Annotated in this window: 47 protein-coding genes, 1 tRNA gene and 1 riboswitch (1 of these 49 running past the window's edge); of the genes, 26 read left to right on the forward strand and 22 right to left on the reverse strand. The window is 74.3% G+C overall.

Going from position 1 to position 57,380, the window contains the following annotated elements:
- Positions 1-36: 36 nt before the first annotated feature.
- Positions 37-1,899: a phosphomethylpyrimidine synthase ThiC gene (gene thiC / locus SM793_RS13685; RefSeq protein WP_320438433.1), complete on the reverse strand. Its 1,863-nt coding sequence runs from the start codon at positions 1,897-1,899 to the stop codon at positions 37-39.
- Positions 1,895-2,029, reverse strand: a riboswitch (TPP riboswitch). (Overlaps the previous gene by 5 nt.)
- 164 nt (positions 2,030-2,193) lie before the next feature.
- On the opposite strand from thiC, the gene SM793_RS13690 reads away from it, so the two are divergent.
- From SM793_RS13690 to SM793_RS13720, 7 genes are all read left to right on the forward strand, one after another.
- The gene (locus SM793_RS13690) at positions 2,194-2,400 is read left to right on the forward strand and encodes a hypothetical protein (protein WP_045938616.1); all 207 of its coding nucleotides are present in this window, start codon (positions 2,194-2,196) and stop codon (positions 2,398-2,400) included.
- Between the two features lie 279 nt (positions 2,401-2,679).
- Positions 2,680-4,221: an SPFH domain-containing protein gene (locus tag SM793_RS13695; protein ID WP_320438434.1), complete on the forward strand. Its 1,542-nt coding sequence runs from the start codon at positions 2,680-2,682 to the stop codon at positions 4,219-4,221.
- Positions 4,222-4,353: 132 nt separating this feature from the next.
- Positions 4,354-5,367, forward strand: coding sequence for a 3-oxoacyl-ACP synthase III family protein (locus tag SM793_RS13700; protein ID WP_320438435.1), 1,014 nt, complete (start codon positions 4,354-4,356; stop codon positions 5,365-5,367).
- Entirely contained in the window at positions 5,364-6,104 is a 741-nt protein-coding gene (locus tag SM793_RS13705; RefSeq protein WP_320438436.1) for a glycosyltransferase family 2 protein, read from the forward strand. Before SM793_RS13700 ends, SM793_RS13705 begins: the two co-directional genes overlap by 4 nt.
- Before the next feature lie 277 nt (positions 6,105-6,381).
- Positions 6,382-7,869, forward strand: a complete 1,488-nt coding sequence (locus tag SM793_RS13710) for a class I adenylate-forming enzyme family protein (protein ID WP_320438437.1) — start codon at positions 6,382-6,384, stop codon at positions 7,867-7,869.
- Positions 7,866-9,176, forward strand: coding sequence for a cytochrome P450 (locus tag SM793_RS13715; protein ID WP_320438438.1), 1,311 nt, complete (start codon positions 7,866-7,868; stop codon positions 9,174-9,176). The genes SM793_RS13710 and SM793_RS13715 overlap by 4 nt, the downstream gene beginning before the upstream one ends.
- A complete protein-coding gene (locus tag SM793_RS13720; RefSeq protein WP_320438439.1) occupies positions 9,167-10,090 on the forward strand; it encodes an NAD(P)-dependent oxidoreductase in 924 nt (307 codons plus the stop codon). Before SM793_RS13715 ends, SM793_RS13720 begins: the two co-directional genes overlap by 10 nt.
- Positions 10,091-10,148: 58 nt before the next feature.
- Here SM793_RS13720 and SM793_RS13725 read toward each other — a convergent pair whose 3' ends face one another.
- From SM793_RS13725 to SM793_RS13735, 3 genes are all read right to left on the reverse strand, one after another.
- The gene (locus tag SM793_RS13725) at positions 10,149-10,349 is read right to left on the reverse strand and encodes a DUF5326 family protein (protein WP_320438440.1); all 201 of its coding nucleotides are present in this window, start codon (positions 10,347-10,349) and stop codon (positions 10,149-10,151) included.
- A gap of 258 nt (positions 10,350-10,607) precedes the next feature.
- Complete coding sequence (tenA, locus tag SM793_RS13730; RefSeq protein WP_320438441.1) at positions 10,608-11,276, reverse strand: thiaminase II; 669 nt, start codon at positions 11,274-11,276, stop codon at positions 10,608-10,610.
- A 37-nt stretch (positions 11,277-11,313) separates the two neighbouring features.
- The gene (locus tag SM793_RS13735; protein WP_320438442.1) at positions 11,314-11,631 is read right to left on the reverse strand and encodes a cupin domain-containing protein; all 318 of its coding nucleotides are present in this window, start codon (positions 11,629-11,631) and stop codon (positions 11,314-11,316) included.
- 103 nt (positions 11,632-11,734) lie between these two features.
- Here SM793_RS13735 and SM793_RS13740 point away from each other — a divergent pair, with 103 nt between their 5' ends.
- The gene (locus tag SM793_RS13740) at positions 11,735-12,109 is read left to right on the forward strand and encodes a phage holin family protein (protein ID WP_320438443.1); all 375 of its coding nucleotides are present in this window, start codon (positions 11,735-11,737) and stop codon (positions 12,107-12,109) included.
- 162 nt (positions 12,110-12,271) lie between these two features.
- Positions 12,272-12,826, forward strand: a complete 555-nt coding sequence (locus tag SM793_RS13745) for an NUDIX domain-containing protein (RefSeq protein ID WP_320438444.1) — start codon at positions 12,272-12,274, stop codon at positions 12,824-12,826.
- 59 nt (positions 12,827-12,885) lie between these two features.
- Here the strand turns inward: SM793_RS13745 and SM793_RS13750 are convergent, their stop codons facing one another.
- From SM793_RS13750 to pdhA, 4 genes are all read right to left on the reverse strand, one after another.
- On the reverse strand, positions 12,886-14,730 hold the full coding sequence (locus SM793_RS13750; protein WP_320438445.1) for a globin domain-containing protein: 1,845 nt from the start codon (positions 14,728-14,730) through the stop codon (positions 12,886-12,888).
- A gap of 231 nt (positions 14,731-14,961) precedes the next feature.
- Positions 14,962-16,386: a dihydrolipoamide acetyltransferase family protein gene (locus SM793_RS13755; RefSeq protein ID WP_320438446.1), complete on the reverse strand. Its 1,425-nt coding sequence runs from the start codon at positions 16,384-16,386 to the stop codon at positions 14,962-14,964.
- Positions 16,386-17,399, reverse strand: a complete 1,014-nt coding sequence (locus SM793_RS13760; protein WP_413815954.1) for an alpha-ketoacid dehydrogenase subunit beta — start codon at positions 17,397-17,399, stop codon at positions 16,386-16,388. The genes SM793_RS13755 and SM793_RS13760 overlap by 1 nt, the downstream gene beginning before the upstream one ends.
- Positions 17,396-18,535: a pyruvate dehydrogenase (acetyl-transferring) E1 component subunit alpha gene (pdhA, locus tag SM793_RS13765; protein ID WP_320438448.1), complete on the reverse strand. Its 1,140-nt coding sequence runs from the start codon at positions 18,533-18,535 to the stop codon at positions 17,396-17,398. Before pdhA ends, SM793_RS13760 begins: the two co-directional genes overlap by 4 nt.
- A gap of 149 nt (positions 18,536-18,684) precedes the next feature.
- Between pdhA and SM793_RS13770 the strand changes: the two genes are divergently transcribed.
- Positions 18,685-19,146 carry an Lrp/AsnC family transcriptional regulator gene (locus SM793_RS13770; RefSeq protein WP_320438449.1) on the forward strand — a complete coding sequence of 154 codons (462 nt, stop codon included), beginning with the start codon at positions 18,685-18,687 and terminating at the stop codon, positions 19,144-19,146.
- A 115-nt stretch (positions 19,147-19,261) separates the two neighbouring features.
- On the opposite strand, the gene SM793_RS13775 is transcribed toward SM793_RS13770, so the two are convergent.
- The gene (locus SM793_RS13775) at positions 19,262-19,846 is read right to left on the reverse strand and encodes a TetR/AcrR family transcriptional regulator (protein ID WP_045938625.1); all 585 of its coding nucleotides are present in this window, start codon (positions 19,844-19,846) and stop codon (positions 19,262-19,264) included.
- A 156-nt stretch (positions 19,847-20,002) separates the two neighbouring features.
- Between SM793_RS13775 and SM793_RS13780 the strand changes: the two genes are divergently transcribed.
- The 3 genes from SM793_RS13780 to SM793_RS13790 all read left to right on the forward strand — a co-directional run bounded on the left by SM793_RS13780 (position 20,003) and on the right by SM793_RS13790 (position 24,804).
- Entirely contained in the window at positions 20,003-21,271 is a 1,269-nt protein-coding gene (locus SM793_RS13780) for a glycosyltransferase family 39 protein (protein WP_320438450.1), read from the forward strand.
- A gap of 170 nt (positions 21,272-21,441) precedes the next feature.
- On the forward strand, positions 21,442-23,142 hold the full coding sequence (paaN, locus tag SM793_RS13785; RefSeq protein ID WP_320438451.1) for a phenylacetic acid degradation protein PaaN: 1,701 nt from the start codon (positions 21,442-21,444) through the stop codon (positions 23,140-23,142).
- A gap of 168 nt (positions 23,143-23,310) precedes the next feature.
- A complete protein-coding gene (locus SM793_RS13790; RefSeq protein WP_320438452.1) occupies positions 23,311-24,804 on the forward strand; it encodes an FAD-dependent monooxygenase in 1,494 nt (497 codons plus the stop codon).
- An 88-nt stretch (positions 24,805-24,892) separates the two neighbouring features.
- Here the strand turns inward: SM793_RS13790 and SM793_RS13795 are convergent, their stop codons facing one another.
- Positions 24,893-25,459: a CGNR zinc finger domain-containing protein gene (locus tag SM793_RS13795; protein ID WP_320438453.1), complete on the reverse strand. Its 567-nt coding sequence runs from the start codon at positions 25,457-25,459 to the stop codon at positions 24,893-24,895.
- Between the two features lie 358 nt (positions 25,460-25,817).
- Between SM793_RS13795 and SM793_RS13800 the strand changes: the two genes are divergently transcribed.
- From SM793_RS13800 to SM793_RS13815, 4 genes are all read left to right on the forward strand, one after another.
- Positions 25,818-26,840 carry a hypothetical protein gene (locus SM793_RS13800; RefSeq protein WP_320438454.1) on the forward strand — a complete coding sequence of 341 codons (1,023 nt, stop codon included), beginning with the start codon at positions 25,818-25,820 and terminating at the stop codon, positions 26,838-26,840.
- A 202-nt stretch (positions 26,841-27,042) separates the two neighbouring features.
- Positions 27,043-27,510: a VOC family protein gene (locus SM793_RS13805; protein WP_320438455.1), complete on the forward strand. Its 468-nt coding sequence runs from the start codon at positions 27,043-27,045 to the stop codon at positions 27,508-27,510.
- Positions 27,511-27,619: 109 nt separating this feature from the next.
- Complete coding sequence (locus SM793_RS13810) at positions 27,620-28,552, forward strand: pyridoxamine 5'-phosphate oxidase family protein (protein ID WP_320438456.1); 933 nt, start codon at positions 27,620-27,622, stop codon at positions 28,550-28,552.
- A gap of 240 nt (positions 28,553-28,792) precedes the next feature.
- The gene (locus SM793_RS13815; protein WP_320438457.1) at positions 28,793-30,157 is read left to right on the forward strand and encodes a peptidoglycan-binding protein; all 1,365 of its coding nucleotides are present in this window, start codon (positions 28,793-28,795) and stop codon (positions 30,155-30,157) included.
- Between the two features lie 100 nt (positions 30,158-30,257).
- Here the strand turns inward: SM793_RS13815 and SM793_RS13820 are convergent, their stop codons facing one another.
- From SM793_RS13820 to SM793_RS13845, 6 genes are all read right to left on the reverse strand, one after another.
- On the reverse strand, positions 30,258-31,022 hold the full coding sequence (locus SM793_RS13820; protein WP_320438458.1) for a TrmH family RNA methyltransferase: 765 nt from the start codon (positions 31,020-31,022) through the stop codon (positions 30,258-30,260).
- A 101-nt stretch (positions 31,023-31,123) separates the two neighbouring features.
- The gene (locus tag SM793_RS13825; protein WP_320438459.1) at positions 31,124-33,271 is read right to left on the reverse strand and encodes an FUSC family protein; all 2,148 of its coding nucleotides are present in this window, start codon (positions 33,269-33,271) and stop codon (positions 31,124-31,126) included.
- A 5-nt stretch (positions 33,272-33,276) separates the two neighbouring features.
- Positions 33,277-34,605: an HTTM domain-containing protein gene (locus SM793_RS13830; protein ID WP_413815950.1), complete on the reverse strand. Its 1,329-nt coding sequence runs from the start codon at positions 34,603-34,605 to the stop codon at positions 33,277-33,279.
- Positions 34,602-35,261 carry a DUF5819 family protein gene (locus SM793_RS13835; protein ID WP_320438460.1) on the reverse strand — a complete coding sequence of 220 codons (660 nt, stop codon included), beginning with the start codon at positions 35,259-35,261 and terminating at the stop codon, positions 34,602-34,604. Before SM793_RS13835 ends, SM793_RS13830 begins: the two co-directional genes overlap by 4 nt.
- A 105-nt stretch (positions 35,262-35,366) precedes the next feature.
- On the reverse strand, positions 35,367-35,654 hold the full coding sequence (locus SM793_RS13840; protein WP_320438461.1) for a hypothetical protein: 288 nt from the start codon (positions 35,652-35,654) through the stop codon (positions 35,367-35,369).
- 50 nt (positions 35,655-35,704) lie between these two features.
- Entirely contained in the window at positions 35,705-36,865 is a 1,161-nt protein-coding gene (locus SM793_RS13845; protein ID WP_320438462.1) for a rhodanese-like domain-containing protein, read from the reverse strand.
- 266 nt (positions 36,866-37,131) lie between these two features.
- Between SM793_RS13845 and SM793_RS13850 the strand changes: the two genes are divergently transcribed.
- The gene (locus SM793_RS13850; protein WP_320438463.1) at positions 37,132-40,005 is read left to right on the forward strand and encodes a SpoIIE family protein phosphatase; all 2,874 of its coding nucleotides are present in this window, start codon (positions 37,132-37,134) and stop codon (positions 40,003-40,005) included.
- A gap of 138 nt (positions 40,006-40,143) precedes the next feature.
- Here SM793_RS13850 and SM793_RS13855 read toward each other — a convergent pair whose 3' ends face one another.
- Both SM793_RS13855 and SM793_RS13860 read right to left on the reverse strand, forming a co-directional pair.
- Positions 40,144-40,911 (reverse strand): hypothetical protein, encoded by a 768-nt coding sequence (locus SM793_RS13855; RefSeq protein ID WP_320438464.1) that lies wholly within the window; start codon positions 40,909-40,911, stop codon positions 40,144-40,146.
- Positions 40,912-41,128: 217 nt separating this feature from the next.
- Entirely contained in the window at positions 41,129-42,898 is a 1,770-nt protein-coding gene (locus SM793_RS13860) for a phosphatidylglycerol lysyltransferase domain-containing protein (RefSeq protein ID WP_320438506.1), read from the reverse strand.
- A 297-nt stretch (positions 42,899-43,195) separates the two neighbouring features.
- Between SM793_RS13860 and SM793_RS13865 the strand changes: the two genes are divergently transcribed.
- Positions 43,196-43,909 (forward strand): response regulator transcription factor, encoded by a 714-nt coding sequence (locus SM793_RS13865; RefSeq protein WP_320438465.1) that lies wholly within the window; start codon positions 43,196-43,198, stop codon positions 43,907-43,909.
- Complete coding sequence (locus SM793_RS13870; protein ID WP_320438466.1) at positions 43,906-45,045, forward strand: sensor histidine kinase; 1,140 nt, start codon at positions 43,906-43,908, stop codon at positions 45,043-45,045. The genes SM793_RS13865 and SM793_RS13870 overlap by 4 nt, the downstream gene beginning before the upstream one ends.
- Positions 45,046-45,161: 116 nt before the next feature.
- Here SM793_RS13870 and SM793_RS13875 read toward each other — a convergent pair.
- Positions 45,162-45,245: transfer RNA gene (locus SM793_RS13875), tRNA-Leu, on the reverse strand.
- Between the two features lie 416 nt (positions 45,246-45,661).
- On the opposite strand from SM793_RS13875, the gene SM793_RS13880 reads away from it, so the two are divergent.
- The 6 genes from SM793_RS13880 to pknB all read left to right on the forward strand — a co-directional run bounded on the left by SM793_RS13880 (position 45,662) and on the right by pknB (position 54,322).
- Complete coding sequence (locus SM793_RS13880) at positions 45,662-46,531, forward strand: DUF3662 and FHA domain-containing protein (RefSeq protein WP_320438467.1); 870 nt, start codon at positions 45,662-45,664, stop codon at positions 46,529-46,531.
- A gap of 13 nt (positions 46,532-46,544) precedes the next feature.
- Positions 46,545-47,072 carry an FHA domain-containing protein gene (locus SM793_RS13885; RefSeq protein WP_320438468.1) on the forward strand — a complete coding sequence of 176 codons (528 nt, stop codon included), beginning with the start codon at positions 46,545-46,547 and terminating at the stop codon, positions 47,070-47,072.
- 53 nt (positions 47,073-47,125) lie between these two features.
- A complete protein-coding gene (locus SM793_RS13890) occupies positions 47,126-48,823 on the forward strand; it encodes a PP2C family protein-serine/threonine phosphatase (protein ID WP_320438469.1) in 1,698 nt (565 codons plus the stop codon).
- A 142-nt stretch (positions 48,824-48,965) separates the two neighbouring features.
- On the forward strand, positions 48,966-50,435 hold the full coding sequence (locus tag SM793_RS13895; RefSeq protein ID WP_320438470.1) for an FtsW/RodA/SpoVE family cell cycle protein: 1,470 nt from the start codon (positions 48,966-48,968) through the stop codon (positions 50,433-50,435).
- A complete protein-coding gene (locus SM793_RS13900; RefSeq protein WP_320438471.1) occupies positions 50,432-51,889 on the forward strand; it encodes a peptidoglycan D,D-transpeptidase FtsI family protein in 1,458 nt (485 codons plus the stop codon). The genes SM793_RS13895 and SM793_RS13900 overlap by 4 nt, the downstream gene beginning before the upstream one ends.
- Before the next feature lie 276 nt (positions 51,890-52,165).
- Positions 52,166-54,322, forward strand: a complete 2,157-nt coding sequence (gene pknB / locus SM793_RS13905; RefSeq protein ID WP_320438472.1) for a Stk1 family PASTA domain-containing Ser/Thr kinase — start codon at positions 52,166-52,168, stop codon at positions 54,320-54,322.
- 296 nt (positions 54,323-54,618) lie between these two features.
- Here the strand turns inward: pknB and SM793_RS13910 are convergent, their stop codons facing one another.
- The 3 genes in view from SM793_RS13910 to SM793_RS13920 are tightly spaced (at most 34 nt apart) and all read right to left on the reverse strand, a layout consistent with a single transcriptional unit that may run on beyond the window.
- Positions 54,619-55,473: a class E sortase gene (locus SM793_RS13910; protein ID WP_413815951.1), complete on the reverse strand. Its 855-nt coding sequence runs from the start codon at positions 55,471-55,473 to the stop codon at positions 54,619-54,621.
- Between the two features lie 34 nt (positions 55,474-55,507).
- Entirely contained in the window at positions 55,508-56,875 is a 1,368-nt protein-coding gene (locus SM793_RS13915; RefSeq protein ID WP_320438473.1) for a class E sortase, read from the reverse strand.
- Between the two features lie 5 nt (positions 56,876-56,880).
- Positions 56,881-57,380 carry the 3' portion of an aminodeoxychorismate/anthranilate synthase component II gene (locus SM793_RS13920; protein ID WP_266270606.1) on the reverse strand. 163 nt of this gene lie beyond the right edge of the window, so only the last 500 of its 663 coding nucleotides appear in the window; its start codon lies beyond the right edge, outside the window; it ends in the stop codon at positions 56,881-56,883.

Below are 57,380 nucleotides of genomic sequence, written 5' to 3' on the forward strand. Positions count from 1 at the left end.
CGTACCGATCACAGCACCTCGGTCGTGCGACTCGGGTCAGTCCGCCAGCGGCAGGTAGACCCGGTTGCCCTTGGCCGCGAACTCCTCCGACTTGGCGGCCATTCCGGCCACCGCCTCGGCATCGAACTCCGTTGCCACAGCCGTCGAACCGTCGCCGTGCTCGTCGCGGATCTTTTGCGAGATCTTCATCGAGCAGAACTTCGGGCCGCACATGGAACAGAAGTGGGCCGTCTTCGCCGGCTCGGCGGGGAGCGTCTCGTCGTGGAAGTCGCGGGCCGTCTCCGGGTCGAGGGCCAGGTTGAACTGGTCCTCCCAGCGGAACTCGAAGCGCGCGTCGGACAGCGCGTCGTCCCAGACCTGGGCGCCGGGGTGGCCCTTGGCCAGGTCGGCGGCGTGGGCGGCGATCTTGTAGGTGATGACGCCGGTCTTCACGTCGTCCCGGTTGGGCAGGCCCAGGTGCTCCTTGGGCGTGACGTAGCAGAGCATCGCGGTGCCCCACCAGGCGATCATCGCGGCGCCGATGCCCGAGGTGATGTGGTCGTAGCCGGGCGCGACATCGGTGGTGAGCGGGCCCAGGGTGTAGAACGGGGCCTCGTCGCAGATCTCCTTCTGGAGATCCATGTTCTCCTTGATCTTGTGCATCGGGACGTGGCCCGGGCCCTCGATCATCACCTGGACGTCCTTGGCGCGGGCGATCCGGCCCAGCTCGCCCAGGGTCTGCAGCTCGGCGAACTGCGCCTCGTCGTTGGCGTCCGCGATCGAGCCGGGGCGCAGGCCGTCACCCAGCGAGAAGGTGACGTCGTAGCGCGCGAGGATGTCGCAGAGTTCCTCGAAGTTGGTGTAGAGGAAGTTCTCCCGGTGGTGCGCCAGGCACCAGGCGGCCATGATCGAGCCGCCGCGGGAGACGATGCCGGTCTTGCGGCGGGCGGTCAGCGGCACGTAGCGCAGCAGCACGCCCGCGTGCACGGTCATGTAGTCGACGCCCTGCTCGCACTGCTCGATGACGGTGTCCCGGTAGACCTCCCAGTTGAGGTCCTCGGCCCGGCCGTCGACCTTCTCCAGCGCCTGGTAGAGCGGCACGGTGCCGATCGGCACGGGGGAGTTGCGCAGGATCCACTCGCGGGTGGTGTGGATGTTGCGGCCGGTGGAGAGGTCCATGACGGTGTCGGCGCCCCAACGGGTGGCCCAGGTCATCTTCTCCACCTCCTCCTCGATCGAGGAGGTGACCGCCGAGTTGCCGATGTTGGCGTTGATCTTCACCAGGAAGTTGGTGCCGATGATCGACGGCTCGACCTCGGGGTGGTTCACGTTGACCGGGATGACGGCGCGGCCGAGGGCCACCTCCTCCCGCACGTACTCGGGCGCCAGGCCCTCCCGCAGGGCGACGAACTCCATCTCGGGGGTCACGATGCCGCGCTTGGCGTAGCCGAGCTGGGTGACCGCGACGCCGTCGCGGCCGCGCAGCGGGCGGCGCGGGCGGCCGGGGAACACCGCGTCGAGGTTGCGCAGGCTCCCGCCGCGCGGCGAGGTGTGCTTGATGCCGTCGTCCTCGGGGCGCGCCTCGCGGCCGTCGAACTCCTCGACGTCGCCGCGCTGGCGGATCCAGGCGTCCCGCAGCGCGGGCAGCCCGCGCCGGACGTCGGGCTGGTAGGCCGGGTCGGTGTACGGCCCGGAGGTGTCGTACAGCGGGACGGTCTTCTCGTTGGTGAGCACGACCTCGCGGTACGGCACGCGCAGGTCGGGGCGGGACCCCTCGCGGTAGGCCTTGCGCCAGGCGGGGGTGGGGTAGCCGGTACCGGCGCTGTTCGCGGCGGCGCCGCGCGCGGACGGCGACTGGGCGGACGGCGACTGGGCGGACGGCGACTGGGCAGACTGCGGCTGTGCCTCAAAGGTGGTCAACGGACCTTCAACTCCCTACGCCGGCATTACCCGGTCAGGTTCCTGCGGTCGACGCAGCCTCCGGTCCGTCGTTCGACGTCCCGTTCAGCGCCCTCTCAGCCCGGTGCTCCGAGCTCCCGCGTCCGCAGGCGGTGTTGCCCGCGCATGACGTCCAACACGGTAGCGAGCCGACCGCCGGAGGTCCAGAGCGGGTCCGCGCGGGAGAACGGTGAGGTCCGGCGGGTGAACGGTGGGGCACGGAGGCCGCCCGGCGGGCAGACTGGCTTCGGAGCTGACGAGTCGAGGGAGGCCGGCGTGGTCGGGAGCACGGGGCGGGTCACCGGAGCGGTGGGTGCCGGGCTGGTCGGCGAGGTGATGGTGCACGTCCCGGAGCGCCGGGGCGCCGAGGCGTTCCTCGCCTACCTGGCCGTTCCCGGGGACCGGCTGGTGGTGGGGACGCCGGTGGTGGTGATCGAGTACCAGCCGCCGCGGACCGTCTATGTCGCGCCGATCGGACCCTGACGCCGGGGCGGCCGGTCCGTGACGCCGGGGCGGCCGGCCCCTGACATCGGGGCGGTGCGCCCCTGACGCCGGGGCGGCCGGTCCGTGACGCCGGGGCGGCCGGCCCCTGACATCGGGGCGGTGCGCCCCTGACGCCCGCCCGGCCGGTCCGTGACGATTCGAGGACCCTCCCGTGACGACCTTGTGACGGTGCGTCATGTCACGTCCCTTTCCCCGCACCCGACCCGGGCGGACAATCCTTTTCGGCGCATCTCCTGCGCCGGAAGGGGGAGTTGAACCATGGGATACATCATCGCCGGAGCGGTCGCCGGCGCCCTGGTGGTCATGATCACGCTCTTCAAACTCATGTGGCGGGTGGCCGAGCCGAACGAGGCACTGATCATCTCCGGTTCCCGCCACCGCACCGAGGGGGTCGGCGACGGTCTGGGCTTCCGGATCGTCACCGGTCGGGGGACCCTCGTCACCCCCGGCCTGCAGGGCGTCCGGCGGCTCTCGCTGGACCTCAACGAGGCCGAACTGAACGTCGAGTGCGTCACCACGCAGGGCATCCCGGTCCGGGTCAAGGGCGTGGTCATCTTCAAGGTCGGCGACGACGACGTCTCCATCGCCAACGCCGCCCGCCGCTTCCTGGACCAGCAGAAACTGATCAGCCAGCGCGTCCACAACGTCTTCGCCGGGCACCTGCGGTCGATCGTCGGCGGACTCACCGTCGAGGACATGATCCGCGACCGCGAGCGGCTCACCGGTGAGACCAGGGCCGCGTCCGGGCTGGAGATGGAGAAGCTCGGGCTGATCATCGACACCCTGCAGATCCAGGAGATCATCGATCCGACCGGCTACATCAAGAACCTCGCCATCCCGCACGCCGCCGCCGTCCAGCGGGACGCCAGGATCGCCCAGGCCGCGGCGGACCGGATGGCCACCGAGGCGGAGCAGGAGGCCGCCGCCCGCAAGGCCGAGGCGACCCGCAACAGCGAGATCCAACAGGCTTCCTACCAGGCCGAGATGGACACCGCGACGGCCCGCGCCCGGCAGGCCGGACCGCTCGCCAACGCCGCCTCCCGGCAGGAGGTGGTGGTCCAGGAGACCCGGGTCGCCGAACTGGAGGCGCGGCGCAAGGAGCAGCAGCTCCAGATCGACGTGCGCAAGCCCGCCGACGCCCGCGCGTACGACACCCGCACCACCGCCGAGGCGGCCCGTGACGCCCGGATCTCCGCCGCCCAGGCGCAGGCCCAGGAGACCGAGCTGGCCGCCGCGGCCGAAGCCGGCCGGGTGCGGATCGCGGCCGAGGCGGACGCCGACGCCACCCGGGTGCGCGGCCTGGCGCAGGCCGAGGCGACCACGGCCACCGGACGGGCGGAGGCGGCCTCGGTCGAGGCCCGCGGCCTGGCCGACGCCGCCTCCGCCCGGGCGGTCGCGCTGGCCAGGGCCGAGGGCATCAAGGCCCGGGCCGCCGCCCTCGCCGAGAACCAGGAGGCTGTGGTGGCGCAGGAGTTGGCCGAGCAGTGGCCGCAGATCGTGCGGGCGGCGGCCGAGTCCTTCGGCAATGTGGAGCACATGGTGCTGCTCAACGGCGCCGACGGGATGGGCGAGCTGTTCGCCAAGGCGCTCGCGATGGGCGGCACCGGGCTCGGGCTGGCCCGGCAGCTGCTGTCCACCGTCGGCACGGACGGCGGGGCGGCGGGTGCTGTTCCCGCGGCCGGTGCTGCTGCGGCTGTGGCGACCGTCTCCGTCCCGGTACCGGTGGACGCCGTGCCGGCCGACTTGCTCCCTCGCGGCGGCGCGGACCGCGACGAGGACGAGGAGGCCGGGCAGGACTGACCCGGACCGAGCGGCCCGGGCAGGCCACGGGACCGGGCCCGGTCCGATCCGGCCCGGTCCGAGTAGCCCGGCGGCGCCCGCCTGAGTACGGGTACTCAGGCGGGCGCCGCCCCAGCGCAGCACGATGGGGCCATGCACCCAGCAGCCACCGCGCGGATCGGCATCACCGCCGTCGGTTCCCAGCTCCCCGCCCGCCGACTGACCTCCCGCCAACTCCAGGACAAGATCACCGCCGGCGGCCGGCTGCGCCTGCCGGAGCGGACCTTCGAGAAGGCCACCGGCATCGTCACCCGACACTTCGCGGCCGACGGCGAGTACGCCTCCACCCTCGCCCTCGGCGCCGCCCGGCGCGCCCTGGACAGCCGTGGCCTGGACCCGCTGGACATCGACCTGCTACTCTTCGCCTCGGCCACCCGGGATGTCGCCGAACCCGCCACCGCACACCTGGTGCAGTCCGAACTCGGCTCCCGCGCCCACGCGTTGGATGTCAGCAACGCCTGCAACAGCTTCCTCAACGGGATCGACCTGGCCCGCTCGATGATCCTGGCCGGCCGGGCCCGGCGGGCCCTGGTGGTCACCGGCGAGACGCCCAGCCGGGCGATGCGGCGGGACCCCGGCGGGGCGGAGGAGTTCCGCGCGGGCTTCGCCGGCTACACCTTCGGCGACGCGGGCGCCGCCGTCGTGGTGGAGGCGGTGGAGCGCGGCGGCATCCTCGACGTGGAGACCGAGACCGCCTCCGAGCACTGGCGGACCGGCGGCATCCCGGGCGGCGGCTCGCGCCACCCGCGCGGCGACGAGTACAGCTACTTCCGCGGCGGCGGCACGGAGTTGCGCGGGATCTTCGAGAAGATCGGCCTGGACATCCTGACCCGGGTGGCCGCCCGCACCGGCCTCGGCTGGGAGGACTACGCCCGGGTGCTGGTGCACCAGGTGACCGTGCCCTATCTGGAGCGCTTCGTGGAGGCCACCGGGGTGCCGAAGGGGAAGCTGGTGGTGACGGTGCCCGAGCTCGGCAATGTCGCCAGCGCCACCATAGGAATCCAACTCGACCGGATAAAACAGGAGTTGGAACCCGGCGACAAGGTACTGATGCTCGGCCTCGGCGGCGGCGTGAGCCTGATGACGATGGTCTGGGAGGCGTCGTGACCGCGCTCTGGGTGGTCGTCCCCGCCTACCGGGAGGAGGCCAGGATCACCGCCACCCTGAACGCCCTCGCCGCCCAGCGGGACCGGGAGTTCACCCTGCTGGTCGCCGACAACGGCTCCACCGACGGCACCGTCGAGGCCGTCCGCGCCTTCGCCGCCCGGGCGCCCTTCCCGGTCGAGGTGCTGGTCGAGCCGGAGAAGGGCGTCGGCTCGGCGGTCGACACCGCGTTCCGGCACGCCATCGCGCGCGGCGCCACCCTGCTCGCCCGCACCGACGCCGACTGCCTGCCCGCCCCGGGCTGGACCGCCGCCGCCCGGGCAGCCCTGCTCGACGGCGGCGGACTGGTCTGTGGCCGGGTCACCGCCCGCCGGGACGAGCACGGACCGGCCGGGCGCGCCGTCTTCCTGGTCCTGGTCGCGCTCGGCGCGTTCTTCGGCCGGATCCGGCCCGCGCACCACCGCCGGCACGGCTACCTCACGCCGTACCGGATGCACGCGGGCAACAACATGGCGATCACCGCCGAGCTGTACCTGGCGGTCGGCGGCATGCCGCGCCGGCCCTCGCCCACCGACCGGCTGTTCATCAACCGCGTCCGCCGGCACACCACCGCGATCACGCACCGCCGCGACATGGTGGTGCAGAACTCCACCCGCCGGATCCGCGCCTACGGGGTGGTCGGCACCGCCCGCTGGTACCTCGACCGCGGACCCGGCGCCCGCGCCGTCGACGTCCGCTGAACGTTGACCGCTGACCGCTGACCGCTGACCGCTGACCGCTGACCGCCGCAGTCGCCTTCCGCTACCGCTCCCCCGTCCCGTCCGGCCCCCCTTGTCTCGCTCGGTCCCGTCACCGCAGAACACTTTGCAAAGTCCCGGCAGGACTTTGCAAAGTCGCCCCGATCCCTGTTGCCCCAACCCTGCGGGGACTTTGCAAAGTCCGAGACTTTGCAAAGTCCCCGGACCACCGAACCACCGGCCCCCAGCCCCCGGCCCCACCGCAACCCGAGGACACCCCGTGCTCGACCGGCTCGCCCACGACCTGCGCACCCGGCACCCCGACCGCCCCGCCGTCCTGTCGCACACCCGGCTCGGCGGCACCCGCGTCCGGATCCGCCGGGGCGAACTCGCCGCCCTCGCCGACACCTACGCCGTCGCCCTGAACGCCCGCGGCCTCGGCGAGGACACCACCCTCGGCCTCGCCCTGCGCCCCGGCCCGCGCGCGCTCGCCGTCATGCTCGCCGCGCACCGGCTCGGCCTGCGGATCGCCGTCCTCGACCCGACCGCGGGCCCCGACGTCCTGGCCGCCCGGCTCGCGCTGGCCCGGCCGGACCTGGTCCTCGCCGACGCCGCCGCCCAGGCGGTGGCCGGCTGGGCCCGGCCGCTGGCCCGCCGCGCCGACCTCGCCCTGCCCCCGCTGGAGGCGCTCGGCCCGGTCGCCACCCTCGGCCGCCGGCTGCCCGGCTGCGCGCCCCGGCTGCGGGTCGGACGGTTCGGCGCGTCGGTGCCGGGCATCCCGGGCTCCGCCGCGCCCGCGCGCGACACGGACGCCGTCATCGTCTTCACCTCCGGCACCACCGCCCGCCCGCGCGCCGTGGTGCACTCCCGGAGCGGCCTGGCCGCCGGCCTGCGCACCGTCGGCGAACTGGTCGACCCGCGCCCCGGCTCCGTCGTCCTGGGCGGCACCTTCTTCGTGCTCGTCCCCGCGCTGGCCGCCGGGGCCGCGGTCGCCCTGCCCGCCCGCGAACCGGCCGCGCTGGCCCGCCAGCTCTCCCGGCTCGCCCCCGCCCACACCTACCTCACCCCGCCGCAGCTGCGCGCCGCGCTGGGCGCCGGAGCCCGGTTCACCGGCCGGGTCTGGACCGGCTCGGCGCCCGCCGACGCCGCCCTGCTCCACCGGGTCAAGCAGGCCGGGGCGGAACAGGCCTGGGGCGTCTACGCACTCACCGAGTTGTTCCCCGCGGCGGCCGTCGAGGAGGCCGAGAAGAGCGCCTTCACCGGGCCCGGCGACCTGGTCGGCGCACCGCTGCCGGGCGTGCGCACCGCGCTCGCGCCGGACGGCGAACTGCTGCTCGGCGGCCCGGGCGCCCGGCACCGCTACCTCGGCGAGGAACCCGACCCCTGGGTGCGCACCGGCGACCTCGCCACGGTCGACCCGGACGGCCGGATCGTGCTCGGCGGGCGGCTCAAGGACATGGTGCTGCGCCGCGCCGAGAACATCTACCCCGGCCTCTACGAACCGTCCCTGCACCTGCCGGGCGTCGAACTCGCGGTGCTGGTCGGCGTCCCGGACGGGGACGGCGACGAACGGCTGGTCGCCCTCGTCCAGCCCTCGCCCGGCACCGACCACCGACGGCTGCGCGCCGCGCTGGCCGGACCGCTGGCGCGGATGGGCTCGGCCCGCCCGGACGCGGTGCTGTTCGGCCGGGTGCCGTTGGCCGGACGCTCCCGAAAGCCGGACCGCGCGGCGGCGGCCGCCCGGTGTGCCCGGGAGCTGGCCGGATGAACGGGGACACACGCACGGGCGAGCGGGCGGCCGGCATGCGTGAGCAGGCGGCCGAGGCGGGGGAGCAGGCGGCCGAGGCGGGGGAGCGGACGGACCGCACGACGCCGGGGCCCGCCGTGCACCGGGCCGCCCGCCGCCGGGACCGCCGGGTCTATCTGCGCAGCCACCCCCTGCTGTTCGCGCTGCTCGCCGCCACCCGCCGCCGCCCGGTGGCCCGGCTCGGCCGCACCGTGCTGGTGCACGACGGCGAGGTCTACCGCACCGCGCTCACCCGGATCCCGCTGGACCGCACCGCCGCCGGCACCACCGGTGGGGCTGCCGCCGAACTCACCTCCGGTGGGCTGCTGTTCGACCAGGACGGTGCCGAACACCGGGCCGCCCGACGCGCGTTGGCGGTCGGGCTGGACGCCTCGGCGGTGGACCGGCTGCGCCCGTCCTGGCAGGCGGTGCTCGCCGCTCGGATCCCCGCACTCGCCACCGGAGATCTCGAACTCGTCTCCCTGTCGGCGGAGTTGGCGGGCGTCACGGCCGCTGGGCTGACCGGGACTGCGGTCTGCCCGAGGACCCTCGCCGGAGCCGCCATCGAGGCCGCCGCTGCCGCCGCCCGCGACCACCTGCCCGGCCCCCGCCCACCCGGTGCCGCCCGGAGGGCCGCCGCCCGGGCCGCCGAACTCGCCGCGCTGCTGCCCGACCCCCGGGACGCCATGGTCGCGGTCGCCGCCGTCAACACCAGCGTCGCCGCGCTCCCCCGGGCCGCCGCCTGGTGCGCGGACGCCGCGCTCTGGCCCTCGGCCGACGCCTCCGGCGTGCCCGCGCTGGCCGCCGAACTGCTCCGGCTCACCGCGCCCTCGCCGCTGCTGCCACGGGTGGCCGCCGCCGACGCCGTGCTGGCCGGGCGGCGGGTCCGCGCCGGGGACCGGCTGGTCCTGGTCGCCCGCCACGCCGCCGGGGCGCACCGGGCCGCGCCCTCCCCCGGGCCCGCCGCCACCCAGGCGGTGTTCGGCGCCGGCCCGCACGCGTGCCCCGGCGCCGGGGTGGCCCGCGCCCTGCTCGCCGAACTGCTGCTCGCGCTCGCGCCGTACCGTCCGGTGGTCGTCCGGGCCCGGGTCGACCGGCGGGCCGCACTGCCCGGCTGGGCCGAACTCACCGTGCGCGCCACCCGCGCCCCGGCCCCAGCCCCGGCCCCGGCCCCGGCCGCAGCCCCAGCCCCAGCCCCAGCCGCAGCCCCAGCCCCAGCCCCAGCCCCAGCCCCAGCCGGACCATGCCCCACCGAACCACGCCCCACCGAGGAGACCCGATGCGGATAGCCGTCACCGGCGCGAGCGGCTTCTGCGGCTCCCACGTCGTCCGGGCCGCCCTCGCCGCCGGCCACGAGGTGCTCTGCCACGGCCGCCGCCCCGGACCGGCCGGCCGCCACATCCCCTGGGACGCCACCGCCGGGGAGCCCGACTTCACCGGCGCCGACGCGATCGTGCACTGCGCCGCCGCCGTCGCCGACCTGCCCCGGGGCACCGGGGCCGAGGCCGCCCAGCACGCCGTCAACGTCACCGGCACCGAACGGCTGCTGCGGGCCGCCGGGGACCGCCCGCTGGTCTGGGTCTCCAGCGCCAGCGTCTACGACCCGAGGGCCGACCGCGGCTCCGTCCGGGAGGACCACCCCACCGAGACCGGCCAGCTCAACGCGTACGGGCGCACCAAGGCCGCCGGCGAGCGGCTCGCCCTCGCCGCGGGCGCCGTGGTGCTGCGCCCGCGCGCGGTGTACGGGCCCGGCGATCCGCATCTGGTGCCCCGGCTGCTGGAGCGGGTCCGGCGGGGACGGCTGCTGCTGCCCGGCGGCGACGTGCGGCTCAGCCTCACCGCGGTGCAGAACCTCGCCGACGCCTGTCTGTCCGCCGTCGGCGCCGGCCGCACCGGCGACCGCCCGTGGACGCCGGTCGCCTACAACATCGCCGACGCCCGCCCCTACCGGCGCGACGAAGCGGTCCGCGCGGTGCTGGCCGCGTACGGTGTGGCCGCCCGGATCCACCATGTGCCGGCCCCGGTGGCCCGGCTGGCCGCCCGCACCGGGCGGCTGCCCGGCCTGACCGCGTACGCGGTGGACCAGCTCTCCCGCGATGTCGTCCTGGACCTCACCCGTGCCCGCACCCAGGGCTGGCGACCGCACCGGGACCTCGACGCCTTCCTCCGGGAGACCGCCGTCGGACCCGCGCCCCGCCCGTGAACGCCCGACGCCCGCACCCCCGGAGAGGGGGCGCGGGCGTCGGGACAGGTCCGCGGCGCTAGCTCTTCGCCGCCTTCTTGACCAGGATCACCACGGCGGCGGCGATACCGACCACCACCAGCGCCTTGACGGCGAAGGCCAGCAGCGCGCCGACCACGCCGAAGACGAACATCAGCAGGTTCCACGCCAGGATCAGCACCAGTACCGGGACAACGATGTTCCGCACCCACGAGGGCAGCGACTTCCAGAGCTCAGCCATGTCCGTTCCTTCTCTCCCCTTGGGTCGGCTGCCGTCCGGTGCCGCATCCCGCTCGCTTTCGTACTTCGATCGTACGGCGGCCCGGGGGGCGGAACGAGGGCCAACGGCCCCGAGAGAACCCGGAGATCACCCCGACCCCGGACCCCGGGTGAACCCGGCCCCGACCTCGGGGAACGACCCCGGCCCCGACGCCACGGCGTCCCCGCCACGACGCCGCGACGCCCCCGGCCACGACCCCGTCACGCCCTCTGCCCGGCCTCAGACCGGCCAGGACTCCCGGCGCCAGGCGGCGTCCCAGAACATCCACTCGTACCGGGAGGTGGTGACGAAGTGCTCGACCACCCGGCGCCGCTCGGTGGGGGAGATCTCCTCGCCGAGCCGGTCGGTCAGCGCCAGCACCCGCCGCACCACCGACTGGAACGCCTCGTCGCCGTAGGTGGCGATCCACTTCGCGTAGAGCGGGTCGGGGGAGCCCTCGGCGAGCAGCCGCTCGCCGACCCGGGCGTAGATCCAGTAGCAGGGCAGCACGGCGCCGACGGCCTCCGCGAAGGAGCCGCCGTAGACCGTGGCGAGCAGGTAGCTGGTGTACGCGCGGGTGGTCGGCAGCACCGGCTCGGCGGCGGCCTCCTCGGCGGTGTCGCCGAAGGCGTCCAGGAACTCGGCGTGCATCCCCTGCTCGGCGGCCAGCGCGCCGATCGCGTCGTCGGCGAAGGCCCGCACCTCCTCCTCGCCCGGTGCCCTGGCCGCGCAGACGGCCAACGCGCGGGCGTAGTCGCGCAGGTAGTGCGAGTCCTGCACGACGAAGTGGCGGAACGCCTCCCGCGGCAGGGTGCCGTCGGTGAGGCCGGCGATGAAGGGGTGGTCGAGGATCTCGGCGTAGACCGGCTCGATCGCCGCCCACAGTTCTTCGGTCAGGCTCAGACTCATGTCCCGACCCTAACCGGCCGTCCGCCGCGCCCCCGGTTCAGTCCTCCGGCGGGGAGAAGACCACCAGCACCCGCAGTTCCTCGGTGATGTGGTGGAAGCGGTGCGGGGTGCCGGCCGGCACGTAGACGACGGTGCCGCGGCCGACGGCGGCGGTCTCGTCCCCGACCGTCAGCTCGGCCCGGCCGCTGATCACCTGGTAGATCTCGTCCTGGGCGTGCGCGGTCTGGGTGTCGGTGTCGCCGGGGGCGAGCGCGTAGAGGCCGGCCGACATCCGCGGCTCCCGCAGGAAGCGCAGGTACGCGCCGTCGTTGGCGGCGCGCTCGGCGTCCAGGTGGTCCAGTCGGAACAGCTTCATCGGGGAGCACCCCTTCTCGTACGGACCTCGAACCACCGGCATTCAACACCACCGTGGCGCCCGGAGCACCGTCACCCCTTGACCGACCTGGGACGCTGGCCCCATGAAGGGTTTCGTCATCAAGACACTGATCAACGCGGCGGCCATCTGGGTCGCCGCCTGGATCGTCCCCGCGATCACGCTCACCGGGGACGACTGGAAGCACAAGACGCTCACGGTGGTCGCCGTGGCGCTGGTCTTCGGCGTGGTCAACTGGCTGATCAAGCCGGTGGTGCAGTTGTTCTCGCTCCCCCTGTTCATCCTCACCCTCGGCCTGTTCACCTTCGTGGTGAACGCGTTGATGCTGTGGCTCACCTCCTGGGCCTCGGACAAACTCGACCTCGACTTCCACGTCGAGGGCTTCTGGGCGGCGCTGTTCGGCGCGCTGATCGTCAGCCTGGTCTCCTGGGGCCTGAGCCTCGCCCTCGACGAGGACTGAGCGCGAACGCCGCCGCCCCGTCCCGGACCGCAGCCCGCCCCACCCCGTCCCGCCCCGCCCCACCCCGTCCCGTCCCGGACGGACGTAACCGGGGCGGGGCGCGTTTCGGCCGGTCCGGGCTGCGGGAGACTCCCGCACAACGCTCCAGCCCCGGAGGTCGCCATGCGAACCCCGCCCCGCCCCGTCGTCAAGCGCACCGCCCGGGCGATCGTGCTGGAGACGGATCCGAACGACCCGCACGGACCGGCCTCGCTGGTCCTGATCAGGCGCACCCGCCCCGACTCGCCCCATCCGTACTGGATCACCCCCGGCGGGGGTGTCGAGCGGAGCGACCGCACCGTGGTCGAGGCCCTGCATCGCGAGGTGGACGAGGAACTCGGCGGCAAGGTGGTCGACGTGGTTCCCGCCTTCGTGGACACCATCAGCCACACCCTCTCCCAGCCTCCGACGGGCGGGACCTCCACCGACGACTCCAGCCCGCCGCACCAGCACGGGGTCAAGGTGCAGCACTTCTTCGTCTGCCGGCTCGCTTCGATGGACCTCGACCGTCGGCACGGCCCCGAGGTGGACGAGCCCAACGGCAGCTACGAGGTGGTGCGGATCCCGTTCACCCGCGAGGGCGTGACCTCGGTCAACGTGGTGCCGCCGGCCCTGCGGGCCTACCTGGCCGCCAACATCGAGGGCGTCCGCGCCCTGCTCGAGCCCGACCTCGCCTGACGGTTCGCGGCGCGGCCGGGCGGCTCACGGCGCCGCGGGGCGCCTCACGGCGGGGCGGCTCACGGCGCGGACAGGTCGCCGACCAGGTCGTGCCGGATCCGCTCGGCCGGCAGTCCGGCCCGCAGCAGCACTCCGGTCGTCCGCCGGACCATCGCGGGCGGGCCGGACAGGTAGGCCGTCCGTCCGGTCCACGGGCCGAACCGGGCCACCGCCTCCGGGAGTTCGCCCGCGAGCAGCCCGGCGGCGGCGGCTTCCGCCGTCCCGGCGCCGGGGCCGGACAGCACCGCGCGCACGGTCAGCCAGCGGTGCCGGTCGGCCAACTCCCTCAGCGCAGAAAGCTCGTAGAGCTCGGCAGAGGTCCGCGCCCCGTGGAACACCTCCACCGAGCGGCCCCCGACGCCGCGCTCGGCGACCTCGTCGACCAGTGCCCGCAGCGGCGCGATGCCGGTGCCCCCGCCCACCAGCAGCAGGTCGCCGTCGTGGGTGTCGTCGAGGGTCATCCCGCCTACGGCCGGGCCGAGTCGCAGCACGTCCCCGGGCGCGGCCCGGTGCACCAGCGCGTTGCTCACCCAGCCCGCCTGCACCGCCTTGACGTGGAAGGTCAGCAGACCGTCCGGCCGGGGCGCGGAGGCGAACGAGAAGTGCCGCCAGACCCGGGGCCACCAGGGCGTCTCCAGGCTGGTGTACTGCCCGGCGCGGTACGGGTAGGCCTGGTCCGGGCGGACGGTGAGCACCGCGACGTCCGGGGTCCGGCGCTCGTGCGCCACCACCTCGCCCTGCCACCAGGGCGGCGAGGTGCGGGCGGCCTCCTCGGCGGCCTCGATCATGATCGAGGAGACCAGCCGGTACACCCGGCGCCAGGCCAGCTCGGTCTCGGCGTTCCACCGGCTGCCCGCGTACTTGGCCAGCGCCGCCACCAGGCACTCGCCGACCGGGCCGTAGTGGTCGGCCAGCGTGCCGTAGCGGCGGTGGCCCCGGCCCAGCGCGCCCAGGTGGGCGCGCAGTCCCGCCGGGTCGCCGGCGCTGCGGGCGGCCGTCAGCAGGGCGCGGAACAGCCGGTCGCGCTGGACGTCCATGGCGGCGGGGAAGAGCGCCCTGATCTCGGGGTGGGTGAGGAAGATCAGCGCGTAGAAGTGCGCGGTGGCCCGGTCCGCGACCGGTTCGACCACCGCCAGGCTGGTCCGGATCAGCTCGATGTCCCGGGCGGTGGGCGGCAGTTCGGCGGCGGCGCGGGGATCCGGGACCACGGCCGACGGCCCGGCCGGGGTGGGCACCGCGACGGGTGACGGAGCCGGCGGCGCGTCTCCGGCTGGTGCCCCGGCTGGTGCCGCGGCTGATGGAGCTGCCGGGGAGTCGGCTGGTGAATCGGACCCGCCGAGGGGCCGCGGCGCCCACGCGCGGGACCACTGGTCGCCGGGCCCGGCCCAGTTGAGACCGGGCGCACTGGTGAACAGCGGCTCGATCACGGGGCCGCCGGGCGCCACCGCCGCGGGCGGAGCCGGGACGGCGGGCGGTTCGACCGGCCGGGGCGGGACGACCGGCGGCGCGGACGGCGGCGCCGGGACCGCCGGCCGGACGGACTGCACCGGCACCACGGACTGCACCGGCACCCCGGGCCGGACGGACTCCACCGGCGCCAGCGGCCGGACCGGACCGGTCACGATCGGCGCGGGCACCACCGGCGCGGGCACCACCGGCCCGAACACCGGCGGCCCGAACACCGGCGGCAGGTCCGGCGGCACCGGAGCCTCCGTCGGCGGAGCGACGTCCGCCCCGGCCTTCGGAGCGAGGTCCGCCCCAACCTCCGGTACGACGCCCGGCACGGCCTCCGGCAGCCCGGGCACGGCCGAGGCCGCCGCCGAGCCGTGCCCGGTACGGACCAGGAGTGTTCTGCGGGACTTCACCGCAACGTTTCGAGTACCCAAGAGAATCGTTTCGCCTCCGGCCGGCCTACGCCACCACCTGGCTTGTCTCTGTTGACGCCCAGGAAGCGTGGCATGCCCGAAGTGCTCATCCGACAAATAGCGTGAAGCCCGGACACCCGCCCCCCGGACGCGCTACTCTCCCCGCCGCGCTCGCCCTGGGTGTCGGTTCCACCACCCAGGGCGAGCAACGCCGCCGACCGGAACGCGGGGTCAGAGCCGCCGCAGCAGCACGCCCGGCTGCTCGACACAGTCCGCGACGAACCGCAGGAACCCGCCCGCGGTACCGCCGTCGCAGACCCGGTGGTCGAAGGTGAACGACAGCTGGGTCACCTCGCGCACCGCCAACTCACCCTGGTGGACCCAGGGTTTGGCGACGATCCGGCCCACCCCGAGCATCGCCGCCTCCGGGTGGTTGAGGATCGGGGTGGAACCGTCCACTCCGAACACGCCGTAGTTGTTCAGGGTGAACGTGCCGCCGGTCAGTTCGGCCGGAGCGATCGAACCGGTCCGCGCCGCCTCGGTCAACCGGCCCAGCTCCTCGCTGAGTTGCTCGGTGGTGAGGCGCTGCGCGTCCCGCACCACCGGGACGACGAGGCCGCGCTCGCCCTGCGCCGCGAAGCCCAGGTGCACCGCCGAGTGCCGCAGGATCCCCGAACCGTCGGCGGTCACACTGGAGTTGAGATCGGGGAAGCGCTCCAGGCCGACCGCGCAGATCCGGGCGAGCAGTGCCAGCACGCTCACCTTCGGCCCCGGCACGGCGTTCAACTGCCGCCGCAGCGCCATCAGTTCGGTGGCATCGGCGTCCACCCAGCAGGTCGCGGCGGGGATCTCCCGGTGGCTGCGGCCGAGCTTCTCGGCCACCGCCTTGCGCAGCCCGCGCAGCGGGACGACGGACCCGGCTCCGGAGGACGCCGCCCCCGCCGGACCCGCCTTCGCGGCAGTCACAGCGCTCGGGGCACTCGGGGCACTCGAAGCAGCGGGCGCGACGGCGACCTTGGCGGCGACCGCCCGTTCGACGTCCGCCCGCATGATCAGACCGTCCGGCCCGCTGCCGGCGACCGCCGCCAGCTCGACGCCCTGCTCCCGCGCCAGCCGCCGCACCAGCGGCGAGATCACCGCGACCACCGGCACCGCCGCGGCCACCGGGGCCGAAGGAGCCACCGGCGCCGGAGCAGCCGGCGCAGCCACAGAAGCCACCGCAGCCGAAGCAGCCGAAGCACCCGTGGCCCGGCCGGCCGCGGTCGCCGCGCCGCCCCCGACCCGGCGCCGCCGTCCGCCCCGGTCCGGCTCGGCGACCCCGTACCCGACCAGCGGCCGTTCCACCTCCGCCGCCCGCTCCACCGCGCGCTCCACCGCCGGCACCGCCGCCAACGGCGGCTCGCCCTCGCCCGGCGACACCGCGACCGTCACCAGCGGCGCGCCGACCAGGACCTCCTCGCCGACCGCGCCGAACAGCGCGGTCACCACCCCGCCATAGGGACAGGGCACCTCGACCACCGCCTTGGCGGTCTCCACCTCCACCACCGGCTGGTCGATCGCGATCACCTCGCCGACCTCGACCAGCCAGCGCACGACCTCCGCCTCGGTGAGCCCCTCACCGAGGTCGGGCAGGGTGAACTCGCGCACGACGGGCATCATCCTCGGTCCTCCCACTGCAGCCGGGCGACCGCGTCCAGGATCCGGTCCACCCCGGGCAGGTGGTGGTGCTCCAGCATCGGCGGCGGGTACGGGATGTCGAAGCCGGTGACCCGCAGCACGGGCGCCGCCAGGTGGTGGAAGCAGCGCTCGGTGACCCGGGCGGCGATCTCCGCGCCGGTGCCGCCGAAGCCGCCCGCCTCGTGCACCACCACGGCCCGGCCCAGCGAGCGCACCACCCGGCAGACCGTCTCGTCGTCGAACGGCACCAGGGTGCGCAGGTCCAGCACCGCGAGGTCCCAGCCCTCGGCCTTCGCCACCTCGGCCGCCTCGAGGCAGACCGGCAGCGAGGGGCCGTAGGTGATCAGCACCGCGGAGGCGCCGGTCCGGCGCAGCACGGCCCGCCCGATCGGCTCGACCGGGGCGGTGGGGTCGAAGCCGTCCTTCCCCCAGTACATCCGCTTGGGTTCCAGGAAGACCACCGGGTCGTCCGAGGCGATCGAGGCCCGCAGCAGCCCGTACGCGTCGGCCACGGTGGCGGGCGTGACCACGTGCAGGCCGGGGGTGGAGGCGTAGTACGCCTCGGAGGCGTCGCTGTGGTGCTCGACGCCGCCGATGCCGCCGCCGTAGGGGATCCGGACGGTGATCGGCATGGGCAGCCGGCCGGCGGTGCGGTTGCGCATCTTGGCGACGTGCGAGAACAGTTGCTCCAGCGCCGGGTAGGCGAAGGCGTCGAACTGCATCTCGACCACCGGCCGCAGCCCGTACATGGCCATGCCGACGGCGGTGCCGAGGATGCCCGCCTCGGCCAGCGGGGTGTCCAGGCAGCGGTCGGGACCGAACTCGGCGGTCAGTCCGTCGGTGATCCGGAAGACGCCGCCGAGCGCGCCGACGTCCTCGCCGAGCATGTGCACCGTCGGGTCCTCGCGCATGGCGTCGCGCAGCGCCGTGTTGAGCGCCTGCGCCATGCTGGCGGTGCGGGCGGGGGCGGGGGAGACAGCGGTCGTCATCAGGGCTGCACCTCGGCCTCGGCGGCCAGTTCCTCGGCCAGTTGCGCCGCCTGCTCGCGCAGTTGCGGGGTCGGCTCGGCGTACACGTGGGCGAACAGGGACATCGGGTCGAGCTCGGGTTCGGCGTGGAACTCGGCGCGCATCCGGGCCGCGAGTGCCTCGGCCTCCTCGGCCGCGTCCCGGACCAGGTCGTCGTCCAGCACCCGGAGTTCGCGCAGCGCGCGCTCCATCAGCAGGATCGGGTCGTGCTCCCGCCAGGCCGCGACCTCCGTCTCGGTGCGGTAGCGGGTGGCGTCGTCGGCGTTGGTGTGCGCCTCGACCCGGTAGGTGAGCGCCTCGACGAGGGTCGGGCCGCCGCCGGTGCGGGCCCGCTCGACCGCCTCGGCCAGCACTCCGTGCACGGCGGGCGCGTCGTTGCCGTCGACCAGCCGGCCGGGCATCCCGTAGCCGACGGCCTTGTGGGCCAGGGTGGGGGCGGCGGACTGCGCGCTGAGCGGGACGGAGATCGCGTACCCGTTGTTCTGGACCAGGAACACGACCGGGGCCCGGAGCACGGCGGCGAAGTTCAGTGCCTCGTGGAAGTCGCCCTCGCTGGTGCCGCCGTCGCCGAGCATGGCCAGCGCGACCGCCGGCTCACCGCTCAGCCGGGCGGCGTGCGCGAGCCCGACCGCGTGCGGGCCCTGGGTGCCCAGCGGGGTGCAGAGCGGCGCGGTCCTGGTGGCCCTGGGGTCGTAGCCGGTGTGGGCGTTGCCGCGGAGCAGGGTGAGGGCCTCCAGCGGGTCCACGCCGCGGGAGACGACGGCCAGGGTGTCGCGGTAGCTGGGGAAGAGCCAGTCGCGCTCCTCGAGCACGAGCGCGGCGGCGACCTGGCAGGCCTCCTGCCCGGTCGAGGCGGGGTAGACGGCGAGCCGGCCCTGCTTGGTGAGGGTGGTGGCCTGCTGGTTGTAGCGGCGGCCGACCACCAGGCGGCGGTACAGCTCGCGGAGCAGCACGGGGTCGTACTTCTCCAGCGCGGGAGTACCGAGGACGCGGACCGGAGCGGGGTCCGGGAGCAGCGGGGCCGGGTCGGTGCGGGGGGCGGTGGCCCCGGGCAGCCAACCGGGCACGGCCGTGTGGTGTCTGTGGTCGAGAACGGTCATCTCGGGGCACCTCCAGGGGTGGCGGGGGCTCCCTACCGATTGTTCGGTCGTCTGTTCATCTTGACCAGAAGCGTGCGAAGGTGGTGGACAATCGGTCCGGGTGGCGGTCGACTGGTGGCATTGCGTCCAATCGTGGGGGGTGGGGGGTCATGTCGGCTGAACAGATGTCCAGGCTCGACCGGGTCGACCGGGCGATCCTGCGGCTGCTGCAGCAGGACGGCCGCGCCTCCATCCGCTCGGTGGCCGAGCGGGTGCACGTGTCCCGGGCGAACGCGTACGCCCGGGTCTCCAGGATGGTCGAGGACGGCGTGATTCGCGGCTTCACCGCCCGGGTGGACCACGAACGGGCAGGTCAGGGGGCTTCCGCCTACATCACCCTGAAGATCGTGCAGAACTCCTGGCGGACGGTGCGGGAGCAGTTGCTGGCCCTGCCGGGGGTCGCGCACATCGCACTGGTCGGCGGGGACTTCGACGTCCTGCTGCTGGTGCACACGGCCGACAACCACGCGCTGCGGGAGCTCGTGCTCAACCGCATCCAGTCGATCCCCCAGGTGCTCGGCACCCGCACCATGCTGGTCTTCGAGGAGACCGACCAGGTCCCGCCGGACTGACGGCGGACTTCCGGCGACCTGACTGCGGACTGCCGGCGACCTGCCGCGGACGGGCTCCCGCAGACCCCCGCTCCGCTCCGCCCCCGTCCCGCTCCGTCCCGCCCCGGGGACCGCCCTACCGCGCCCGGAGGCCGTCGAAGGCCAGGTGGACCACCGCGTCGGCGACGCCGTCGGCGGCCTTGAGGCCCGGCCGGTACCACTCCACGATCGAGTTGATCATGCCGAAGAGCAGCCGGGTGGCGAGCCGCGGCTCGACGTCCGCCCGCAGCGCGCCGTCCGCGACGGCGGCCCGCAGCAGCTCGGCCACCTGGTGGTCGAAGTCCCGGCGGCGCTCCAGCGCCCACTGTTCGGTGGCCGTGTTGCCGCGCACCCGCAGCAGCAGGGTGACGTAGGGCAGTTCCGCGAGCAGCACCTCGGCGGTCCGCCGCACCACGTGCTCCAGCCGCTCCACCGCGGGCCCCTCGACCGCGCCCGGCTCGGCCAGGATCCCGAACAGACCGTCCAGCGCCCGCCCGACGGCCAGCCGGAGCAGCTCCTCCTTGCCGCGCACATGGTGGTAGATCGAGGACTTGGAGATCCCGGCCGCGCGCGACAGGTCCTCCATCGAGGTGCCGTCGTACCCGCGCTCGTTGAACACGTCGACGGTCACCGCGAGCAGGGACTCCACGGTGTAGGCGGTGCGCGGGGTGTGATCGGCCATTCCCCGAGTATCCCCGCCCGCCCCGGCCCGGCCGCGCCCGGGTGCCCGCTCCGCCCCGGCCGCCCCGGCCGCCGCCCGCCGGTCCGACGCGATCCGAAGGGCACGCCCTAGACTCGGCGGACGATCCGTCCATGGCCGAGCAGGTGGGGAAGTCGCATGAGCGCAATACCGGCAGTCGAATCCGATCTGCCCGAACAGCGCAGCGGCGTCACCACCGCGGAGCCGGCCGTCGACTGGCGTGACCGCGCCCGGGACCTCGCCCTGCGCTTCGGCCCGGCCGTGTGGTGCTACGCCGTCCTGAAGCTGGTCGGCTTCACCGTCTTCATGAAGCTGCTCTCCTTCTCCGGGGACTACCTGGAGAAGCACCCCCGTTTCGGCGGCGGCGCCAACCCCTGGGACGTGCTGGCCAGCTGGGACGGCTGGTGGTACCAGCAGGTCGCCCAGTTCGGCTACCACCCGGCGCTGGTGGCCGTCCCGAACGGCGTCCCCGGCTTCACCGTCGAGCAGAACTCGGCAGCCTTCTTCCCGCTCTACCCGGGCCTGATGCGGTTGCTCTCCGAGGTGAGCCCGTTCGGCCTGTACGGCGCCGGGATGATCGTCTCGGTGGTCGCCTCGCTGTTCGCCGCGGCCGGCATCTACGCCGTGGTGGACCGGATGGCCGGCCCCCGCGCCGGCGTGGTCGCGGCCGGCCTGTGGGCGATCGCCCCGGGCTCGGGCGCCGAGTGGGCGATCTACTCGGACTCGCTGTTCATCGCGCTGGCCGCCTGGTCCTGCTACTGCGTGATGACCAAGCAGTGGGTGGCGGCCGGGGTGCTCACCCTGGTCGCGGGCCTCAACCGGCCCACCGCGGCGGCCCTGATCGGCGCGGTCGGCCTGGCCGCCCTGGTGGAGCTGTACCGGCGGGAGAGCGGGGTGGCGCGTCCGCTGACCGCGATGCTGCTGGCCCCGGTCGGACTGCTCGGCTACGTCGGCTGGGTGGGCTGGCGGATGGGCGAGTGGGGCGGCTACTTCACCCTCCAGCACGACGCCTGGCTGCACTACTTCGACTGGGGCCAGGGCACCTGGGCCGCGATCCGCGGCGTGCTGCTGGGCCGCAACGACTACCCCTTCGCCTACCACACGGCCGACATGCTGGCGACGCTGATCGTGCTGAGCCTGCCGGTGCTGATCGTGCTGCTGGTCCGGCTGCGCCCGCCGCTGGTGCTGACCGCGTACACCCTGGCCACCATCGTCTCGGTGCTCGGCAGCCTGGGCATTTTCGGCAACACCTCGCGCTATCTGCTGCCGGCCTTCCCGCTGCTGATCGCGCTCGCGGTGGCGATGCGGAAGCTGAGCTGGCCGGTGCTGGCGGCGGTGCTCGGCGCCGGGGCGGTCGCCTCCGGCTGGTACGGCGGGTACGTGATCTTCGAGCTGGGCATCCCGTAACCCCTCCGGTTCTCCGGGCCCCGGGGGCGCGTCCGCATCGGACGCGCCCCCGGCGTTTTCGCCCGCCCCCGGTGCGCTCCGGCACTCCGGTCCCGTTCGCCCTCTTGAGCCGACCGATCGTTCGGTTACTCTGTGACGTGTCCCGTCCTCCCCTCTGAGGAGCGCACACCATGTCCGCAGCGGTCACCCACCCCCTCGTCGCCGAACTCGTCGAACGCCACCGGGCCACCCTGGCGGCCGCCGTCGACGCCGCCGCCAAGCGCGACTACTGGTCGCCCTACCCCGAGTTCCCGAAGGCCTACGGCGAGAGCGCCGCCGCGGACGGCCGGGCCGCCTTCGAGGCCCTGCTGAACCTGCCGTTCGAACTGCCCGGCCACCCCTCCGACGGCGACCCGGTGGGCGGCGAGGTCTCCCCGTACGGCCTCGAACTGGGCATCGGCTACCCGCACGCCGGGCCGGACGCCCTGATCGCCGCGCTGTCCGCCGCCCGCCCCGCCTGGGCCGCCGCCGGACCGCTCACCCGCGCCGCGGTCTGCCTGGAGATCCTGGCCCGGATCAACGCCCGCTCGCACGAGTTCGCCAACGCGGTCATGCACACCACCGGCCAGGCCTACGCGATGGCCTTCCAGGCCGGCGGCCCGCACGCCCAGGACCGCGGCCTGGAGGCCGTCGCCTACGCGTACGCCGAGCAGACCCGGCTGCCGGAGAGCGCCGGCTGGACCAAGCCGCAGGGCAAGCGGGACCCGCTGGTGATGACCAAGGAGTTCACCGCCGTCCCGCGCGGCCTGGCGCTGCTGATCGGCTGCAACACCTTCCCGACCTGGAACGGCTTCCCCGGCCTGTTCGCCTCGCTGGCCACCGGCAACCCGGTGCTGGTCAAGCCGCACCCGCGGGCCGTGCTGCCGCTGGCGCTCACCGTCCGGATCGCCCGCGAGGTACTGGCCGAGGCCGGCTTCGCCGCCGACGTGGTCTGCCTGGCCGCCGAGCACGAGGGCGGCACGGTGGCCCGGACCCTGGCCGTCCGCCCCGAGATCAGGCTGATCGACTACACCGGCTCCACCGCCTTCGGCGACTGGCTGGAGCAGCACGCCGAGCAGGCCGAGGTCTACACCGAGAAGGCCGGCGTCAACAGCGTCGTCGTCGACTCCACCGGCGACTACAAGGGCATGCTGAACAACCTGGCCTTCTCGCTCTCGCTGTACAGCGGCCAGATGTGCACCACCCCGCAGAACCTGCTGATCCCGCGCACCGGCATCGACACCGACCAGGGCGCCAAGTCCTACGACGAGGTGGTCCGCGACCTCGCCGCCGCCATCGAGGGCCTGCTCTCCGACGACGCCCGCGCCGCGGCCGTCCTCGGCGCCGTGGTCAACCCCGGCGTGCTGCGGCGCTCGGCCGCCGCGGCCGGCGGCGAGTACGGCGAACTCGCCCTCGCCCCCCGGGCCGTGGAGCACCCGGAGTTCCCGGGCGCGACCGTCCGCACCCCGGCGCTGGTCAAGCTGGACGCCGACAAGCCGGACGACCGCGCGGTCTTCCGCGGCGAGTGCTTCGGCCCGGTCTCCTTCGCCGTCGCGGTCGAGAACACCGCCGCCGCCGTCGAGCTGCTGCGCGACACCGTCCGCACCCAGGGCGCGATGACCGCCGCCGCCTACACCACCTCCGCCGAGGTCGAGGCCGCCCTGGTCGAGGCCGCCCTCGACGCCGGCGTCTCGCTCTCCCTCAACCTCACCGGCGGGGTGTACGCCAACCAGACCGCCGCCTTCTCCGACCTGCACGGCACCGGCGCCAACCCGGCCGCCAACTCCGCCTACTGCGACGGCGCCTTCGTCGCCAACCGGTTCCGCACCGTGGAGATCCGTCGCCACAGCTGAGCCGCCACGACCGAGCCGGTGCCACCCTCCGGTGACCCCGTGCCTCCGGTCCCCGGCCACGCGCCGGGGACCGGAGATTCACAACGCCACTCCCGGGAAGCGATGATGGGGGCCGGGGAAACGCCACACACGGCGTCCAGCCGCTGTTCGAGCACCGGGAGCTGACACATGACCGAGAAGCAGACCGTCACCGACGTCATCGTGGTCGGCGCGGGGCCGACCGGCCTGCTGCTGGCCGGCGACCTCGCCGCGGCCGGCCTGGACGTCACCGTGCTGGAGAAGCGCGCCACCGAGTCCGGCCTCACCCGGGCCTTCGCCGTGCACGCCCGCACCCTCGAACTCCTCGACGCCCGCGGCCTCGCCGACGAACTCATCGCCACCGGCCGCCCGGTCGAGGCGCTGAAAGCCTTCAACCGGGTCCGGATCGACCTCGGCCACCTGCCGACCCGCTTCCCGTTCGTCCTGCTGACGCCGCAGTACCACACCGAACGACTGCTCCACGACCGGGCGGTGAAGGCCGGCGCGACCGTCCTGCGCGGCGCCGAGGTGACCGGCCTGCGGCAGGACCCCGAGGGCGTCACCGTCGAAACGACGCACGAGGGCGCCACCACCACCCACCGGGCCCGCTACGCGGTCGGCGCCGACGGCGTCCACTCCACCGTCCGCGACCTGCTCGGACTGCCCTTCCCCGGCGAGTCCGTGGTCGACTCGGTACTGCTCGCCGACGTCCGCCTGGAGCGCGAACCCGAGGACGGCATCGCCGCCGGCGCCGACGAGAACTGCTTCGCGCTGCTGGTGCCGTTCGGCGACGGCTGGTACCGCGTGCTCGCCCGGGACCGCGCCGAGCAGGTCCCGGACGGCACCGCGCCCGGCGCCGAGCTGCTCGCCGACATCACCCGCCGCGCCCTCGGCGAGGACTACGGACTGCACGACGTCCGCTGGAGCTCCACCTTCCACAGCGACGAGCGGCAGGTCCCCGACTACCGCTCCGGCCGGGTGTTCCTGGCCGGCGACGCGGCCCACTGCCACTCCCCGGCCGGCGGCCTGGGCATGAACACCGGCCTCCAGGACGCCGCCAACCTCTCCTGGAAGCTCGTCGCCGTCCTGCGCGACGGGGCCGCCGACACCCTGCTCGACAGCTACCAGACCGAGCGGCACCCCGTCGGCCGGGCGGCCCTGCGCGCCTCCGGCGCGATGATCCGGGTCGCGCTCGCCCAGTCCGCCGCCACCCGGGCACTGCGCGGGGCACTGGTCCAGGTGGCCGGGCGGGTCGACGCCGTGGTGGACCGGGGCGCCCGCACCGTCTCCGGCCTCGGCATCGCCTACCCCGCACCCAAGGACGCCCACCCGCAGGTCGGCAAGCGGGTCCCCGACCTGCGGCTGACCGGTCTCGAGCCGCCCCGCGAGGACGGGCCGGCCGCCCCGCAGCGGCTCTACGAGGCACTGCGGGCCGGAAGGTTCGTCCTGGTCAGCAATGACGAGATGGCGGCTGCCGAGCCGTGGCGGGAGCGCCTGGTCACGGTCGCCCCGGCCGACCCGCACGGCAAGCTGCGCGACACCGTGCTGCTGATCCGCCCGGACGGCTACACCGCCTGGGGCGCCGTCGACCCGGGCGCCGGCGAGCTGCGCGCCGCCCTCACCGAATGGCTCGGCGAGGCCTGACCCGCCCGCCCGGCCCGGGGGAGCGGCACGCCCTCCCGGGCCCGGGCGCCGGGCTCGGGCCGGCTACGCCCTGAGCATGAGCAGGGGGCTACGGCCGCGCCTTCTCGTAGTGCCGGGCCGCCTTGGCCCGGTTCCCGCACACGGACATCCGGCACCAGCGGCGCCGGCCGTTCTGCGAGGTGTCGAAGAAGTGCAGGATGCACGCCTCGTGCGCGCACTTCTTGATCCGCCCCGGCCCCTGCGCCAGCAGCCCCAGGAAGTCGTCCACCACCAGCCAGGCGGCCAGCCACCGCGGCTCGTCCACCTCGACCCGGTCCACCGGCCCGGCCGCCGAGGCCTCCCGCCGCACCCGCCCGTGCCGCAGGACCGCGTCCAGCCCGGCCAGCGCACCGGCCCCGGGCAGCCCGCCCGCGTCCAGCTCCCGGACGGCCGCCGAGACCGCCTCCCGGGCCTCCCGCAGGGCGTCGAGCCCGGCGCCGTCCGCCGGGCAGCGCCCGGCCAGCCCGGCGGTGGAGAGCCAGATCGCGTGGCCGTCCGGCTCGGCGAGCAGATCGTTCACCGGCTCACCGGCCCACCGCGTGTTCAGCAGGTCGAGCGCGAGCGGCTCGCCGAGCAGCGGGCGCGGGTCCCGCGGGTCTGCTGTCCGCTCGGTCATCGCGGCTCCCTCGTTCTCGGCCGGTCCCTCGTTCTCCGCCGGTCCTCGTTCCAGGCCGGTCCTCGCTCCAGGCCGGTTCCCGAGTCTACGTCGGGCCCCCGTCCCGGGACCCCTGGCCGGAACCTGCCGCCACCGGTCCGGAACGCACCACCCGGCCGGGAGAAGGCCCGTGTGTTTCCGCACTGTTCCAAGATCCCTAACCCTGCGGCCGACCGCCCGTGACCACTGTCATACGCACGACTGATGACGTAGCCTCTCGACCGTGCATAGGGTTCCCCACAGCTCGGCGAGGCCGTTGACGGCGCGTTCCGGCGCCGTTCCGGGTCTGCCGCACCCGCTCGGTGGGGAAGGTAACCACATGGCCTCACAGCATCCCCAGGACGCCCGACTCAGACTGGTCGGGCCGCGCCCTGACGCGGTCGCGCCCGCACCCCGGCCGCCCGTGCCCCCGCTGTCGCCCGCGCCGACCCCGGGGCGTCCCAGCCCGACCGGCGGCTTCGCCGACACCCTGCACGTGGCGATCGAGGCCAGCGGCCTCAGTCTGGACCGGATCCGCGCCGCCCTGGCCCAACGCGGCGTCAGGGTCAGTGTCACGACGCTGAGTTACTGGCGGCGCGGCCGCAGCCAGCCCGAGCGGGCCAGCTCGCTGCGCGCCGTCCACCTGCTGGAGGAACTCCTCGGTCTGCCGCACTCCACCCTGTCCGCGCTGCTCGGCCCGCCGCGCCCGCGCGGCCGCTGGGCGGCCACCGCGGGCGCCAGCCACCTGCGGCTCGAGGACGTCTGGCCGGGCGAGCAGCAGATCGCCGACGTCTTCGCCGAACTGGACGCGCCACCGACCGGCGAGCTGGAGCGGCTCTCCGTCCACGACTCGTACTTCGTGGACGCCGACCGGCGCGGCAACCTGCTGCGGATGCGCCAGGTGGTCCGCGCCACGGTGTCCGGGGTGACCCGCTGCCTGGTGGTGCACAAGGCCGACGAGGAGGCGACCGGCTGCCCGGAGATCACCGGCGTCCGGCACGGCCGGCTCGGCCGGGTGCGCCGCCGTCCGGACACCGGTCTGATCGTCGGCGAGGTGATGCTGGACCGCCCGCTGGGCCTCGGCGACAGCACGGTCTTCGAGTACGAGGTCGAGATCCCCTCCGGCGGCGCCGAGACGACGGAGTACAGCCGCCGCTTCGCCACGCCGGTGCGCGAGTACGTGCTCCAGGTCCACTTCGACCCGGCGACCGTGCCGGTGCACTGCGAGCGCTACGACCGCGACCCGGGCGCGGACGTCGACCGCCGCCGCGAGCAGCTCTGGATCGGCGCCTCCGCCAGCGCCCAGGTGCTCGCCCCCGACCAGCAGCCGGGCCACATCGGCGCCCGGTGGGAGTGGGAGTAGCCGCACCCGCCCCGGCGCCCTCTTCGCGCCCGCTCCTCGGCAGTCCGCACCCTCAAACTTGTCATGGTACAGCCATGCCCCGAATTTCTAACCGTTGAAACCGCCAGTACTGGTTGACCCTTCTCAAGGCTAACCACTATCGTCGTTAGCAACGGTTAGACAGCGGCGCCCCCGGGCGCCCTGACCACGGGAGTGATCAGGTATGTCCGGCACCACCAGCAGCACCCTGCAGACCGGCCACGTGGGCCTGAACGTCACCGACCTCGCGCGCTCCACCGACTTCTACCGGCGCGTCCTCGGGCTGGAGCTGGTCGCGGAGGGCACCGACCCCGAGCACCGCTACGCCTTCCTCGGCCGCGACGGCCGCCCGGTGCTCACGCTCTGGCAGCAGAGCGAGGGCGCCTTCGCCACCGCCGCCCCCGGCCTGCACCACCTCTCCTTCCAGGTCGACTCGCTCGACGAGGTCCGCGCCGCCGAGTCCCTGCTGCGCGAGCTGGGCGCCACCTTCGCCTACGACGGCGTCGTCCCGCACCGTGAGGGCGCCGCCTCCGGCGGGATCTTCTTCACCGACCCCGACGGCATCCGGCTGGAGATCTACACCCCGGCGGGCGTCGACGAGACCGGCGCCGAGGCCCCCACCGCCTCGGCCCCGACCTGCGGCTTCTTCTAGGAACACTTGGCGGAGCCGCAACTGGGGGCTCCACGAAGTGGGGCTCTACGAAGTGGGGCTCTGCGAACAGCGCCAGAACATCCCGCCCGGCCCGAGGGAGGCACCTGCCATGACCGCCACCGGCACCCCCTACCACCCCGGCGAACGGGCCGTTCAGGCCCGGGCCGGCCGCACCGACCGGGCCGACCACTCCGGGCGCGCCGTCGGCAGTACCGTCCCCGCCGTGGCCGCCCGCTTCCTGACCGAGCGGCGGATGCTGGTGGTCGGGGCGGCCGACGGCGACGGCCGGCTCTGGGCCACCCAGCTCAGCGGACCGGCCGGCTTCCTGCGGGCGCCCGACGAGCGGACGGTGACGGTGGCCGCGCACCCGGCCGAGGCCGACCCGCTGGCCGCCGCCCTGGCCCGCCCCGCCGAGGTCGGCACGGTGGCCCTGGACCCGGCCGCCCGGCGCCGGATGCGGGTCAACGGCCGCTCCGCACCGGACGGCCGGGGCGGCCTGGTGATCACCGCCGAGCAGGTCTACGCCAACTGCCCGAAGTACATCCAGCGCCGCCACCCGGTGGACCGCCCCGGGGCCGGGGCCCCGCGCCGGGTGGCGGCCGGCCCGCTGCTGAGCACCGCCCAGCAGCTGCTGCTGAGCACCGCCGACACCTTCTTCGTCGCCACCGCCGGCCCGGACGGCCGGACGGACGCCTCGCACCGCGGCGGCAACCCCGGCTTCCTGCGGGTCCTCGGCCCGGACCGGCTGCGCTGGCCCGACTACGCGGGCAACAACATGTTCATGACCCTCGGCAACCTCGAGTTCGACCCGCGGGCCGGACTGCTCGTCCCCGACTGGGAGACCGGCGGCGCGCTGCTGGTCACCGGCGAGGCCAGGACCGACTGGTCCGACCCGGCCGCCGCCGGCCTCCCGGGAGCCGAACGGGTGGTCGACCTGACCGTCACCGGCGTCGTCGAACTGGCCGACGCCACCCCGCTGGCCTGGACCGAACCCGAGTACTCGCCGGCCAACCCGCCCGCCTCCGCACGTCCCGTCAGCTGACGGCAAGGCAGTCCGCCGGACCGCCGGCACCGCCCCGGCGCCGACCGCCCACCCCTCCGCCGCGCCACGCCCGGGAACCGAAGCACCGTCACCCGCCCGGAGCAGCCCACCGCGCCGACCAGGTGTCCGCCTTGGGACTTTGGTCCGGATGACACCCGGTGTCGCCCTGGGAAGGAATGTGCTGTCGCGCCGTCAGCGGACCGACGGACACCCTCCCCCACCAGGAGAAGGAGGCGGAGCATGACGAGAACCGGCCGACCGGCCCCGTTGCTGCGGTTCGACGAGGTCGAACCGGACGACGACTGCATATGCGGGGGCTGCGCCGCCCGCCGCCGCGCCCGGCTGCACGCCGCACCGGTGCACGAGGGCGGCCACGCCGCGGCCCGCAGCGTCCGCCGCCGGGCCGCCGTCCTGATGGCCGCCGTCGGCACCGCACTGGGCGGCGGCGCGGCCGGCGCGGCCGGCGCGGCGCCCGTCCCGGCCCCGACCCCCGGCGGCCCGGCCGCCCCCCGCGTCGACACCCCGCAGGGCGAGGTCGGCGGCCTCTACGGCGAGAGCGCCACCGACGACCGGACCGCCGCCGCCCAGCCGGTCACCCGGGCCTCGATCATCGAGCGGGCGCAGCGCTGGGTCGACCAGAAGGTCCCGTACAGCATGAGCCGCTACTGGTCGGACGGGTACCGCCAGGACTGCTCCGGCTTCGTCTCGATGGCCTGGGGGCTCGGCAGCAGCCAGACCACCTGGACCCTGCCGGACTTCGCCGAGCGGATCACCAAGGCCGAGCTCCAGCCGGGTGACGTCCTGATCCACAACGACCCGGCCAGCCCCCGGAGCGGCTCGCACGTCACCGTCTTCGGCGGCTGGACGGACTCCGCCCGTACCCGCTACACGGCGTACGAGCAGACCTCCCCGGGCGCCACCAAGCGCGCGACCCCGTACGCCTACTGGTCCAACTCGGCCACCTACCTCCCGTACCGCTACAAGGCGCTCACCACCGGTGGGGGGAGCAGCGACGGCGCCGCGGCCACGGCCTTCCCGGGGGCCGACAAGTTCGGTCCGGGCGCGAACAACGCCTATGTGACCAGGCTGGGCGAGATGCTGGTGCGGCGGGGCGGCGGCCGGTTCTACACCGAGGGGCCGGGGCCGCGCTGGAGCGAGTCGGACCGGCGGGCCACCGAGGCGTTCCAGCTCGCGCAGGGCTGGCGCGGCGGCGAGGCGGACGGCCTCCCGGGCAAGGACACCTGGGACTACCTGGTCAACGGCAAGGGCCGGGACATCGACGGCGCCGCCCCGCTGCCCCCGGCTCCGTCCCCGCCGCCGGCCCCGGCCCCCGCCCCGTCCACGCCGCCAGGGCCCGGCGGTACCTCGCCGGCCTTCCCCGGCCCCGGCGCCTTCGGCCCGGGTGCGGTGGGCGGCCAGGTCGAGCAGCTCGGCGTTCGACTGGTCCTCAAGGGCTTCGGCGCCGCCTACGTGGAGGGCCCGGGCCCGCACTGGACGGATGCCGACCGGGGCAGCGTGCGGGCGTTCCAGGAGGCCATGGGCTGGAGCGGCGCCGAGGCCGACGGCTGTCCCGGGCCGGACACCTGGCGGCTGCTGTTCTCCTGACCCGGACCGACCGGCCACCGCCCCCAACACGGCGAGCGGCCCGGCCCGCCCGTCGACCACTCGGCCACCCGTCGACCACTCGGCCCACCCGTCGACCGGGTCAGACCGTGCCGCCGGGCGGTCGCCCCGACATCCAGTGGAAGAGCCCCATCGCCACGCTGGTCGCCAGGTTGAAGCTGGAGACCCCGGGCCGCATCGGCACCGCGACCAGCCGGTCGGCCCGCGCCCGCAGCTCCGCCGAGACGCCGTGCCGCTCGGTGCCGAAGGCGAGCACCGCGTCGTCCGGGAAGGCCGTCTCCCGGATGTCGGTGCCCTCGGGGTCCAGCACGTGGAGCGGACCGGCCGGCAGCTCCGGCAGGGTCAGCCGCTCGACGGCGGTGGCGAAGTGCAGGCCCGCGCTGCCGCGGAGGACGGCGGGGTGCCAGGGGTCCAGTTCGCCGGTGGTGACCACGCCGGCCGCACCGAAGCCGGCCGCCAGCCGGATCACGGCGCCTACGTTGCCCAGGTTGCGCGGGTTCTCCAGCAGCACGACGGGCGCCGGCCGGGGCCGGACGGCCAGGGCGGCGCGGTTGGCCTCGGCGGTCGGGCGCACGGCCAGGGCGACCACGCCGGTCGGGCTCAACCGGGGTGCGAGCGTGCGCAGCGCGGCCTCCGGGAGCTCGACGGCCAGGGCGTCCAGTGCCGGGGCGACGTCCGGGGCCAGTTCGGCGGCCAGTGCCAGCAGCGCGGCCCGGTCGGCGGTCAGCACCTGCCGGACGGCGCCGCCGAACCGCAGCGCGTGCTTCAGCGGGTGGAAGCCGTCCAGCAGGACCGCTCCCGGTTCCTCGGCGCAGGCCCGCCAGGCGCGCAGCAGTTCCTCGTTCATCCCACCCACTCTGCCATCCCCGCGGGGGCCGTCCCCTCCCGGCGGTCCCAGCCGGTCCCAACCGGTCCGCACCGCCCCCGCACCGCCCCCGCACCCCCGGCTCAGCGCCCGGTGGGCTCCGGCTCGCGCCGCTCGGCGGAGCCCGCTGTGCCGCCGCCCCGCAGCGCCCGCTCCAGGTCCTTCAACGCCTGCAGCAGCAGTCTGGTCCCGGCCCGCACCACGTCCCGCTGCACTCCGGGCGGCGCGTCGGAGAGCCGCCGCTCCAGCCGGTCCTGGGCCTCCCGGACGGCGCCGAAGTCCACCGGCTGCCCGGTCAGCAGCGCGCCCGCCGCCAGCGCGGTGGCCAGCCGGAGTTCCTCGGCGAACTCGGCCGCCCCCGGCACCGGCTCGGCGTCGGGCCCGGGCAGATGGGCCTCCAGCAGGACGGCGACCCGCCCGAGGTGGCCGACCGCCGCCCGGGCCCGGTCCAGCTGGCGGCGGCTGACCCCGGGCAGGCCGGAGGCGTGCCGGCCGGGTTCGGCGTCGGCGCGCTGCATCGCCTGGAGCAGTTCCGAGCGCGCCTCCCGGGAGTCCAGCAGCGCGCCGCGCACCTCCCGCCCGCGCGGGGCGGCCGGCCGCTCGTAGACGGCGAGCGCCTCGGCCGTGTACCGCCCGGCGGCGGCCAGCCACTCGGCCAGCCGTTCTCCGAGCCTGGCGGTCTGCCAGGTGGGGAAGAGCGCGTAGACGAACAGGGCCACCGAGCCGCCGAGCAGTGTGAGGCCGACCCGTTCCACGGCGGTGACCAGCGGGTTCCCCTCCTGGAGCCCGAGCAGGAAGACCACGTAGGAGGAGATGCAGGCGGTGATCACGGCGTAGCCGGTGCGGAAGGTCAGATAGGCGCCGCCGATCGAGAGCACGGCGAGCGCGGCCAGCACCCATTCGCCGGGTCGCGCCAGCTGCACCACCAGGGTGGAGACCGCCACCCCGGCGACCGTCCCGGCCAGCCGGGCCACGCCCCGGCTGTAGGTCTGGGCGAAGTCGGGGCGCATCACCATGGCGGCGGTCATCGGCGCCCAGTAGCCGTGCTCGAAGCCGGCCAGCCGGGCCAGCAGGTAGGCGGCGGTGACCACTCCGGCCAGCCGGACGGCGTGCTGGAAGACCGCCGAGTGCGGGCGGAACTGCCGCCGCACCGCGCGCAGCGCCGTCGGCAGCATCCGGATCAGCGGCGGCTTGCGCAGTGTCCCGCCGGGTTGGACGACGGGGGTGTCGATGGTGTCCTCGGCGCCCCGGTCGAGCGCGTCGGCGGCGCCGCGGAGCAGTCCGGCCAGCCGGCGTGCGGCGCGGCGGGCGGCGCCGCGCAGTTCCGGGCCCTCGGTCCGGGCGACGAGGGTGAGGGCCGGGGCGGAGGAGGGCAGCCGGAGCGGGTCGCCGGTGCGGACCGCCCGGGCGAGCGCGTCCATCGCCTCGGCGGCGGCCGCCAGTACCTCGCGGGCCCGGTCGCGTTCGGGGCCCTCCTCGGGGGCGCCGACCTTGGGGTCGGCGATCGCCGCCAGGGTGGGCCTGATCCGTTCGGCGAGGCCGCGCAGGCCGCGCAGTTCGGGCGGGCGGTTCCGGTCCTGCCAGGGGGTGAGCGCGGCGGCGTGCCGGGCCGTCATGAACGGGGCCGGGTCGATGTGCGCGGTCGGGTCCTGGCGCAGCCGCCGGGCGTAGTCGGCGAGTTCGGCGTAGGTGTCGGCGAGCGCCTCGCGTTGGGCGGTCCAGCTGCCGATCGGCCAGACGGTGATGACCAGGGCCTGGACGACGCCGCCGAGCGCGCAGACCAGTCCGTGGCCGAGCGCGGTGAGCGCGCTGACGGGGAGTTGGACCACGATCAGCATCACCGAGAGGGTGTTGGCGGCGACGATCCCGGCGGTCGGCCCGATCGCCCAGGTGAGTCCGGCGCCGAAGGCCCAGACCGCGAGCAGTACGGGGAAGGCTCCGGGGACTCCGACCGCGAGGTAGCCGAGGAAGGTGCTGACGCCGAGTCCGGTCCCGGCGGCGACGGCGAGTGTGGCCCGGGGCCGGAAGCTGCGCTGGAAGGTCGCGGTGCCGGCGATGAACGCGCCCATCGCGGCCGAGGTGGCGAGCCGGGCGTCGCCGAGGGCCAGGGTCGGGAAGAGCACCAGGGCGACGGCGAGCGCCCCGCGTACCGCCCGTTTGGGGTCGGTGAGCGCCCGGTCGACGGTCAGTCCGGTCCGCGCGGTGTCTCGAAGTGCGGCGAACCAGGACATAGCGGTCAGCTTAGTGGTGCCCTTCGCAGCCGGATCCGCGCGACCCGCGCCCCGAGCCAGCACAGCGCCGCCGTCGGCAGGAAGACCGCGTCCGCCGCGATCATCGCCAGTGAGAACACCGGCAGCCCGAGCAGCACCGCGATCCCGAGGTGCTCGGCCATCATCACCACCAGCAGGGCGTTCTTGACCCTCCGGTCGACCAGCGCGAACGGGAAGCCCACCTGGAGCAGCACCGTCCCGTAGGAGATCAGGAACACCGGCAGCAGCGCCCCGCCGACCAGCCCGGACAGCTCCGGCCAGGGCGTGAAGTAGTCCAGGCGCAACGGGTAGTACAGGGCGGTGCCGTCCTGCCAGCGCGAGCCCTGCACCTTGTACCAGCCGGCCGTGGCGTAGATCAGCACCACCTCGACGGCGATCACCAGCATCGCGCAGTTGTGCACCATGGTCGCCAGCGCGTCCAGCACCGCCCGGGTCTCGCCCCGCGGTGCCAGCCGGTCGGCCAGCCACCACAGTCCGGCGACCGCCCACAGCCCCCAGAACAGCGGCGCCCAGCCGACGTACGGGAAGCCCGGGGTCGTCCAGTCCAGGCTGGTCCCGGCGAAGCCGCCCAGCTGGCAGACCAGCAGCAGTGCGCCGAGCAGCGTCCAGAGCGGCACCCCGCTCCGCCCGTGCTCGCCCCGGTGGGCGTCCAGCGACCACACCTGGGCGCACCGGGTGAAGACCAGGTAGATCGCCATCAGGTGGACGATGTTGTCGCCGCCGTCGCCGAGGAAGACATTGCGGTTCTGCAGCGACAGCACGGTGACCAGGAACAGCACCGTGCTCGCCCTGGTCCGCCAGCCGAGCAGCACGGCCAGCGCGGCGAGCACGGCCAGGTGGTAGACCAGCTCGAACCAGAGCCGCCCGTCGAACCAGGGCAGCACGGTCAGCGCCCGGTTGTCGGCCAGCAGCTGCTGGGCCAGGTCGGTCGACCAGGGCGAGGTGTCGCCGTACAGCAGCCGCCGGTTGGGCCACTCCCGCAGCAGGTACGCCAGCCAGACCAGCCCGAAGCCGATCCGCACCGTCGCCGCCTGGTACCGCCCGAGCACCCGCCCGGTGAACACCGCGACGGCCCGGCGGGCGAGTCCGGCCGGGCCGGGCCGGCGAGTACCGGCGGGCGCTCCGGCCGCCTCGGGGCCGGGCTGCCGGGGGATCCCGGCCACCACCGCCGCCGCCACGGCCGCCACAGCGGCCACGTCCTCGGCCGTCTGCCCGGCCGGAGCCGCCAGGCCAGCGCCTCCCGCGCCGCCCGCCACGCCCGCGCCGCCGGACCCGCCGGGCACCGCCGCGCTCACCGCAGCCCCCGCAGGTCGCCGGCCTTCACCGGCCACCAGGGCAGCTCCCGCACCTTCGGCGCGCCGGGCGCCGCCTCGTCGCTCCACGCCGGCGGCGCGACCGTCGTACTGGTCACCCGCAGCTCGACCGCGACCACCGGCCGCCCGTCCACGCTCGGGCCGATCCGCTGCACCGCGATCCGCTTCAGGTACTCCTCGGCGAGCCGGCCGCGCGGATTGGTCGTCGACTCGTCCTGGGCGCTGTGCGAGCCGTCGTAGAAGTCCCACGCGCGTCGCAGCAGGTTCTGGTCCGCGTGGCTGGGCGCCGGATTGCCCCGGATCGCGGCGATGTCCCGCGCGGTCAGCCCGACCCACTCGTGGATCCGTGCCTCCCCGTCCGGCGACTCGGTGCGCACCCGGGCGTCCACGGCGATGTTCTGCTGCAGCGGATTGGGCGCGAACAGCTTCCAGTTCTGCTCGAACTCCGGATAGATCAGGCCGTCCACCTGCTCCCGGTACTCCCGGGACAGCGAGTTGGCGGGCGCCACATGCAGGAAGACCGCACCGAGGAACAGCCCGGTGGCGCCGGTCAGCAGGGCGCCGGCCGCCCCCAGGACGACCCGCGCGGGCGTCGACCAGGGCCGGCGGACGGGCGGCGGGTCCGTACTCTCGGCCATGAACTCCCCCGGGGACGGGTGGGGCCGGCACCGCGCCGGCCCGGTCGCGCGCCCATCCTGCCCTACTCCCCGGGCCGGAGGGATCCCCCGGGCCTCAGCCGGTCCTCAGCCGGTCCACTCCGGCTCCGACGCCGCCGCCCGCGCCGCGAGCACCGCCCGCCGCCGCCGGCGCAGCACCGGCAGGGCGATCAGCAGCAGCAGCCCGCCGACCCCGGCGGCCGCGATGGCCGCCGTCGAGTGGCCGGCCGCCAGCAGCAGCTCACCGCCCAGCTCGGCCGCCAGCACCGACCCCGAGAACAGCAGCACCGAGCGCCGCAGCGCCGCGAGTGCCGCGACGACCCCGGCCGGCACCTCCTCGGCCACGGCCGACCCGGCCCCGTCCTCCCCGCTCATGTTCCCCCCGTCGTCCGTTCCCCCGGACACGCCCTACAGCCGGGCACGCCCTACAGGACGAAGGCGTCCTGCCCGCCGCTGCTCACCATCGGGCGGCCCGCGCCATCCCAGGCGTACATCCCGCCGTCGACGTTGACCGCCTCCCGGCCGTTCTGCACCAGGTACTGGACGACCTGCGCGGAGCGCCCGCCGACCCGGCAGAGCACGTACAGCTTCTCGTCCGGCAGCTCGCCGAGCCGGGCGACGACCTCGCCGATCGGGATGTGCAGCGCGCCCGCCACGTGTCCGGCGTCCCATTCGTCCTGCTCCCGGACGTCCAGCAGGGCGGCGTCGGCGGGCACGGCGGCGGCGTCGATGGTGGGGATCTGCGCGAACATCGTCTGGTTCTCCTGGGCTTCGGGATCGGCGCCGTCATTGTCCCCCACCGGGCGGCCTCCGAGCAGCCCTTCCAGCTCGGCCTGCTGGGCGGCGGCCCTGGCCAGCAGCTGCTCGGCCAGCTCGGCCAGCAGCCCGTCCGGGTCCTGCGGGGCCAGCGCGAGCAGCTCGCCCATCGCGCTGCGCTCCAGCCTGACCTGCTCGGCGGCCAGCTCGCCGATCCGCCCGGTCAGCCACTCCAGCCGGCGGCGCAGCCAGCCGAGCCGGTCGGGGGAGTCGGGCGTGGGCGCGGCCTCGGGCGCGGTGGACCACTCGGCGGACAGCGTCTCCAGGGCGCCGGTGTCGCCGTAGGCGTAGGCCTCGTTGACCCGGGCCAGGAACGCCGCCCGGCGCTCCTGCTCGGCCGGGTCGGTGGACAGGTCGGGGTGGGCCCGGCGCACCAGCTCGCGGTAGATCCGCTGGGCGTCCCGGCCGGGGCGCACCCGGACCGGCGCGGGCGGCGGCGGGGCGTCCTCCCGCTCCTGGACGCTGTCGAACAGCGCGTCCAGGTCCGGCATGTCGTCCACCCGCTGCCGCGCCTCGTGGGCCCGCCGGAGGTCGTCGGGGAGCCCGGTGCGGGCGGCCACGGCCTCGGCCAGCAGCGCGTCCAGCTCGTCCAGCCGGGCGTAGAGCGGCCCCAGCAGCTGATGGTGGATCAGCGCGAAGTTGTCGATCTCGACGCGCAGCGTCCGCACGTCGACGTCCATGGTCAGCCAGGCGAGTTCGGCGGCCTCGACCCGCTCCTCCAGCTCCCCCTGCTGCGGGTCCGTCCAGCGGACGGGGATCTGCGCGGTCACCTCTGGCCTCCGTCTCCTGCTGTCCGGTGCGGGGCCGGCCGGGCCCGTGCTGCGACCCTACCGCCCGGGCCCGGCCCGGCCTGCGGGCCGGACGGGGAGTGCGGAGGGGCGCACGGTGTGTGACACGCAACTGATACCGAGGAATCTCTTCGTTTCGCTATCGAGTCCCGGCCCGTCCGTGCTTCGCTGGTATCCGCACAGCATGCCTTCCTCCGGAGAACCGGCCGTCTCCAGGCGTGGCGGCCAGGCGGGAGCAGACCGAATCCATGGTGGACGACCCCAACTCCACACCGCGTCCGACGGGCACCGCTCCGGAGCCCGGCACCACATCGGGTGACCAGCCGTCGGGGGTGGTCGCCCTGGTCCGGCTCGCCGTCGTACTGGTCGACCGCGAGGGGCGGATCGGCCAGTGGAACCGGGCCGCCGAGGAGCTGTTCGGACACCGCGCCGAGGCCGTCCACGACCGGCCGGCCGCCGGCCTGCTGCCCGTCGCCGGGCCGCGCGGCGTGCCGGGCCGGACCGGGCCCGGCGCCACCGGCCGCCGCCGCGACACCTTCACCACCCTCACCGAGCTGACCTCGGACGGCGCCGCCTGGGCGGGACAGCTGCCCGTGGTCGACCGCGAGGAGCACCCGCGGGACGTGTTCTGGTGGGCCTACCCGCTGGACGGCCCGGCCGGCCGGCTGCTGGCCCTGGCCGCCGACGCCCGCCCGCTGCGCTCCGCCGGCCCCCGGCTGGCGCTCGGCGAGCGGCTGCTGCCGTTCGCCGCCGCTCCGGGCGCCCTGGGCGGCTTCCACCGGCTCTCCGCCGCGCTGGGCACCGTCGGCCGGCCGGTCCCCGAACCGCTCGCCGCCGCACTGCCCGGCGCGGCCGAGCGCCGCGGGCCGCTGCTGGCCGTGCTCACCCGGGCCGGACTGCCGGCCCTGCGGCTGGACCCGGGCACCGTGCTGCCGCTCCACCCGGCCGACCGGACGGCCGGCACCGCCCACGCGGCGGCCGGGATCGGCCGCCGCTACCCGACCGCTCAGCAGCGCTCCGCCAGGCTCGGCCCGCCGGCCCCGCCCGAGCAGTCCGCGCCCGGACGCCGTCCCGTCGTCCCGTCGCCCGCCCAGCTGCCCGTCCAACTGCCCGCCCAGCTGCCCGCCCAGCGCGAGGCCGCGGCCGCACCGGCCGCCGCGGACCGGGCCGCCCGCGCCGATCTCCCCGCGGGCGAGCTCATGACCGGCGGCGTCCCGGCCGCGCCGAGAGGAGGCACCACCATCGAGCAGACCACCGTCGGACCGGCCGCCAACGGACACCGGCTCCACCCGGTCGACCCCACCGCAGCGCCCGCACCGGCCGCACCCACCGCAGCGCCCGCACCGGCCGCACCCACCGCACTGGCCGCACCGGCCGCACCGACCGGAGCGGCCACCGTCCTCGTCCCCGCCGCCGCGGCCCCGCCCGGACCACCGGCCGGCCGGTTCGGCCCGTTCCTGACCAACGGCCACGCCGGCGAGCAGCTGGCCCTGCTCAACGAGGTCGGCGGCAAGGTCGGCACCACCCTCGACCTCGACTTCACCGCCCAGGAGCTGTGCCGGGTCCTCGTCCCCCGGGTCGCCGACTTCGCCTGCGTCGACCTCGTGGACGGCCTGATCTCCGACTCCGAGCTGCCCGCGGCCCGCCCCGACGACGACACGATGCTCCGCCGGGTCGCCCTGGCCCGCAACGAGTCGGCAGGACAGTGGGACCACGTGCTCGCCGAGGGCTCGCTGCTCGCCATGCCCCGCCGCACCCCGCCCGGCATGGCCCTCCAGCTGAACCAGCCGGTCCTGGTCCCGGTGGTCACCCGGGACGTCGCGGTCGACTACGCCGCCGCGCTCGGCGGCCCCGAGCTCGTCCCGGTGGTGTCCGGCCGCTCGATGCTGGTGGTGCCGCTCTCCGCCCGCGGCACCGTGCTCGGCATCCTCAAGCTGCTCCGGCTCCCCGACCGGGACCCGTTCGACGAGAGCGACGCCGCCACCCTCAAGGAGCTGGCCGCCAGGGCCGCGCTCTCGCTCGACAACGCCCGGCTGCACCGGGCCGAGTCCCGGGTCGCCACCACCCTCCAGCGCTCGATGATCCCGACCCGCCCGCCGCAGATCCCCGGCGTCCAGATCGCCCACCGCTACCTGCCCGGAGACTCCCGGGCCGAGGTCGGTGGCGACTGGTTCGACGCGATCCAGCTGCCCGGCAGCCGGGTCGCGCTGGTGGTCGGCGACGTCATGGGCCACGGCATCCACTCGGCCGCCGCGATGGGCCGCTTCCGCACCGCGATGCAGACCCTGGCCGCACTCGACCTGCCGCCCGGCCAGCTGCTGCGCCATCTGGACAACCTGGCCCACAAACTCGGCGACGACCATCTCGCCACCTGCCTGTACGCGGTCTACGACCCGATCAACCGGACCTGCGAGCTGGCCAGCGCCGGCCATGTGCCGCCGGTCCTGGTCCACCCGGACGGCACCGGCGAGCTGCTGGAGATCCCGGCCGGCGCCCCGATCGGGGTCGGCGGGGTGCCGTTCGTCGCCAAGACCATCGACGTCTCGGACGGCTCGATGCTGGTGCTCTGCACCGACGGCCTGGTCGAGGTGCGGGGCGGGGACATAGGAGCGGGGCTGGCCGCGCTCTGCGGCAATCTGATCGACCCCCGGCAGAGCCCGGAGGAGGCCTGCGACGTGGTCCTGGAGCGGCTGCACTCCGACGACCGCAAGGACGACGTCGCGCTGCTGGTGGCCCGCTTCGACGGGGTCGCGCCGAGCGAGGTCGCCACCTGGGACCTCACCGTCGACCAGCGCGAGGTCGGCCGGGCCCGCGCCCTGGTCCGCGAGCAGCTGGCCGCCTGGCACCTGGAGTCGATCGGCGACACCGTCGTGCTGCTGGTCAGCGAGCTGGTCACGAACGCCGTCCGGGTGGCCCGGGACCGGGTCCAGCTCCAGCTGATCCGGGTGGACAAGCTGCTGGTCGAGGTCAGCGACGACAACCACAACCTGCCGTCGCTGGAGCCCGCCGAACAGCTCGGCGAGACCGGCCGCGGCCTCACCCTGGTCACCAAGCTCGCCGAACGCTGGGGCACCGCCCGCAAGGCGGTCGGCAAGGTCGTCTGGTTCGAACTGCCGCTCTGAACGCCGCTCCGAACGCGGCGCACGCCGTACACACCGCGCACGCCACGCGCGCCGCGCAGCCGTGAACGACAGGAGCCCGCGGACCGTCCGGTCCGCGGGCTCCTCGTGCGTACTGCTCGGGTGCGGTCCTCGCGCCCGTTACGGCACAGCCGCGCCGGCCGGGGTGCGGCGGCGGACATCGGCGGCCGCCGCCTCCAGCGAGGCGGTGGCCGTCGCCACCACGGCCGCCGCGCCGACCCCGGCCAGCACCCGCGGCCAGAAGTCCCCGAACACCTCCACCGAGACCGCGATCAGCATCGCCGCCATCACCGCGACCACGTGCTCCATCCCGGCCAGGTTCGGCAGCACGACCGCCTCGCCGACCATGGTCGCCACGACCAGCCCGGCCGTGAACCAGGCCCGGCAGCGGAACGCGATGCAGATCGCCAGCGCCACCACCGCGGCCGAGGGCCCGGTGTCCCGCACGTGCGCGACCCACTTGGGGAAGCCGAAGGCGTGGTCCGGGCCGATCGCCACCCCGACCCGGGCGAACAGCGTCCCGGCGAGGGTGCAGGTGTAGGCGACCACCAGGGTCAGCCGCCGGCCGAGCACGATCTCGGCGATGCCGAAGACCACGAAGACCTGCGCCAGCGCCCCCCACACCGGCAGGTCCAGGGCCGGCACGTACAACGACAGCGGCGTGCGCAGCAGCGAGACGTCCAGCGGCAGCGCCGCCTTGACGACGCCGATCCGGGTGACGAAGTGCTCGCCGCCCGGAAGGTGCTGGACGATGCTGAACAGCAGGATCAGGCAGGTCGCCGCGGTGGCCAGTGGAACGGCCGCGAACTTCTTCCGCGCGACCTGCTCCCGGACCGTCCCGAACAGCGCTCCCCACTCGGCGACAGCGGCCTCTTTGGCAATAGCCACCGGCCCCTTTCGCACGCCCCCCGCGTGGGTCCTCCGCTTCACAACCGGTTCTCCGAATCCCCGTTGGCGCAAGCGCCTTCTCGACTACCCCCACATTAGAAGCCGGTTAACGAATCCACATCGGCAATTGTGCGGATCCGAGTCATCCTCAAGGGGGAGAAACAACCATGAGATCCCCCCGGACGGGTGCCCGGCCCCTCCGCCCCCCGGCGGAGGGCTACCCCTTCCCGCCCTGTGCCGCCACCGGCACCCGGGGTTCCGCGCCGGACGGCCCCCGGTGCCGGCGACGGAACAACGCGGGCAGGCTCGGTGCGGTGATGAAGCCCTCGGCCCGGGCACTGGCGATGCCGATCCGCGGAATCTCGCTGCTCTTCTCGAACAGCAGATAACGCGGTTCCCAGATCGGCCGGTACTTGGCGTTGGCCCGGTAGAGCGATTCGATCTGCCACCAGCGCGAGAAGAAGCCGAGAACGGAACGCCAGAGCCGCAGCACCGGCCCCGCCCCGAGCTTCGAACCCCGCTCGAAAACGGAACGGAACATGGCGAAGTTCAGCGAGACCCTGGCCAGGTTCACCTCACGGGCGCGCTGCAGGAGTTCGATCACCATGAACTCCATCAGGCCGTTCTCGGTGTCCCTGGCCCGGCGCATGAGGTCCAGCGAGAGCCCGTCCGCGCCCCACGGCACGAAACTGAGCAGGGCCTTCAACTCGCCCTCGGCGTCGTGGCACTCCAGCATCACGCAGCGCCCGTCGCCCGGGTCGCCGAGCCGGCCCAGCGCCATCGAGAAGCCACGCTCGGTCGCGCCGTCGCGCCACTGGTCGGCCTTGGCCACCAGCTCGGCCATCTCGTACTCGGGGATCTCCTCGTGGCGGCGGATCCGCACCGTGTAGCCGGCCCGCTTGACCCGGTTGTACGCCTGGCGCACCACCCGCATCGCCCGGCCGTCCAGCGAGAACTCGTCGAGTTCGACGATCGCCTCGTCACCCAGCTCCAGCGCGTCCAGCCCGTGCCGGGCGTAGATCACCCCGGCCTCCTCGGAGGCGCCCATCACGGCCGGCGCCCAGGCGTGCTCGCGGGCCTCGGACAGCCAGGCGTCGATCGCGCCGGGCCAGGCCTCGGGGTCGCCGATCGGGTCGCCGGAGGCCAGCGAGACGCCGCCGACCACCCGGTAGGTGACCGCCGCCTTGCCGCTCGGCGAGAACATCACCGCCTTGTCCCGGCGGAGCGCGAAGTAGCCCAGCGAGTCCCGCTCGCCCTGCTTCTCCAGCAGCCCCCGGATCCGCGCCTCGTCCTCCGCGGTGAGCAGCTCCGTGTCCCGCGGGCTGCGGAAGGCCACGTAGAAGACCAGCACGAAGAACACCGCGCCCATCACGTTGATGACCGTGTCCACCCAGGTCGGCACGAGGATCACGGAGCGCAGGTGCTCGGTGGCATCGATGGTGATCATCCGGCCGACCGAGTAGCGGAACATGTCCCAGAAGTCGGCGGCGCCGGCCAGCTCGTTGGTCAGGGCCACCAGGGCCGCACCGACCACCCCGCCGAAGCCCAGGACGGCCACGAAGGTGGCCGCGGCGGTCTTCGGGTTGGAGCTGTCGCCCTTGGAGGTGAACTCCTTCCGGCCGATCAGCAGCGCCAGGACGAACCCGCAGGTCAGCACGGTGGAGACGTAGTTCAGCGGGTGCTTGGTGAAGTTTCCGCCGGGCAGCGTCATGGCGAGCAGGTAGAGCAGCGCGAACAGCCCGGCCAGCGCGGTGTTGAAGATCCACGCGGCCCGCTTGCGGCGCCGCATCGTGATCGCCAGGAAGACCGAGAGCACCGCGCTGCTCAGTCCGGCGGTCATCAGGTAGGGGGTGAAGTACTCGTTCTTGTTGTGCGTCTCGACCTGGTCCCGGAAGGGCGCCAGGACCACGGTGACGACATTCAGCAGGGCGATCAGCCGCAGGTACCAGATCGTCGCCGTGGCGGCGCGCGGGCGCCAGCGCGCCATGAGGGCGCCGGACCGGGATCCGGGTCCGGTGGGGGAGGTGGACGGCTCCGGCTTCACAGTGGACGACACAGCTCAATTCCAAACGATCAGATGGTGGGCCGCATCCGCACACGACCCGGCTGGACGCCCACCCCGGCCGCGGACCGACCGAACGGCAGCCGATTCCCATGGTTCCCCACCGTCGGTGAGAATCGCGTGAACCAGGTAGCGGATTCACACCCCCGCCGTTCGGCGGGGTTGCTCCGGGAGGCCGGGCCCGGCGGAGCCGCCGGTCAGGCCCTACTCTCGATTCCAGTCATGCGGACCGGCCCGACCCGGCCGCCGAACCGAGGAGAGACCATCACCACCACCCGCGTGCTGATCGTGGACGACGAGATCCTGGTCCGGTCCGGGCTGGGCCTCATCGTCGGCTCCGCCCCCGACCTGGAGGTGGTCGGCGACTGCTCGGGCGCGCAGAGCGAGGACTACGTCCGGCGGCTGCGTCCGCACGTGGTGCTGCTCGACATCCGGATGCCGGACCTGGACGGCATCTCGGTGCTCCGCCGGCTGCGGGCCCTGCCCGACCCGCCGGCCGTGGCGATGCTGACCACCTTCGACACCGAGGAGCACATCGGCACCGCGCTGCGGGCCGGCGCCTCCGGCTTCCTCCTCAAGGACACCGCCCCGGACCAGCTGGTGCACGCCGTCCGGGTGCTCGCGGCCGGCGGCAACATCCTCTCCCCGACCGTGACCCGCACCGTGATCGGCGGCTATGTCGACGGCGGCGGCCCGGACGCCGAGGCGGCGACCCTGGCCCGCACCCTGACCGGCCGGGAGCTGGACGTGCTGGCGCTGCTGGGCGAGGGCCTGTCGAACGCCGAGATCGCCGACCGGCTGTTCCTCGGCACCGGCACGGTGAAGGACCACATCAGCGCGATCCTCGGCAAGCTCGGCGCCGCCAACCGGGTCCAGGCGGCCGTCGTCGCCCACCGGGCCGGGCTGGTCCGGCCGAAGCCGAGCGACGGGGCATGAGCGACCCCTCTCCCGCACGACGCCTTCCGGCCAAGTTCACCGCGCCCTGGCTGATGCTCCTGCTCCCCGCCGTCTACTCCCTGGTGGACGCCGCTCTGGTGGCCCGCGGCGCCCCGCTCTGGCAGACCCTGCTGTCGGTCCTGGCCGCCGTCGCGCTGCTGTGGCGGCGCCGCTTCCCGGTCACCGTGCTGCTGCTGACCATGCCCGGCAGCTACCTCGACGACATCTGGCTCGCCCCGATCACCGCCGTCTACACGGTGGCGGCCGAACGCCCCCACACCCGGGTGGTGATCCCCTGCGCCTCGCTCTTCGCACTGGTGGAGTTCTTCCACTGGCCGCTCTCCGAGCAGTCCTTCGAACCGACCCGGGACACCGCGCTCTACGCCATCCAGTCCGTGATGCTCGCGGCGGGCCCGGCCGCCACCGGTCTGCTGTCCCGGACCAGGCGCGAGCTGGCGGCCCGGCTGGACGAGCTCACCCGGGGACAGGCCAGGGAGAGCCGGCTGCTGGCCGAGCGGGTGCTCAGCGAGGAACGCGGCAGGCTCGCCCGGGAGATGCACGACGTGGTCTCGCACCAGGTCAGTCTGATCAGCATCCAGGCGGGCGCGCTCCAGGTCTCCACCGCAGACCCGGCGGCCTCGGGTGCCGCGTCGACCATCCGCGAACTGTCCGTGCGCACCCTGGAGGAGCTGCGGCAGATGGTCGGCGTGCTGCGGGCCGGCGGGCCGAGGACCGGCACCCCGCTGGCCCCGCAGCCCAGGCTGGCCGATCTGCCCCGGCTGATCGAGGAGAGCGGACTGGCCGCCGACGCCGAGCTGGCCCCGGGCGACCGCCCCTGGCCGGAGGCGGTCGAGCGGGCCGCCTACCGCACCGTCCAGGAGGCGCTCACCAACATCACCAAGTACGCGCCGCAGGCCGCGGTGCACGTCCGGGTCCGGGCCCGGGGCCGACGGCTGCGGGTCGAGGTGCGCAACGACGCCCCGCCGGCCCTCCCCGACCGGATCCTGCCCGGCGGCGGCCACGGCCTGGTCGGCCTGCGCGAACGCGCCCAGCTGCTCGGCGGCTCGCTCGACGCCGGCCCGACCGCCGACGGCGGCTTCGAGGTCCGCGCCGACCTCCCGGCGCCGTCCTCCTGAACCGGCGCCGGCGCCCGGGAAGCCGCAGCCGGGCCGGGTCGGTCCGATCCGGTCCGGGTGCCGGTACCGGGGAACAAGAAAGCCCCGCAGATCCGAAGATCTGCGGGGCTTCGCTGTGCGCGAGGGGGGAGTTGAACCCCCACGCCCTTTCGGGCACTGGAACCTGAATCCAGCGCGTCTGCCTATTCCGCCACCCGCGCATGGGTGTTTTCACCGCTTGCCGGTCGATCAGCCGATCCGCTCGGTACCATGTGGCCTTCGCGTTTCTTCGATCGGGCCACCCGCTGGGCGCCCCTTCCGACATGCAAAACAGTAGCACGGCCTGCGGGTCACCTCCGAATCCGTTCCCGGGGAGGCGGAGCGCATCCGAACGGATGCCCGGCGAACAGGCGAGCGAGGGACGGCGGGCCCGCCGGACGGGCAGCCTGGCATGCTGCCGCCCGCATGCGTCACCCTGTGTGTCCGAGCCCACCCCCGGGCACCACGTGGTCCGGGAACCGTACGGATGGCCCCGGCGTGGATACGATCAGTACGGAAGTACCGCAAGTAGGCGCGACCGGCTCCCCCCGGAAACCGGTCGGCAGGCAGGCGAACGAACCCTGGAAGGGGGTGCCCCATGGGAGTGCTGAAGAAGTTCGAGCAGCGACTTGAGGGTCTCGTCAACGGCACCTTCGCCAAGGTGTTCAAGTCCGAGGTCCAGCCCGTGGAGATCGCCGGAGCGCTGCAGCGCGAGTGCGACAACAACGCGAGCATCTGGAACCGCGACCGGACCGTCGTGCCCAACGACTTCATCGTCGAACTCAGCCCGCACGACCACGAGCGGCTGAGCCCCTACTCCGGGCAGCTGGGCAACGAGCTCGCCGGCATGGTCCGCGAGTACGCGGAGGCCCAGCGCTACACCTTCCTGGGCCCGCTCCAGGTGAACCTGGAGAAGGCCGACGACCTCGACACCGGCCTGTACCGGGTGCGCAGCCGCACCCTCGCCGCGGAGGAGCCGCAGCAGCAGGCCCCCGCGCAGCCGACCCAGCCCGGCTACGGCCGCCCGCCGGCCGCTCCGGCCCCCGGCGCACCGTGGCAGCAGGGCGGCGGTGCGCAGTACGCCGCGCCCCCGCCGCCACCGGCCACGCCCCCCGCGACCCCGCCCGCGCCGACCGCCCCCGCCGGCGGCAATGTGCGCCCCTTCCCGGGCGCCGGCCACGGCACTTCGACGCGCCGCTGGATCGAGGTGAACGGCGCCCGCCACCAGATCTCCGGGAACGCCTGCGTGCTCGGCCGCTCCACCGAGGCGGACGTCCGCATCGACGACCCCGGAGTGTCCCGCAAGCACGCCGAGATCCGCCCCGGAACCCCCTCGATGGTGCTGGACCTGGGGTCGACGAACGGCATCGTGGTGGACGGGCAGCACACCCAGCGCGCTACGCTCCGCGACGGCTCTCGAATCGTCGTGGGCTCCACCACCATCGTCTACCGACAGGTCGAAGGGTAGAGCGGGCGCGGTTATGTCAGAACTGACCCTCACGGTCATGCGGCTGGGCTTCCTGGCCGTGCTGTGGCTGTTCGTGATCGTCGCGGTCCAGGTGATCCGCAGCGACCTCTTCGGAACCAGGGTGAACCCCCGGTCCTCCCGCCGGGGCGGCGGTGCCACCTCGGCGGCGCCCGCGGCCGGGCGGGCCCCGCAGGGCCAGCCCCCGGCCGGCGGTCCGCCGACCCAGGGCGGCGGGCGCCGTCGCGGCGCCCCGACCCAGCTGGTCGTGGTGCAGGGCTCCCTGGCCGGGACCACCGTCGCGCTGCAGGGCCAGACCATCACGCTGGGCCGGGCGCACGACTCCACCATCGTGCTGGACGACGACTACGCGTCCTCCCGGCATGCCAGGATCTATCCCGACCAGACTGGGCAGTGGACGGTGGAGGATCTAGGCTCCACCAACGGCACCTATCTGGACCGTCAGCGCCTTACCGCGCCGACCCCGCTCCAGCCGGGCATGCCGATCCGTATCGGCAGGACCGTCATCGAACTGCGGAAGTAGTAGCGCATGAGGGACAGCATCCCGTCCATGACCCAGAGGGGGGCACAGGTCGCATGACCCTGGTGCTGCGCTTCGCCGCCGGGTCCCACAAGGGACTGATCCGGGAGGGGAACGAGGATTCCGGCTATGCCGGCCCGCGGCTGCTGGCCGTGGCCGACGGCATGGGCGGGGCGGCGGCCGGCGAGGTCGCTTCCTCCGAGGTGCTCGGCTCGATCGTCCGCCTGGACGAGGACGTGCCGGGCGCCGACCTGCTGACCCTGCTCGGCGACGCGGTCCAGGGCGCCAACGACCGGCTCCGGCAGATGGTCGAGGAGGACCCGCAGCTCGAAGGCATGGGCTGCACCCTCACCGCGATGCTGTGGACCGGCCAGCGGATGGGCCTGGTCCATGTCGGCGACTCCCGCGCCTACCTGCTGCGGGACGGCTCGCTGGTGCAGATCACCCAGGACCACACCTGGGTGCAGCGGCTGGTCGACGAGGGCCGGATCACTCCGGAGGAGGCCGAGACCCACCCGCAGCGCTCCCTGCTGATGCGTGCGCTGGACGGCCGGGGCCAGGTCGAGCCGGACCTCTCGATCCGCGAGGTCCGGGCCGGCGACCGCTATCTGATCTGCTCCGACGGCCTCTCCGGCCCGGTCAGCCACCAGACCCTCCAGGACACCCTGGGCAGCTACTACTCGCCCGAGCAGACCGTGCAGGAGCTGATCCAGCTCGCGCTGCGCGGCGGCGGCCCGGACAACATCACCTGCATCGTCGCGGACGTCCTGGACGTCGGCGCCACCGACACCCTGAGCGGCCGGTTCAACGACGTGCCGGTGGTGGTCGGCGCGGTCGCCGAGACCCCGCCGTCCTCGACCGCCGCGGACCAGTCGATCCGCGACACCCCGGCCGGCCGCGCCGCCGGCCTCGGCCGCGGCCCGCAGGGCGCCTTCGGCCCCGCCGAGGGCTACGGCGCCGGCCACCCCGACGCCGGGTTCGGCCCGGCCGACGGCTACCAGGGCGGCTCCGCCGAGTCCTCGGTCCACGGGACCGAGGACTACGAGGACGACGCCCCCCGGCGGCCGAAGCGCAAGAACCGGGCGCTGGCGTTCTCGCTGGTCGGCCTGGTCACCGTGGGCCTGCTGGGCGCGGGCGGCTTCTTCGGCTACCAGTGGACCCAGAGCCAGTACTACGTCGGCGTCGAGGGCGACCATGTCGCCGTCTTCCAGGGCGTGAACCAGAGCCTGGCCGGACTGAACCTGTCCTCGGTGCACACCCCGTACAAGGACATCGAACTCAAGTTCCTCCCGCAGGACCAGCGCACCCACGTCACCAACACCATCTCGGCGAGCAGCCTCGGCGACGCCGACGACAAGGTGAAGAAGCTGGGCGAGCAGGCCGCGTTCTGCCGCAGGGTGTCCGACGTCCGGGCCACCGCCGGCAGCCTGTCCACCCCGGGCGGCATCCCGGCGACCGGCCAGCCGTCCCAGCCGACCCAGCAGGCCGCCGCCGGCACCGTGGCGACGCACGCCGGGTTCGTGACGGCGACCACCGCGCCCAGCCCGTCCGCGACCGGACGCGCCCCCGCGGCCGGCGTCCCCACGACCACCCCGGGTACGAACACGCCGAGCACGCCGAACACGCCGAGCACCACCGCCCCGGCCCCCGTCGCACCCGGCCCGGGTGCCGCGGCCCCGGCGGTCCCGCAGAGCGACCTGCCCGGCCTGACCGACGAGGAGCGGCAGCGCGCCGACTCCTGCCCGAAGCCGTGACGGACGCGACCCGACACAGGTCCGGCCCGAGCGGGCCCGTCCGGCCGTCAGGGGCCGGACGGCACGTGGGCGGGCGAAGCGACAGAGCCACCGAGAAGCGCGTGTGGGCGGATGCCCCGGCCGAGCGGAGCGAGGCGGGAGCATGAGTACCTTCGACGTGAGCAGCGATCCGAACAGCCGGTCCGCCGGCGTGCCGGCCGACCGCGCGTCCTCACGGCGCCGCCGCAACACCACCATCTCGCCGCAGGCGACGCCGAACCGGCGCAACACCGAGCTGGCGATGCTGGCGTTCGCGGTGCTGCTGCCGGTCCTGGCGTACGCCAACGTGGGCCTGGCGATGGACGACAAGCTGCCCGCCGGGATGCTGGGCTACGGCCTGGGCATGGGCGCGCTCTCCCTGATCGCGCACCTGCTGATGCGGAGGTTCGCGCCGTACGCGGACCCGCTGATGCTGCCCATCGCCACCCTGCTGAACGGGCTCGGCGTGGTGATGATCTGGCGGCTGGACAAGGCCGGGCCGCTGCTGCACAACAACTTCCCGGCCGCCTCCAACCAGCTGATGTGGTCGGGGCTCGGCATCGCGTTCTTCATCGTGGTGATGGTCTTCCTGAAGGACCACCGGGTCCTCCAGCGCTACACCTACATCTCGATGGCGGTGGCGCTGGTGCTGCTCGCCGCCCCGGCGTTCTTCCCGGAGCGCAAGGAGGACCTCGGCGCCAAGATCTGGATCCGGATGGGCGCCTTCTCGATCCAGCCCGGCGAGTTCGCCAAGATCATCCTGACGGTGTTCTTCGCCGGCTACCTGATGGTCAAGCGCGACGCCCTGGCGCTGGCCAGCCGCCGCTTCATGGGCCTGTACCTGCCGCGCGGGCGCGACCTCGGCCCGATCATCGTGATCTGGCTGCTCAGCCTGCTGATCCTGATCTTCGAGAACGACCTCGGCTCCTCCTTCCTGTACTTCGGCCTCTTCGTGGTGATGCTCTACGTCGCCACCGAGCGGACCAGCTGGATCGTCGTCGGCCTGCTGATGTCGGTCGGCGGCGCGGTCGCGGTGGCCTCCACCGCCAGCCACGTCAAGACCCGCATCGACGCCTGGCTCGACCCGATGGCCGCCTTCGCCCCGAAGCCGCCGCAGGGGGCCACCGAGCAGATCGGCCAGTCGCTGATGGCGCTCGGCTCCGGCGGGGTGACCGGCTCCGGCCTGGGCCAGGGCCGCTCCTGGCTGATCGACTTCGCCGCCAAGAGCGACTTCATCCTCGGCTCCTTCGGCGAGGAGCTCGGCCTCACCGGCATGATGGCGATCTTCATGCTCTACGCCCTGCTGATCCAGCGCGGTCTGCGGACCGCGGTCGCCGCCCGCGACCCCTTCGGCAAGCTCTTCGCGGTCGGGCTCTCCTCCGCGATGGCGCTGCAGGTGTTCGTGGTCGCCGGCGGTGTCACCGGCCTGATCCCGCTGACCGGTATGACCATGCCGTTCCTCGCCCAGGGCGGATCCTCAGTGGTCGCCAACTGGGCCCTGGTCGCGATCCTGCTGAAGATCAGCGACAACGCCCGCCGTCCCGGGGTGGAGCCCACCCCCACACCCGAGATCCAGGGGGGCACTGCCTCGTGAACAAGCCGATCCGCCGGGTCTCGATCTTCTGCCTCGTGCTGATCCTGGCCCTCATGGTGCGCACCAACTGGATCCAGGGCGTGCAGGCCGACGCCTGGGCGGGCAACAAGTACAACAAGCGGCAGGTCTACGACCGCTACGCCTACCCGCGCGGCAACATCATCGTCGACGGCCAGCCGATCACCCAGTCCACCTTCGTGGACGGGCTGCGCTACAAGTACAAGCGGTCGTGGGCCGACCCGCAGATGTACGCGCCGGTCACCGGCTACTCCTCGCAGGCCTTCGGGGCCAGCCAGCTGGAGCAGCTGGAGGACGGCGTGCTCTCCGGCAGCGACGACCGGCTGTTCTTCCGCAACACCCTGGACATGCTGACCGGGGAGCAGAAGCGCGGCGGCGACGTCGTCACCACGATCAACTCCAAGGCCCAGAAGGCCGCCTTCGAGGGGCTCGGCAACAAGAAGGGCGCGGTCGTCGCGCTCGACCCGAAGACCGGCGCGATCCTGGCCCTGGTCTCCACGCCGTCCTACGACCCGGCGAGCTTCGCGGGCAACGAGTCCTCCGACTCGAAGGCCTGGACCGACCTCAACGCCGACCCGAACAAGCCGATGCTCAACCGGGCGCTGCGCGAGACGTACCCGCCCGGCTCGACCTTCAAGCTGGTCACGGCCTCGGCGGCGTTCGAGAACGGCCTCTACCAGAACATCGACGACCAGACCGCGACCCCGGACCCGTACACCCTGCCGGGCACCAACTTCGTGCTGAAGAACGAGTCCGACCGGGAGCAGTGCGGCAACGCCACCGTGAAGTCCGGCATGGACCAGTCCTGCAACACGGTCTTCGCCAAGATCGGCGCCGACCTCGGCAAGGACCGGATGCGGGTGCAGGCCGAGAAGTTCGGCTTCAACAGCACCGTGGACACCCCGATCCGGTCCGAGAAGAGCGTCTTCCCCTCCAACTCCACCCCGGACGGCACCGCCCAGGACTCGATCGGCCAGCACGACACCCAGGCCACCCCGCTGCAGATGGCGATGGTCTCCGCGGCGATCGCCAACAACGGCTCGCTGATGCAGCCGTACCTGGTCGCCGAGGAGCGCTCCGCCTCGCTGACCACCATCTCCAAGCACAGCGAGAAGCAGTTCTCGCAGCCGATCAGCCCGGCCACCGCGCAGAAGATGCAGGACCTGATGGTCTCGGTGGTCGAGAACGGCACCGGCAAGAACGCCAAGATCCCGGGCACCACCGTCGGCGGCAAGACCGGTACCGCCCAGCACGGCGAGGGCAACGCGGGCCTGCCGTTCGCCTGGTTCACCTCCTACGCCAAGGCCGCCGACGGCCGCACGGTCGCGGTCGCGGTGGTCGTCGAGGACGGCTCCAACAACCGCGACGGCATCAGCGGCGGCCGGCTGGCCGCCCCGATCGCGAAGTCCGTGATGCAGGCCGTCCTCGGCAAGTGACGGGAGCCCCGGCGGGGCCCGGCGGGGGGGTGAGGGAAATGTCACGATCGGCACCCCCGGTCCGGATACCGGTCTGATATCGGCCTACGGCCGACTCCGGTCCGGTACGGTCCGACCGGTAGCGTGTCCGCAGCAGCGGGTGTGCCCGCTGCCGTCCGTGCGGTGCCGAACCGGTCCTGACCGCAGAACCATCCGGGGCCCGGGCGGCGTCACAGGGAGCGTGCGGGGACACCTACGTCACAACCTCACCGGCGGGTGAGGGAGAGGGTCGCAACTATGGAAGAGCCTCGTCGCCTCGGCGGCAGGTACGAGCTCGGCGGCGTCCTCGGGCGCGGCGGCATGGCCGAGGTGTACCTCGGCCATGACACCAGGCTCGGCCGCTCCGTCGCCGTGAAGACGCTCCGGGCCGACATGGCCCGCGATCCGTCCTTCCAAGCCCGATTCCGCCGCGAGGCACAGTCCGCGGCGTCACTGAACCATCCCGCGATCGTCGCCGTGTACGACACCGGCGAGGACTACATCGACGGCATCTCCATCCCGTACATCGTGATGGAGTACGTCGAGGGGTCCACGCTGCGGGAGCTGCTGCACTCCGGCCGCCGGCTGCTGCCGGAGCGCGCGCTGGAGATGACCATCGGCATCCTCCAGGCCCTGGAGTACTCCCACCGGGCCGGCATCGTGCACCGCGACATCAAGCCCGCCAACGTCATGCTCACCCGCCAGGGCAACGTCAAGGTGATGGACTTCGGCATCGCCCGGGCGATGGGCGACGCCGGTATGACGATGACGCAGACCTCCGCCGTCATCGGCACCGCCCAGTACCTCTCCCCGGAGCAGGCCAAGGGCGAGCAGGTGGACGCCCGCTCCGACCTCTACTCCACCGGCTGCCTGCTCTACGAGCTGCTCACGGTCCGTCCGCCGTTCGTCGGCGACTCCCCCGTCGCGGTCGCCTACCAGCACGTCCGGGAAGAGGCGCAGCCGCCGTCCGTCTTCGACCCCGAGGTGCGCCCCGAGGTCGACGCGATCGTGCTCAAGGCGCTCGCCAAGGACCGCGACTACCGCTACCAGAGCGCCGACGAGATGCGCGACGACATCGAGCGCTTCCTCGACGGCCTGCCGGTGGCCGCGGCCCAGCAGGCCGCCGCGTACGGCATGGGCGCGGCCGGTTACGGCTACGACCAGAACGGCTACCCGCAGCACGACCCGTACGGCCAGACCAACCTGCTGCCGCAGCCGGTCCCCGGCGGTCCGACCACCGTCCTGCCGCAGGCCGCTCCGGCCGGCTACGCCGCCCAGGGCCAGCCCGGCTACGACGACGGCTACGGCCAGACCTACGCCGGCGCCCCCGGGGCCGGTGGCGGCGACGGTTACGACGACGGCTACGGCCGGGGCGGCCGGCGCGGCGAGGAGCCGCCGAAGAAGAGCAACACCTCCTGGATCGTGCTGGCGGTCGCCGCCGTGCTGGTCCTGGTCGGCACCTTCTTCGTCGCCCAGGCGATGTTCGGCGACAAGAAGGGCGGCGAGGAGAAGAAGGAGGCCGCGAAGATCGCGGCGCCCGGCCTCGTCGGCAAGACCCTGGCCGAGGCCAAGGCGCTCGTCGCCCAGGCCGGTCCCAAGCTGGTGGTCACCGAGGGCGACCGGATCGCCTGCCCGGACGCCAACGTGAAGAAGGACCAGGTCTGCACGCAGACCCCGACGGCGGGCACCCAGGTCGCCGAGGCCGCCTCGATCACCGTGCAGCTGTCCTCGGGCCCGGCCAAGACCGCCGTGCCCAACGTGGTCGGCAAGTCCAAGGAGCAGGCGGCCAAGGCGCTCGCCGACGCCGGCTTCACCAATGTGACGACCGACTACAAGGACGACGACAACGCCCCGCTGGACCAGGTGCTGACGCAGGACCCGGCCAGCGGCAGCGCCGACCCGGCCGCCCCGGTCAAGCTGACCGTGTCGCAGGGCAAGGCCAAGATCAACGTGCCGAGCGTGGTCGGCCAGCAGAAGGAGGCCGCCGAGGCCGCGCTGACCGGCGCCGGCTTCCAGGTGGACTCCTCGAAGACCCAGACCACCAACGAGCCCGCCAAGGTCAACACCGTGGCCTCGCAGAACCCGGCCGGCGGCAAGCAGCCGGCCAACACGAAGATCACGCTGACCATCTTCAAGGCGCCGGACAAGGTCTCGGTCCCGCCGATGGTGAACGTCCAGCTCAAGGAGGCCATCAAGACCCTCCAGGGGATGGGCCTCCAGTACACCGTCGTCCAGGGCCCGCAGGACCCCAACGCCACGGTGATCGCCTCCAACCCGCAGGCCGGGACCCAGGTGGACCCGAACACCTCGGTCGGGCTGATGACCAAGGCGGTGGAACCGCCCAAAGGGACCGACACACCGACCGTCCCCGGCCTCCCCACCCCCAGCAACACCAAAGGGGGGCCCAACAACTAAGCCCTGGTTCCCCTGGTTCTGAGCCCCTCGGGGCCGGACCGACCGGCTGAGTTGTTCCCGGCAGTCAGCCCGAGGGCCCGTCGACACCGCGTCGACGGGCCCTCGGGCGTTTCCACGGGCCCTGCGGCCCGCCTCCGGGCTCCGCGGCCCCCGAGCGGCCACCGACCCCGCACCGGGCCGCCGGCGGCCCGTGAAGGGGCACCGGGAGCCGCCGAGGGGCACAGCCGGGCCGGGAGAGACGCCCCGGGAGACGTGCGAAGGCCCCCCGGGGCGTCCCGGGGGCCTTCGCGCGGGCCTCAGCGCTGCCGCAGTTCCGCGGGCGGCGTCCGCGCGGCGTCCATGCCGTCCACCCGCACCAGGCTCCCCCAGACCGCCATCCGGTAGCGCGAGGTGTAGACCGGGGTGCAGGTGGTCAGCGTGATGTACCGGCCGGGGCCGGCGTAGCCGGAGCCCTTCGGCACCGGGGCGACGATGCCGGTGTCGTACTTGGACGTCTCCGGCAGGGTGCTGTCGACCCGGTAGACGTACCACTTGTCGCGGGTCTCGACCACGATCGCGTCGCCCTTGCCGACGGCGTCGAGCTCGTGGAACTTCGCCCCGTGCCCGTCCCGGTGCGCGGCCAGCGCGAAGTTGCCGGACTCGTCCCAGGGCATCGCCGAGCGGTACGGCTGCTCGTACACCCCGGCCACGCCCTCGGCCAGGGTCGCCGTGTCGGTCCCCATCCGGATCATCACCTGGTAGTCCCGGCCCATCGCCGGAACGTGCAGGAAGCCGATCCCGTCACCCGCCGCGTAGGACGGCGCGGTGGCGCCGGTGGCGCCGGTGGCACTGCCGGTGGCACTGCCGGCGGCGGACGGCCCGGCCGACGGGCCGGCGGACGGGGGAGCCGCCGGGGCACCGGCCGCCCAGGACTCGCGCAGCTGGTCCGAGGCCGCCGAGGCGGAACGGTCCGCCAGCACGTCGGTCCACCACAGCGAGTAGGTGACGAACAGGCCGAGCACCAGCCCCAGGGTGATCAGCAGCTCGCCGACGACGCCCAGGACGGCCAGCGCCCAGCCGCCCCGCCCGCGGCGCCGCCGGGGTCCGCCACCGGGCTCCGGCTCGGACGACGGAGCGGCCTCCTCGGCCGCCGGCTCGGTCCCCTGGGTCACGTCTCTCCCTCTGTCGTCGCCCGCCCGCCCGCGGTCAGCCCCCCGTGAGGGCGGCCGGCTTGCCCTGGCTGCGCGGCCTCTCCTCGATCATCTTGCCAAACACGATCAGGCGCGCCTTGGAGCTGAACTCCGGGGTGCACGTGGTGAGCGTGATGTACCGGCCCGGGGCACTGAACCCGGCGCCGTTCGGCACCGGCCTGATCACGCTCACGTTGGACGGCGGTGTCTCCGGGATGCCCCCGGTGACCTGGTAGGTGTAGTAGGCGGTCGCGGTCTCCACCACGATCTTGTCGCCCTTGCCGAGCTGGTTGATCCGGCGGAACGGCTCGCCGTGCGTGTTGCGGTGCGCGGCCAGCGCGAAGTTGCCCGCCTTGTCGGCCGGCATGCCGGTGCCGGAGTAGTGCCCCACCAGGCCCTTGTCGAGCACGGGGGCCTTGGCGGTGCCCTCGGCGATCGGGAACTTCTGGCCGAGCTTCGGCATGTGGATGATCGCGAAGCCCTTGCCGGGCTCGAAGGTCTCCGGTTTGGCCGGGTCCGGCGCAGGCTGTCCCGGCGCCGGTGCGCCCTGGGCCGGGCCCGCGTCGAACTGCTCCTCGAGCCGGTTGCGGGCACCGTCGGCGGCCGCGTCGGCCTGCACATTGGTCCACCAGAGCTGGTACGAGACGAAGAGCAGCATCACCAGGCCGAGGGTGATGCACAGCTCCCCGAGGAACCGGGCGAAGACCACCGCCGCCGGCTCCTTGGCCCGGGGACCGGCCGCGGCCCGGCCGCCCGCCCGGCGCCGGCCGCGCCCCTGCGCGGCGCGGCGGCGCTCGGCCCGGCCGCCCGGGGCGGGGGGCCGCCGTTCACCGGCCACGGCGGCCATGGTGACCGTCTCGGCGGCGGCGAGCACCGTCCCGGTCGCGTCCGGCGCGGACGGGGCCGACAGCACCGGCTCGGCCGGCACCGGCTCGGCGGGCGGCGCCGCCGGCTCGTAGACGCCCCAGCCGTCCTCGGTCCCGGGCTGCGCCGGCCAGGCCCGGTCCGCGCCGGAGCTCGCGTGCCGGCCCGGGCCGTGGTGGACCGGCTCGGCCTGGTACGGGTCGTAGGACTGGTACTGGCCGGGCCGGGGCTGCTGCCCGTACTGCCCGGGCTGGGCCTGCTGCCCGTACTGGGCGTGCTGGGCCTGCTGGTCCTGCTGGCCGTACTGGTCCTGCTGCGCGTACGGGTCCTGCTGCGGGTACGGCCCCGTGCCACCGCCCTGCGGGTACTGCTGCGGGGCCTGCGGGTACGGGACCCCCTGGAGGTGCTGCTGCCCGTACGGGTCGTGCTGCTGCTCGAACGGCCCCCCGGCGCGGTACGCGTCACCGCCCCGCGGGTCCGCCCCCGGCTGGTATCGCCCCTCCGGACGCACCGCGGTCACGCCGCTCAGCCCCGGCCGATCACCGGGGCGAGCCCGGCCGACCGGTCGACGGCCCGTGGGTCACCGCACTCGGCCAGCCAGTTGGCGAGCATCCGGTGACCGCCCTCGGTGAGCACCGACTCCGGATGGAACTGCACGCCCTCCACCGCGAGGTCCCGGTGGCGCAGCCCCATGATGACGCCGCTGCCGGTGCGCGCGGTGACCACCAGTTCGTCCGGCACGGTGGCCGGCTCGACCGCCAGCGAGTGGTACCGGGTCGCGGTGAGCGGTGAGGGCAGGCCCGCGAACACGCCGCCGTCCTCGTGCTCGACCGGCGAGGTCTTGCCGTGCAGCAGCTCCGGCGCCCGGCCGACCACCGCGCCGTAGGCCACCGCGATCGACTGCAGTCCCAGGCAGACGCCGAACACCGGCAGGCCGGCCCGCGCGCAGTGGTGCACCATCTCGATGCAGACGCCGGCCTCCTCCGGGGCGCCCGGGCCGGGGGAGAGCAGCACCCCGTCGAAGC

The sequence above is a fragment of the Kitasatospora purpeofusca genome, from assembly GCF_034043715.1.
In the GTDB taxonomy this organism is placed as follows: Bacteria; Actinomycetota; Actinomycetes; order Streptomycetales; family Streptomycetaceae; genus Kitasatospora; species Kitasatospora purpeofusca_A.

Bases quoted from the DNA above. Each gene is read 5' to 3' on its own strand.
- SM793_RS13695 (WP_320438434.1), top strand. From the start codon at position 2,680: ATGGGATACATCATCGCCGGAGCGGTCGCCGGCGCCCTGGTGGTCATG.
- SM793_RS13700 (WP_320438435.1), top strand. From the start codon at position 4,354: ATGCACCCAGCAGCCACCGCGCGGATCGGCATCACCGCCGTCGGTTCC.
- SM793_RS13715 (WP_320438438.1), top strand. From the start codon at position 7,866: ATGAACGGGGACACACGCACGGGCGAGCGGGCGGCCGGCATGCGTGAG.
- SM793_RS13720 (WP_320438439.1), top strand. From the start codon at position 9,167: ATGCGGATAGCCGTCACCGGCGCGAGCGGCTTCTGCGGCTCCCACGTC.
- SM793_RS13725 (WP_320438440.1), bottom strand. From the start codon at position 10,349: ATGGCTGAGCTCTGGAAGTCGCTGCCCTCGTGGGTGCGGAACATCGTT.
- tenA (WP_320438441.1), bottom strand. From the start codon at position 11,276: ATGAGTCTGAGCCTGACCGAAGAACTGTGGGCGGCGATCGAGCCGGTC.
- SM793_RS13735 (WP_320438442.1), bottom strand. From the start codon at position 11,631: ATGAAGCTGTTCCGACTGGACCACCTGGACGCCGAGCGCGCCGCCAAC.
- SM793_RS13740 (WP_320438443.1), top strand. From the start codon at position 11,735: ATGAAGGGTTTCGTCATCAAGACACTGATCAACGCGGCGGCCATCTGG.
- SM793_RS13745 (WP_320438444.1), top strand. From the start codon at position 12,272: ATGCGAACCCCGCCCCGCCCCGTCGTCAAGCGCACCGCCCGGGCGATC.
- SM793_RS13755 (WP_320438446.1), bottom strand. From the start codon at position 16,386: ATGCCCGTCGTGCGCGAGTTCACCCTGCCCGACCTCGGTGAGGGGCTC.
- pdhA (WP_320438448.1), bottom strand. From the start codon at position 18,535: ATGACCGTTCTCGACCACAGACACCACACGGCCGTGCCCGGTTGGCTG.
- SM793_RS13770 (WP_320438449.1), top strand. From the start codon at position 18,685: ATGTCGGCTGAACAGATGTCCAGGCTCGACCGGGTCGACCGGGCGATC.
- SM793_RS13775 (WP_045938625.1), bottom strand. From the start codon at position 19,846: ATGGCCGATCACACCCCGCGCACCGCCTACACCGTGGAGTCCCTGCTC.
- SM793_RS13780 (WP_320438450.1), top strand. From the start codon at position 20,003: ATGAGCGCAATACCGGCAGTCGAATCCGATCTGCCCGAACAGCGCAGC.
- paaN (WP_320438451.1), top strand. From the start codon at position 21,442: ATGTCCGCAGCGGTCACCCACCCCCTCGTCGCCGAACTCGTCGAACGC.
- SM793_RS13790 (WP_320438452.1), top strand. From the start codon at position 23,311: ATGACCGAGAAGCAGACCGTCACCGACGTCATCGTGGTCGGCGCGGGG.
- SM793_RS13795 (WP_320438453.1), bottom strand. From the start codon at position 25,459: ATGACCGAGCGGACAGCAGACCCGCGGGACCCGCGCCCGCTGCTCGGC.
- SM793_RS13800 (WP_320438454.1), top strand. From the start codon at position 25,818: ATGGCCTCACAGCATCCCCAGGACGCCCGACTCAGACTGGTCGGGCCG.
- SM793_RS13805 (WP_320438455.1), top strand. From the start codon at position 27,043: ATGTCCGGCACCACCAGCAGCACCCTGCAGACCGGCCACGTGGGCCTG.
- SM793_RS13810 (WP_320438456.1), top strand. From the start codon at position 27,620: ATGACCGCCACCGGCACCCCCTACCACCCCGGCGAACGGGCCGTTCAG.
- SM793_RS13815 (WP_320438457.1), top strand. From the start codon at position 28,793: ATGACGAGAACCGGCCGACCGGCCCCGTTGCTGCGGTTCGACGAGGTC.
- SM793_RS13820 (WP_320438458.1), bottom strand. From the start codon at position 31,022: ATGAACGAGGAACTGCTGCGCGCCTGGCGGGCCTGCGCCGAGGAACCG.
- SM793_RS13825 (WP_320438459.1), bottom strand. From the start codon at position 33,271: ATGTCCTGGTTCGCCGCACTTCGAGACACCGCGCGGACCGGACTGACC.
- SM793_RS13835 (WP_320438460.1), bottom strand. From the start codon at position 35,261: ATGGCCGAGAGTACGGACCCGCCGCCCGTCCGCCGGCCCTGGTCGACG.
- SM793_RS13840 (WP_320438461.1), bottom strand. From the start codon at position 35,654: ATGAGCGGGGAGGACGGGGCCGGGTCGGCCGTGGCCGAGGAGGTGCCG.
- SM793_RS13850 (WP_320438463.1), top strand. From the start codon at position 37,132: ATGGTGGACGACCCCAACTCCACACCGCGTCCGACGGGCACCGCTCCG.
- SM793_RS13860 (WP_320438506.1), bottom strand. From the start codon at position 42,898: ATGGCGCGCTGGCGCCCGCGCGCCGCCACGGCGACGATCTGGTACCTG.
- SM793_RS13865 (WP_320438465.1), top strand. From the start codon at position 43,196: ATGCGGACCGGCCCGACCCGGCCGCCGAACCGAGGAGAGACCATCACC.
- SM793_RS13870 (WP_320438466.1), top strand. From the start codon at position 43,906: ATGAGCGACCCCTCTCCCGCACGACGCCTTCCGGCCAAGTTCACCGCG.
- SM793_RS13880 (WP_320438467.1), top strand. From the start codon at position 45,662: ATGGGAGTGCTGAAGAAGTTCGAGCAGCGACTTGAGGGTCTCGTCAAC.
- SM793_RS13885 (WP_320438468.1), top strand. From the start codon at position 46,545: ATGTCAGAACTGACCCTCACGGTCATGCGGCTGGGCTTCCTGGCCGTG.
- SM793_RS13890 (WP_320438469.1), top strand. From the start codon at position 47,126: ATGACCCTGGTGCTGCGCTTCGCCGCCGGGTCCCACAAGGGACTGATC.
- SM793_RS13895 (WP_320438470.1), top strand. From the start codon at position 48,966: ATGAGTACCTTCGACGTGAGCAGCGATCCGAACAGCCGGTCCGCCGGC.
- pknB (WP_320438472.1), top strand. From the start codon at position 52,166: ATGGAAGAGCCTCGTCGCCTCGGCGGCAGGTACGAGCTCGGCGGCGTC.